Source organism: Lysobacter sp. TAB13, from assembly GCF_052113885.1.
Taxonomy (GTDB): domain Bacteria; phylum Pseudomonadota; class Gammaproteobacteria; order Xanthomonadales; family Xanthomonadaceae; genus Lysobacter; species Lysobacter gummosus.
In genome coordinates, this window is sequence record NZ_JBFRDR010000013.1 from 112572 (window position 1) to 170242 (window position 57671).

Annotated in this window: 39 protein-coding genes, 2 tRNA genes and 1 pseudogene (2 of these 42 cut by a window edge); 23 read left to right on the forward strand and 19 right to left on the reverse strand. The window is 67.0% G+C overall.

The features are described from left to right. On the reverse strand, positions 1 to 157 hold the beginning of the coding sequence (locus tag AB4Y92_RS16545) for a CPBP family intramembrane glutamic endopeptidase (RefSeq protein WP_441820645.1). It extends 509 nt beyond the left edge of the window; the window shows 157 of its 666 coding nt (coding positions 1-157); the start codon lies at positions 155 to 157; its stop codon lies beyond the left edge, outside the window. Positions 158 to 185: 28 nt separating this feature from the next. After that, positions 186 to 977, reverse strand: coding sequence for a cytochrome C assembly family protein (locus tag AB4Y92_RS16550; RefSeq protein ID WP_441820646.1), 792 nt, complete (start codon positions 975 to 977; stop codon positions 186 to 188). Between the two features lie 169 nt (positions 978 to 1146). On the opposite strand from AB4Y92_RS16550, the gene ffh reads away from it, so the two are divergent. The 8 genes from ffh (at position 1147) to AB4Y92_RS16590 (ending at position 6952) form a co-directional block, all read left to right on the forward strand. Next, positions 1147 to 2514, forward strand: a complete 1368-nt coding sequence (gene ffh / locus AB4Y92_RS16555; RefSeq protein ID WP_215056879.1) for a signal recognition particle protein — start codon at positions 1147 to 1149, stop codon at positions 2512 to 2514. A 759-nt stretch (positions 2515 to 3273) separates the two neighbouring features. Next, entirely contained in the window at positions 3274 to 3531 is a 258-nt protein-coding gene (gene rpsP, locus AB4Y92_RS16560) for a 30S ribosomal protein S16 (protein ID WP_057943483.1), read from the forward strand. Between the two features lie 59 nt (positions 3532 to 3590). Beyond that, positions 3591 to 4106, forward strand: a complete 516-nt coding sequence (gene rimM / locus AB4Y92_RS16565; RefSeq protein ID WP_215056878.1) for a ribosome maturation factor RimM — start codon at positions 3591 to 3593, stop codon at positions 4104 to 4106. A 62-nt stretch (positions 4107 to 4168) separates the two neighbouring features. After that, positions 4169 to 4411, forward strand: coding sequence for a hypothetical protein (locus tag AB4Y92_RS16570; protein WP_441820647.1), 243 nt, complete (start codon positions 4169 to 4171; stop codon positions 4409 to 4411). A gap of 66 nt (positions 4412 to 4477) precedes the next feature. Beyond that, positions 4478 to 5302: a tRNA (guanosine(37)-N1)-methyltransferase TrmD gene (gene trmD / locus AB4Y92_RS16575; RefSeq protein ID WP_441820648.1), complete on the forward strand. Its 825-nt coding sequence runs from the start codon at positions 4478 to 4480 to the stop codon at positions 5300 to 5302. 135 nt (positions 5303 to 5437) lie between these two features. Further along, positions 5438 to 5839 (forward strand): 50S ribosomal protein L19, encoded by a 402-nt coding sequence (gene rplS, locus AB4Y92_RS16580; protein WP_215056876.1) that lies wholly within the window; start codon positions 5438 to 5440, stop codon positions 5837 to 5839. A 393-nt stretch (positions 5840 to 6232) separates the two neighbouring features. Continuing rightward, positions 6233 to 6598 (forward strand): hypothetical protein, encoded by a 366-nt coding sequence (locus tag AB4Y92_RS16585; RefSeq protein WP_441820649.1) that lies wholly within the window; start codon positions 6233 to 6235, stop codon positions 6596 to 6598. 45 nt (positions 6599 to 6643) lie between these two features. Continuing rightward, positions 6644 to 6952: a hypothetical protein gene (locus AB4Y92_RS16590; RefSeq protein WP_441820650.1), complete on the forward strand. Its 309-nt coding sequence runs from the start codon at positions 6644 to 6646 to the stop codon at positions 6950 to 6952. Positions 6953 to 6983: 31 nt separating this feature from the next. On the opposite strand, the gene AB4Y92_RS16595 is transcribed toward AB4Y92_RS16590, so the two are convergent. After that, on the reverse strand, positions 6984 to 8528 hold the full coding sequence (locus AB4Y92_RS16595; protein ID WP_441820651.1) for an MATE family efflux transporter: 1545 nt from the start codon (positions 8526 to 8528) through the stop codon (positions 6984 to 6986). Positions 8529 to 8885: 357 nt separating this feature from the next. Between AB4Y92_RS16595 and AB4Y92_RS16600 the strand changes: the two genes are divergently transcribed. Further along, complete coding sequence (locus AB4Y92_RS16600; protein ID WP_057943476.1) at positions 8886 to 9308, forward strand: RNA-binding S4 domain-containing protein; 423 nt, start codon at positions 8886 to 8888, stop codon at positions 9306 to 9308. Positions 9309 to 9399: 91 nt separating this feature from the next. On the opposite strand, the gene AB4Y92_RS16605 is transcribed toward AB4Y92_RS16600, so the two are convergent. The 4 genes from AB4Y92_RS16605 to mutS all read right to left on the reverse strand — a co-directional run bounded on the left by AB4Y92_RS16605 (position 9400) and on the right by mutS (position 19194). After that, the gene (locus AB4Y92_RS16605; protein ID WP_441820652.1) at positions 9400 to 10041 is read right to left on the reverse strand and encodes a DUF937 domain-containing protein; all 642 of its coding nucleotides are present in this window, start codon (positions 10039 to 10041) and stop codon (positions 9400 to 9402) included. Positions 10042 to 10280: 239 nt separating this feature from the next. Then, complete coding sequence (katG, locus tag AB4Y92_RS16610; RefSeq protein WP_441820653.1) at positions 10281 to 12461, reverse strand: catalase/peroxidase HPI; 2181 nt, start codon at positions 12459 to 12461, stop codon at positions 10281 to 10283. A 568-nt stretch (positions 12462 to 13029) separates the two neighbouring features. Then, positions 13030 to 16377, reverse strand: a complete 3348-nt coding sequence (locus AB4Y92_RS16615; RefSeq protein WP_441820654.1) for an AAA family ATPase — start codon at positions 16375 to 16377, stop codon at positions 13030 to 13032. Positions 16378 to 16587: 210 nt separating this feature from the next. Beyond that, positions 16588 to 19194, reverse strand: a complete 2607-nt coding sequence (mutS, locus tag AB4Y92_RS16620) for a DNA mismatch repair protein MutS (protein WP_441820655.1) — start codon at positions 19192 to 19194, stop codon at positions 16588 to 16590. A 467-nt stretch (positions 19195 to 19661) separates the two neighbouring features. Here mutS and AB4Y92_RS16625 point away from each other — a divergent pair, with 467 nt between their 5' ends. Then, a complete protein-coding gene (locus AB4Y92_RS16625) occupies positions 19662 to 21074 on the forward strand; it encodes an amino acid permease (protein WP_441820656.1) in 1413 nt (470 codons plus the stop codon). 37 nt (positions 21075 to 21111) lie between these two features. On the opposite strand, the gene AB4Y92_RS16630 is transcribed toward AB4Y92_RS16625, so the two are convergent. The 9 genes from AB4Y92_RS16630 to AB4Y92_RS16670 all read right to left on the reverse strand — a co-directional run bounded on the left by AB4Y92_RS16630 (position 21112) and on the right by AB4Y92_RS16670 (position 40406). Beyond that, positions 21112 to 21327, reverse strand: a complete 216-nt coding sequence (locus tag AB4Y92_RS16630; RefSeq protein ID WP_441820657.1) for a hypothetical protein — start codon at positions 21325 to 21327, stop codon at positions 21112 to 21114. 453 nt (positions 21328 to 21780) lie between these two features. Further along, on the reverse strand, positions 21781 to 23301 hold the full coding sequence (locus AB4Y92_RS16635; RefSeq protein ID WP_441820658.1) for an MFS transporter: 1521 nt from the start codon (positions 23299 to 23301) through the stop codon (positions 21781 to 21783). Positions 23302 to 23382: 81 nt separating this feature from the next. Next, positions 23383 to 24438 carry an MDR family NADP-dependent oxidoreductase gene (locus tag AB4Y92_RS16640; RefSeq protein WP_441820659.1) on the reverse strand — a complete coding sequence of 352 codons (1056 nt, stop codon included), beginning with the start codon at positions 24436 to 24438 and terminating at the stop codon, positions 23383 to 23385. Continuing rightward, positions 24435 to 26168, reverse strand: coding sequence for a phytoene desaturase family protein (locus AB4Y92_RS16645; protein WP_441820660.1), 1734 nt, complete (start codon positions 26166 to 26168; stop codon positions 24435 to 24437). The genes AB4Y92_RS16640 and AB4Y92_RS16645 overlap by 4 nt, the downstream gene beginning before the upstream one ends. A gap of 24 nt (positions 26169 to 26192) precedes the next feature. After that, positions 26193 to 27914 carry a phytoene desaturase family protein gene (locus AB4Y92_RS16650; RefSeq protein ID WP_441820661.1) on the reverse strand — a complete coding sequence of 574 codons (1722 nt, stop codon included), beginning with the start codon at positions 27912 to 27914 and terminating at the stop codon, positions 26193 to 26195. Positions 27915 to 27983: 69 nt separating this feature from the next. Next, positions 27984 to 29729: a phytoene desaturase family protein gene (locus tag AB4Y92_RS16655; RefSeq protein ID WP_441820662.1), complete on the reverse strand. Its 1746-nt coding sequence runs from the start codon at positions 29727 to 29729 to the stop codon at positions 27984 to 27986. After that, a complete protein-coding gene (locus AB4Y92_RS16660) occupies positions 29719 to 39189 on the reverse strand; it encodes an HSAF biosynthetic non-ribosomal peptide synthetase/polyketide synthase (RefSeq protein WP_441820663.1) in 9471 nt (3156 codons plus the stop codon). The genes AB4Y92_RS16655 and AB4Y92_RS16660 overlap by 11 nt, the downstream gene beginning before the upstream one ends. A gap of 72 nt (positions 39190 to 39261) precedes the next feature. Then, positions 39262 to 40008, reverse strand: a complete 747-nt coding sequence (locus tag AB4Y92_RS16665; RefSeq protein ID WP_441820664.1) for a sterol desaturase family protein — start codon at positions 40006 to 40008, stop codon at positions 39262 to 39264. Positions 40009 to 40256: 248 nt separating this feature from the next. Continuing rightward, complete coding sequence (locus tag AB4Y92_RS16670; protein ID WP_441820665.1) at positions 40257 to 40406, reverse strand: hypothetical protein; 150 nt, start codon at positions 40404 to 40406, stop codon at positions 40257 to 40259. 353 nt (positions 40407 to 40759) lie between these two features. On the opposite strand from AB4Y92_RS16670, the gene AB4Y92_RS16675 reads away from it, so the two are divergent. The 5 genes from AB4Y92_RS16675 (at position 40760) to AB4Y92_RS16695 (ending at position 48093) form a co-directional block, all read left to right on the forward strand. Continuing rightward, positions 40760 to 41533 carry a ferredoxin--NADP reductase gene (locus AB4Y92_RS16675; protein WP_441820666.1) on the forward strand — a complete coding sequence of 258 codons (774 nt, stop codon included), beginning with the start codon at positions 40760 to 40762 and terminating at the stop codon, positions 41531 to 41533. A gap of 156 nt (positions 41534 to 41689) precedes the next feature. Then, complete coding sequence (rocF, locus tag AB4Y92_RS16680) at positions 41690 to 42613, forward strand: arginase (RefSeq protein ID WP_441820667.1); 924 nt, start codon at positions 41690 to 41692, stop codon at positions 42611 to 42613. Between the two features lie 594 nt (positions 42614 to 43207). Beyond that, positions 43208 to 45736, forward strand: coding sequence for a TonB-dependent receptor (locus AB4Y92_RS16685; RefSeq protein ID WP_441820668.1), 2529 nt, complete (start codon positions 43208 to 43210; stop codon positions 45734 to 45736). A 386-nt stretch (positions 45737 to 46122) separates the two neighbouring features. After that, positions 46123 to 47139: a TolB family protein gene (locus AB4Y92_RS16690; RefSeq protein ID WP_441820669.1), complete on the forward strand. Its 1017-nt coding sequence runs from the start codon at positions 46123 to 46125 to the stop codon at positions 47137 to 47139. A gap of 453 nt (positions 47140 to 47592) precedes the next feature. Then, complete coding sequence (locus AB4Y92_RS16695; RefSeq protein ID WP_441820670.1) at positions 47593 to 48093, forward strand: CinA family protein; 501 nt, start codon at positions 47593 to 47595, stop codon at positions 48091 to 48093. Positions 48094 to 48137: 44 nt separating this feature from the next. Here the strand turns inward: AB4Y92_RS16695 and AB4Y92_RS16700 are convergent, their stop codons facing one another. Next, the gene (locus AB4Y92_RS16700; RefSeq protein ID WP_441820671.1) at positions 48138 to 49079 is read right to left on the reverse strand and encodes a bifunctional helix-turn-helix transcriptional regulator/GNAT family N-acetyltransferase; all 942 of its coding nucleotides are present in this window, start codon (positions 49077 to 49079) and stop codon (positions 48138 to 48140) included. Positions 49080 to 49194: 115 nt separating this feature from the next. On the opposite strand from AB4Y92_RS16700, the gene lexA reads away from it, so the two are divergent. From lexA to AB4Y92_RS16740, 8 genes and pseudogenes are all read left to right on the forward strand, one after another. Beyond that, the gene (lexA, locus tag AB4Y92_RS16705; RefSeq protein ID WP_057943460.1) at positions 49195 to 49845 is read left to right on the forward strand and encodes a transcriptional repressor LexA; all 651 of its coding nucleotides are present in this window, start codon (positions 49195 to 49197) and stop codon (positions 49843 to 49845) included. A 267-nt stretch (positions 49846 to 50112) separates the two neighbouring features. After that, positions 50113 to 51138: a recombinase RecA gene (gene recA / locus AB4Y92_RS16710; protein ID WP_441820672.1), complete on the forward strand. Its 1026-nt coding sequence runs from the start codon at positions 50113 to 50115 to the stop codon at positions 51136 to 51138. 694 nt (positions 51139 to 51832) lie between these two features. After that, positions 51833 to 52294, forward strand: a pseudogene (locus AB4Y92_RS16715) (regulatory protein RecX); the annotation flags it as partial. 165 nt (positions 52295 to 52459) lie between these two features. After that, positions 52460 to 55093: an alanine--tRNA ligase gene (gene alaS, locus AB4Y92_RS16720; RefSeq protein WP_441820673.1), complete on the forward strand. Its 2634-nt coding sequence runs from the start codon at positions 52460 to 52462 to the stop codon at positions 55091 to 55093. Between the two features lie 144 nt (positions 55094 to 55237). Beyond that, positions 55238 to 55441, forward strand: coding sequence for a carbon storage regulator CsrA (gene csrA / locus AB4Y92_RS16725; RefSeq protein WP_036111509.1), 204 nt, complete (start codon positions 55238 to 55240; stop codon positions 55439 to 55441). A 78-nt stretch (positions 55442 to 55519) separates the two neighbouring features. Then, a tRNA-Ser gene (locus AB4Y92_RS16730) sits at positions 55520 to 55612 on the forward strand. Positions 55613 to 55742: 130 nt separating this feature from the next. Then, positions 55743 to 55819 (forward strand) — tRNA-Arg (locus AB4Y92_RS16735). 323 nt (positions 55820 to 56142) lie between these two features. Continuing rightward, entirely contained in the window at positions 56143 to 56490 is a 348-nt protein-coding gene (locus AB4Y92_RS16740) for a DUF6717 family protein (RefSeq protein ID WP_441820674.1), read from the forward strand. A 130-nt stretch (positions 56491 to 56620) separates the two neighbouring features. Here the strand turns inward: AB4Y92_RS16740 and AB4Y92_RS16745 are convergent, their stop codons facing one another. Beyond that, positions 56621 to 57349 carry a response regulator gene (locus AB4Y92_RS16745; protein WP_441820675.1) on the reverse strand — a complete coding sequence of 243 codons (729 nt, stop codon included), beginning with the start codon at positions 57347 to 57349 and terminating at the stop codon, positions 56621 to 56623. Next, positions 57346 to 57671: the 3' portion of an ATP-binding protein gene (locus tag AB4Y92_RS16750; protein ID WP_441820676.1), read on the reverse strand. 2386 nt of this gene lie beyond the right edge of the window; only the last 326 of its 2712 coding nucleotides appear in the window; its start codon lies off the right edge, out of view; the stop codon is at positions 57346 to 57348. The genes AB4Y92_RS16745 and AB4Y92_RS16750 overlap by 4 nt, the downstream gene beginning before the upstream one ends.

Consider the following 57671-nt stretch of genomic DNA (forward strand, 5'->3'; position numbering starts at 1 on the left):
CCATCAGCAGCCCGACTAGGCCGGCGTTGCTGATCGGCGCCGGCGGCTGCCCGGACAGCGCCGCGCTCAGGCTGTAGTAGATCGGCCAGCCGAATCCCAGCGCCAGCACCAATGCGAACTCGCCGCGGTCCGATAGCGATCTGATCCAGCCGTCCATGCGCCGCGGCGCTCCTTGAAGAAGTCGCTCAGACCCGTTTGAGGATCACTTCCAGCACGAACTTGCTGCCGAAGAAGGCCAGGATCAGCAAAGCCATCGCGCCCAGGGTCCAGCGCACCGCGACCACCCCGCGCCAGCCGTAGCGCCAGCGGCCCAGCAGCAGGCCGCCGAAGGCCAGCCACGACAGCACGCTGAGCACGGTCTTGTGCATCAGGTGCTGGGCCAGCAGGTTCTCCACGAACAGCACGCCGGTCAGCAAGGTCGCGGTCAGTAGGACGAAACCGACCGCGATGGTGCGGAACAACAGGCTTTCCAGCTCCACCAGCGGCGGCAGCGCGCGCAGCCAGCCGTGGAACTCGCGCCGGCGCAGCGCGCCTTCCTGCACCCACAGCATCAGCGCGAACAAGGCCGCGACCGCCAGCGTGGCGTAGGCCAGCAGCGCCATCCAGGCGTGCAGCTGCAGGCGCCAGTCCAGCGGCTCGGGATGCTGGACGTGGCCGTACAGTTGGTAGCCGACCAGCATCAGCGCCGACAGCGGAAACACCACCACGCCCAGTGCGGCCATGCGCCCGGAGGCGCCGACGATCGCGGTCAGCACCGACATGCCCAGCCCGACCAGCGACAGGGCGGCGAAGAAATGCAGGTCGGCGCCGCCGGCGTTGCGCCAGGCCAGGAAGTGCGCGGCGCCGTGCAGCAGCACCGCCAGATTGGCCGGCGCCAGCCACAGCCGCGCGCTGCGGCCGCGGTCCTGGCGCACGGCCGAAACCAGCAATCCGGTCGCGGTCAGATAGAGAACGACGGCGATGAGAACGATTGTCATCGACAGAGTGTCGCATGAGCAGTGAGTTCAGAGGAGTGAGAAGTGAGTAAAGGCTTGGGCCGAGGGCCTGTGTTCCTGCTCATTCCTCACTCCTGCGCACTCGTTCCTCGCCCCAACGCCCCGCCGGCTATACTTGCCGCCCCTGTCGTTCCGCGATCACGACCACGCCATGTTCGAATCACTGACCCAACGCCTCTCCGGCACCATCGAGCGCCTGCGCGGCCGCGGCCGTCTGACCGAGGAAAACATCCGCGAGTCGATGCGCGAAGTGCGCATCGCCCTGCTCGAAGCCGACGTCGCGCTGCCGGTGGTGCAGGCGCTGATCGAACGCATCAAGGTGCGCGCGGTCGGCCAGGAAGTGCTCAAGTCGCTGACTCCGGGCCAGGCCCTGATCAAGGTCGTGCGCGACGAGCTGACCACGGTCATGGGCTCGCAGGCCGCCGACCTGAACCTCAACGTGCCGGCGCCGGCGGTGATCCTGCTCGCCGGCCTGCAGGGCGCGGGCAAGACCACCACGGTCGGCAAGCTCGCCAAGCACCTGAAGGAACGGCGCAAGAAGAAGGTGATGGTGGTCTCGGCCGACGTCTATCGTCCGGCCGCGATCGAGCAGCTCAAGCAACTCGCGCAGCAGGTCGATGTGCTGTTCTTCGCCTCCGACGCCTCGCAAAAGCCGGTGGACATCGTCCGCGCCGCGATCGCCGATGCGAAGAAGTCCTACGTCGATGTGCTGCTGGTCGATACCGCCGGCCGTCTGGCCATCGACGAAGCGATGATGGCCGAGATCAAGGCGCTGCATGCCGCGGTCGCGCCGGTGGAAACCTTGTTCGTGGTCGATTCGATGACCGGCCAGGACGCGGCGACCACCGCCAAGGCCTTCAGCGAAGCGCTGCCGCTGACCGGCGTGGTGCTGACCAAGACCGACGGCGACGCCCGCGGCGGCGCCGCCTTGTCGGTGCGTTACGTCACCGGCCGCCCGATCAAGTTCATCGGCGTGGGCGAAAAGCCCGACGGCCTGGACGTGTTCCATCCCGACCGCGTCGCCAGCCGCATCCTCGACATGGGCGACGTGTTGTCGCTGGTCGAGCAGGTCGAGCAGCAGGTCGATAAGGACAAGGCGCAGAAGCTCGCCGAGAAGGTCGCCAAGGGCAAGAAGTTCGACCTCAACGACATGAAGGACCAGCTCGAACAGATGCAGAACATGGGCGGCCTGCACGGCCTCATGGACAAGCTGCCGGGCATGGGCCAGATCCCCGAGTCGGTGAAGAACCAGGTCACCGGCAAGGAAGTGCCGCGCATGGTCGCGATCATCAACTCGATGACCAAGAAAGAGCGCCGCAACCCGGGCCTGCTCAACGGCTCGCGCCGCGCGCGCATCGCCAAGGGTTCGGGCCTGACCCCGGCCGACGTCAACAAGCTGATGAAGCAGTATCAGCAGATGGAGAAGATGATGAGCAAGCTCTCCGGCGGCGGCATGAAGGGCTTGATGCGCGGCATGAAGGGCATGATGGGCGGACGCGGCGGCATGCCGTTCCGTTGATCGCGCCGAAGGCGCTGCGAATCCGAACGGCGGCCGATGGCCGCCGTTTTTCGTTATGGGGTTGGTATCGCGCGCCTCGTTTGCATCTACGTCGGCCTCTGCCGTCATCCCCGCGAAGGCGGGGATCCAGAGACTTCAGAGTCTTGCCTCGATAAAGCCCTGGGTTCCCGCCTGCGCGGGAACGACGGTATGTGGGTTGTGCGGCAGATCTCCGAACCGGCGACAGATCCCCCCAAGCCGTCATCCCCGCGAACGCGGGGATCCAGAGACTTTAAAGCCATGCCTCGATAAAGCCCTGGGTTCCCGCCTGCGCGGGAACGACGGTAGGTGGGGTGCGCGGCGGGTCTCCCGAACCGGCGACAGATCCCCCCAAGCCGTCATCCCCGCGAACGCGGGGATCCAGAGACTTTAGAGCCATGCCTCGATAAAGCCCTGGGTTCCCGCCTGCGCGGGAACGACGGTAGGGCGGGTTGCGCGGCGAATCCCCCAAATCGTCATCCCCGCGAACGCGGGGATCCAGTGACTTGAGCGCCATGCCTCAGTGCAGGAGTAAGTAGCGGAGACGGCAGACCAGCCGTACCAGGGCCGAGGAGAGCCCCTCGAGGGGCGAAATCCAGGCCGGGCAGGGCTTTCCGAGCCGCAGCAGCGGCCCCGGCAGAGCCCCCGAACCCACCCGGGTTTGCTCAAGCCACGGAATCGGTTAAACTTTTCGGCTTACCCCGTCATTCCGACGGCTGGGCAACACAGGAAAAAGACCCCATGGTCAAGATTCGACTGACCCGCGGCGGCGCCAAGAAGCGTCCGTTCTACCACATCATCGTCACCGACAGCCGCAGCGCCCGCGACGGCCGCAACATCGAGCGCGTCGGTTTCTACAACCCGGTCGCCGCCGGCGCCGAGAAGCGCGTCGAGCTCGACCTGGAACGCGTCAAGCACTGGGTCGGCCAGGGCGCTCAGCTGACCGACAAGGTCGCCGATCTGTACAAGCAGGCCGTCAAGGCCGCTCCGGCCGCCTGAGCCGGTGGGCCGCGCGCCGCTCCCCACGGGGCGAGCCGCGCGGCCTTTCCATCGCACCTATGAGCGATAATTCGCGCCGCATCCTGCTGGGCAGGGTGCTTGGCGCCTTCGGTATTCGTGGCGAAGCCAAGCTCGAGTCCTGGACCGAGCCGCGCGCGGCGATTTTCCGCTACCAGCCCTGGATCGTGCGCGACCCGCAGGGCCGCGAGCGCGAGCTGTCGGGCGTGCGCGGCCGCCAGAGCGGCAAGTTCCTGATCGCCACCTTCCCCGATGTCGCCGACCGCGACACCGTCGAAGCCATGCGCGGCACCGAAATCTACGTCCCGCGCGCGGTGCTGCCGCCGCCCAAGGACGGCGAGTACTACTGGGTCGATCTGGAAGGCCTGCGCGTGGCTACCACCGAAGGCGTTAGCCTCGGCACCGTCTCGCACCTGTTCGCCACCGGCGCCAACGACGTGCTGGTCGCCCGCGACGACGAGCGCGAGCGCATGATTCCGTTCGTGATTCCGCAGTACGTGCTGTCGGTCGATTTCGAGGCCAACCTCGTGACGGTCGATTGGGATCCGGATTTTTAAGCGCGTTCGTCCGATCCCGGCGCGACTGCGTCCGCTTTCACCGGATACTCCGTGAGGTCGACATGCGCGTCGCAATGGCCGGCAATACCCTGGCGCCCGCTTATTCAGCGCTGTTGAAGAAAGGCTATACGGTCGAGCGGCATCCCGAGTTGCCGGACTGCTGCCTGGCCAGTAAGAACGGATATTCGTTTCTTGCCGATAATCCGGTGGAACTGTTGGGCTTGATCGCGATGATCGAAATGCGCGGCGAAGCTTGGCAGGCGTCCGATCAGGAAGTGAACGATTTTCTCCAGCATTTGGCTTGAGCCCGGTTTCGCGCAAGCATTCGCCGCCCGGTTCAGTCCGCTCAATTCAACGGTTCCAGCCGACTCATGCGTATCGACCTAATCAGCCTGTTCCCCGAATTCGTCGCGCAATGCGCGGCGTTCGGCGTGGTCGGGCGCGCGGGCGAGCGCGGGCTGCTGTCGCTGTACGGCTGGAATCCGCGCGATTACGCCGAAGGCAATTACCGCCGCGTCGATGAGCGTCCGTTCGGCGGCGGCCCGGGCATGGTCATGCTGATCGAACCGCTGCGCGCGGCGATCCGCGCCGCGCGCGCGGCCGATCCGGCGCCGGCGCGGGTGATCTACATGAGCCCGCAAGGCGCGCGGCTGGATCAGGCCAAGGTCCGCGAGCTGGCGGGTCACGAACGCATGATCCTGCTGTGCGGCCGCTACGAAGGCGTCGATGAGCGGCTGATCCAGGCCGAGGTCGATGAGGAAATCTCGATCGGCGATTACGTGCTGTCCGGCGGCGAACTGGCCGCTGCGGTGATCGTGGACGCGGTGGCGCGGCTGCAGGAAGGCGCGCTCGGCGACGCCGAATCGGCGGTGCAGGACAGTTTCGAGGACGGCCTGCTGGACTGCCCGCATTACACCCGTCCGGTCGAACACGAACTGGGCTCGGTGCCGGCGGTGCTGATGTCGGGCAACCACGCCCACATCGCCAAGTGGCGCCGGCAGCAGTCGCTGGGCCGGACCTGGCAGCGCCGGCCGGACCTGCTGGACGAGGCCGCCCTGTCCAAGGCCGACCGCAAATTGCTGGACGCCTACCGGGCCGAACTGACCGCCGGCCAGGCCGGGCAGGGCGATCAGGCCGCCCCGGAAACCGTTTCCAGCGCCGATCCGGCCTCCGGATCGGGCAAAACCCCCGGGTAAAAGCCTCCAGGGCCTAGCCACGCCGGGAAAAAGCTCGTTATAATTAGTCGCTTAGCTGTACCCCTTTGCTGTACCGATGCCATGACGCGGGTCCACGTGCACTCGCGCAACAACTAATCCAACAGGCCGTAAACCATGAACAAGCCCTCTATCCACACCCTGCTGCAGAATTTCGAAGCCGAGCAGATCACCCGCAAGCTTCCCGACTTCGGCCCCGGCGACACCGTCGTGGTCAACGTGAAGGTCAAGGAAGGCAACCGTGAGCGCGTCCAGGCCTATGAAGGCGTGGTCATCGCGATCAAGAACGGCGGCCTGAACTCCTCGTTCACCGTGCGCAAGATCTCGCACGGCTTCGGCGTCGAGCGCGTCTTCCAGACCCACAGCGCGATCATCGATTCGGTCGACGTCAAGCGCCGCGGTAAGGTCCGCTCCGGCAAGCTGTACTACCTGCGCGGCCTGGAAGGCAAGAAGGCGCGCATCAAGGAAGACCTGGCCGCTTACGCGCGCGCAAAGAGCGCCGCCGCCGCCGCCGAGTAATCCCCGCGTCGCGCGCAAGACGCGCATCGCAACGAACGGCCGCCGCAAGGCGGCCGTTTGCGTTTGCGGACGCGTTAGCTTCGATGTCGTCACGCGGCACGCGATGGTTCCATGGAGACACCGCGCGCCGCCGCCATCGCTTCGCCGGGCGCGCGACGACAGCCGGCGATCGGCCCGGCCGAGCATGGGCGATGCCAACGCACGCTCCGTCGATGAAACACCGCGTCGCGGCCGGCCCTCGGCGGCGACCGCGTATCCCCCGATATGGCCGTAATGGCCCTGTCGATTGGCCGGACCGGCGCTGTGCGCCGCGCCCGGTTCGCGCTAGATTCGTGCAGGATTCGCGACGCGGCCCGGCCGCGTTCGAAGTCGCCCCCGCGGCAGGAGAGCAACGTGAACCCCGGTTTGTCCGAAGGCGATATCTGTACCTATTTGCGCAGCGATGGCAGCTGGGGATTCTTCTGGGTCCAGCGCATCGATGCCTTGCCCGACGGCCGCGACGCCATGTCGCTGCGCAAGTTCGACACCCACACCAGCGAGGAAGTGTTGCTGGAGCACGCCGCCGACGTGGCCGAACTCAAGACCGTGCGCCTGCTCGGCCATTTCCCGATCGTCGGCACGCGCGTGGCCGAAGCCGCGCCGCGCGTGATCGGCCGGATGCCGGTGCGTGAGGAAGACCTCGAAGGCTACCGGATCTGGCGCGAAGCCTTCGACAAGGGCGAGGCCGGGGTGTTCACGCTGGCGCTGGAAGAAATCTAGTTTCGCTTAAACACATCCGCGGTCGCCGCGCTCATCGCAGGAGCCATGATCATTCCCGCGGACGAAATCCTGGAAGAACTGCGTGATGCGTTGCGGGCGGCGTGTCAGCCGACCAGCGCCGAGCGCATCGTGCGCGGCCGCGAACGCGTGCACGCATTGCCGCGCGCGCAGGTGTTGGCGAATCTGGAAGCGGTCGCGGCGCAAGTGCTGGACCTGTCGGATTACTGGGAATACCGGCGCTTGCTGGAACTGGCCGCGAGCCTGGATGCGGCGCTGACGCAGCGCCTGGTCGCGCTCGGCCTGGATCACGCGGACACCGACGTGAAGGAAGCGGCGCAGGATTTCCGCGCTTAGTCGCAAGCGACGCGGCGCGCGCGGCCGCGACTCAACCCGGCGCTTTTTCGCTCAACTCATCGTCCAGATCGCGCGGCCCGGGTCCGCGCGATTGTTCCTCCGGCGACATATCCGCCACCGGCGCCGGCGGTTGCGCCGGCACTTCGGCCGGCATCGCGATGCTCTGCGTCGCCACCGGCGCGGCCACGCGTTCGGGCGCTGCCATCATGCGCGCGCGGCGCCAGCCGCCCCAGCGGTAGTACGCCATCGACATCAGCATCGAGCACAACGCGCTGACCGGGAAGCTCCACCACAGCGCATCCATGCCGATCACCGGCTGCAGCAAGGTCGCGAACGGCACGCGGATGCCCCACAGCGCGAAGCCCAGGATCAGCAGCGGCGGTACCACCGCGCCGGTCGCGCGGACCACGCCGGAAATCACGAAGGTCACGCCGAAGAACAGGAACGACCACACCGCGATGTGGTTCAGATGGCGGGCGATCTCGAACGAAGCGCTGCCCTCGGGCAGGAACAGCGCCAGCGTGTAACGGTCGAACAGAATCAGCGGCGCGATCAGCGCGCCGGTCATCAGGAAATTGAACAAGGTGCCGGTGCGTGCGGTCGCGCCGACCCGGTCCCAGCGTCCGGCGCCGACGCTTTGCGCGGCGATCGACGAACACGCCGCGCCGATCGCCATCGCCGGCATCTGCACGTAGGTCCACAACTGCAGCGCGGCGCCATAACCGGCCGCGGTGGTGGTGCCGTGGGCGTTGACTAGGCTGATCATCGCGATCATCGCCAGCGAGATCAGCACCATCTGCAGCCCCATCGGCACGCCCTTGACGATCAGCGCGCGCAGCACGCTCAGGTCGATCTTGAGCAGGTGCGCGTCCTTGCGGCCCAGCCACAGCACGTGGCGCTTGCGCCGCAGGTGCAGCAGCATCGCCGCCAGGCTCAGGCCCTGGGCGAAGAAGGTGGACATGGCCGAGCCGGCGATGCCGAACGCCGGCACCGGGCCCCAGCCGAAGATCAGCAGCGGATTGAGGACGATGTCGAGCGCCACCGACATCAGCAGGAAGCGGAACGGTGTGCGCGAATCGCCGGCGCCGCGCAGCGCCGCGGAGATGAAGGCGAAGGCGTAGATGAAGGGCATCGACAGGAAGATCACTTGCAGGTACTGCTCGGCCAGCGGCAACGCCGGCGCCGGCGTGCCCATCGCGCCCAGCACTTTGTCGGCCATGAACCAGCCCAGGCAGGCGATCACCGCCGACAGACTGATGAAGAACGTGGCGCTGGTGCCCATGATCTTGCGCGCCCGCGCGGTGTCGCGCGCGCCGATGGCCTGTCCGATCAGGATCGTCGCGGCCATGCCGATGCCGAACATCGAGCCGATCAGGAAGAACATGATGTTGTTGGCGTTGGCCGTCGCGGTCAGCGCCGCTTCGCCGAGGTAGCGGCCGACCCAGATCGAATTGATCGAGCCGTTGAGCGATTGCGCGGCGTTGCCGGCCATGATCGGCAACGCGAAGGAGATCATGGTGCGGCCGATCGGGCCTTCGGTGAGCAGATGGCTGCCGCGAGGGGAACTGGAGGCCATGGCGGGGTCCGGGCGGGGATGGCGCAGTATGCCGTCACCGCGGGTTAGCGGACCGTGGGCGGGGTGTGTGCGGTTTGGCGGGAGTGGTGGGGTCGCGCGAAGAGCAAATCCCCCGCGCTGTTGGTTTGCCGCGGCTTCGCGGTTGCGCCGGGCGCTCGCCCCCTTTTTTAAAGGGGGCAATGTCTAACGCATGACCGGAATATAAAAACGAAACCACCTGGCCATTCGCGACCACACACCCAGACGAATCAGTTCCCCCCTTTGAAAAAGGGGGGCTAGGGGGGATTCGCTCTTGCTCTTGCTCCATCAACCCCACAACAAAAAAATCCCCCACCACCAGTGCTATCTTTCGCGCCGATGAGCCCTCAAGACCCAACCCCGCCCGCGCCGCAAACCGCCTCGGTCCGTCTCGACCTGTGGCTATGGGCCGCGCGCTTCTTCAAGACCCGCAGCCTGGCGCGGCAGGCGGTGGAAACCGGCAAGGTCGATGTCGGCGGACAGCGCGCCAAGGCTTCGCGCGCGTTGCGCGTCGGCGACACGCTGCGCATCGCGCGCGGCGAGGAAATCTTCGAAGTCGCCGTGACCGGCCTGAGCGACACCCGCGGCCCGGCCAGCGTGGCGCAGACGCTGTACGCCGAAACCGAAGCCTCGCGCGCGGCGCGCGAACAAGCGCGCGCGATGCGCGCGGCCGAGCGCAACGGCTACCGCGCGCCGGAGACCAAACCCGACAAGCGCGCGCGGCGCCTGATCAAGGCGCTCGGCGATATCGACGCGTTGTAGCGCCGCGCGGCAACGCGCAAGCCATCGCCGCAAACGAAAACGGCTGCGCATCAGCGCAGCCGTTGGGGTTCGCGAGGGATGAGTCCGGAGGTCAGCGCTGTCCGCCGCCGCCGAGCAGGCCACCGCCGATCTTGAGCAGATCGCCCAGGCCGAGCTGGCCGTCGCCGTCCTGATCGAGCACCGAGCTGAGCAGGCCGCCGGCCGAGCCTTGTTGCTGGATGCGCTGATGTTCCTGGCCGAGCACGTCGCCCAACTGCTGCGGCGAGGCCGCGGCCTGACCGCCACCGGAGAACATGCGCTGCGCCAGATAGGACAGCACGATCGGCGCGAGCATCTTCAACAGCGCATTGGCTTGTCCGCCCTCCAGGCCGGTGGCCTGGCCCAGCCCCTGCGCCGCGGTGTCCTGACGGCCGCCGAAGATATGGCCGAGGATGCCGGCGCCGTCGGTCTGCGGGCTGCCGCCACCGCCGCCTAGCACCGCGCCGAGCACGCTGCCCAGATCCAGGCCGCTGCTGGCCGCGGGCGCGGCGTGGTCGCGCTGCAGCGCGCCGAACAAGGCTTCGGCGCCCTGCGGCTGGCTGGCGTTGCGGCCGAGCGCGCCGAGCAGCAACGGCAGCGCCGCGCTCACCGCGCTCTGCGTCTGCGTCTGCGACAGGCCGAGCTGGCTGCCCAGTTGCGCCAGCGGCTGGCCTTGGAGTTGGTTGAGAAGATCGTCGGTCAGCGAGGCGCTCATGGAGGTGATTCCGGGTGCGAGGAACGCTGATGCTAGCGCCGGATCGTTAGTGCCGGGTGATGCCGGCCGCGGCGTGGGCGGGGCGCCGCGCGCGGCGGTGGCGGGGCGGTGTCCCGGCGATGCAATGCCGGTGCATCGATGGTGCGGGCCGGTCGCGGCGACGGCGCGTTCGCGCGCCGCGAAAAAAGACGCCCGGCCGATTCCGGCCGGGCGTGAAAGTCACACAGGGTTCGTTGAGATCAGTTCAGATCGAAGCGATCGGCGTTCATCACCTTGTCCCAGGCCGCGACGAAGTCGTGCACGAACTTCTCTTGCGCGTCGGAACTGCCGTAGACCTCGGCCAGCGCGCGCAACTGCGCGTGCGAACCGAAGATCAGGTCGGCGCGGGTGGCCGTCCACTTGGCCTGGCCGGTCTTGCGGTCGCTGCCTTCGAACACGTCCTGCGCATCGGAGGTCGCCTTCCACTGCGTGCCGATGTCCAGCAGGTTGACGAAGAAATCATTGCTGAGCGTGTCCGCGCGCTGGGTGAACACGCCGTGCTTGCTCTGGCCGACATTGGCGCCGAGCACGCGCAGGCCGCCGACCAGCACGGTCAACTCCGGCGCGCTGAGGTTCAACAGTTGCGCCTTGTCGATCAGCAAGGCTTCGGTGCTGACGCCGTACTTGCCTTTGAGGTAATTGCGGAAGCCGTCGGCGAGCGGTTCGAGCGCCGCGAAGGAATGCGCGTCGGTCTGCTCGGCGCTGGCGTCCATGCGGCCCGGGGCGAACGGCACCTTGACCGCGACGCCGGCGTTCTTCGCCGCCTGCTCGACGCCGGCACCGCCGGCCAGCACGATCAGGTCGGCCAGCGAGACTTTCTTGCCGCCCGATTGCGCGGCGTTGAAGTCTTTCTGGATGCCTTCCAGCGTGGACAACACCTTGGCCAGTTGTTCGGGCTGATTGACTTCCCAATCCTTCTGCGGCGCCAGGCGAATGCGCGCGCCATTGGCGCCGCCGCGCTTGTCCGAGCCGCGGAAAGTAGACGCCGAAGCCCAGGCGGTGGACACCAGCTGCGACAGCGGCAGGCCCGAGGCGAGGATCTTGGCCTTGAGCGCGGCAATGTCCTGCTCATCGATCAGGGCGTGATCGACCGCCGGGATCGGGTCCTGCCAGATCAGCACTTCGGCCGGCACTTCCGGGCCGAGGTAACGCGCGCGCGGGCCCATGTCGCGATGGGTCAGCTTGAACCAGGCGCGGGCGAAGGCATCGGCGAGTTGATCCGGGTTTTCGAAGAAACGACGCGAAATCTTTTCGTAGGCCGGATCGAAGCGCAGCGACAGGTCGGTGGTGAGCATGGTCGGCGCGTGGCGCTTGTTCGGGTCGTGCGCGTCGGGAATGCTGCCCGCGCCCGCGCCGTCCTTCGCGATCCACTGGTGCGCGCCGGCCGGGCTCTTGCTCAGTTCCCATTCGAAGCCGAACAGGTTGGTGAAGAACTGGTTGCTCCACTGCGTCGGCGTGCTGGTCCAGGTGACTTCCAGGCCGCTGGTGATGGCGTCTCCGCCCTTGCCGGTGCCGAAGCTGCTGGCCCAGCCCAGGCCTTGCTGGGCGATGTCCGCGCCCTCGGGCTCGCGGCCGACATGCGACTCCGGGCCGGCGCCGTGGGTCTTGCCGAAGGTGTGGCCGCCGGCGATCAGGGCCACGGTTTCTTCATCGTCCATGGCCATGCGCGCGAAGGTCTCGCGGATGTCGCGGGCCGCGGCGATCGGATCGGGATTGCCGTTGGGGCCCTGCGGATTGACGTAGATCAGGCCCATCTGCACGGCGCCGAGCGGGTTCTCCAACTGGCGGTCGCCGCTGTAGCGCTTGTCGCCGAGCCAGGTGGTTTCCGTGCCCCAGTACACCGCCTCTTCCGGTTCCCAGACATCGGCGCGGCCGCCGGCGAAGCCGAAGGTCTTGAAGCCCATCGACTCCAGCGCGACGTTGCCGGTGAGGATCAGCAGATCCGCCCAGGAAATCTTGTTGCCGTACTTTTGCTTGATCGGCCACAGCAGGCGGCGCGCCTTGTCGAGGTTGCCGTTGTCGGGCCAGCTGTTGAGCGGGGCGAAGCGCTGTTGTCCGGCGCCGGCGCCGCCGCGGCCGTCGGCGATGCGGTAGGTGCCCGCGCTATGCCAGGCCATGCGGATGAACAAGGGGCCGTAGTGGCCGAAGTCGGCCGGCCACCAGTCCTGCGAATCGGTCATCAGCGCCAGCAGGTCCTGCTTCACCGCGGCCAGGTCGAGGGTCTTGAACGCTTGCGCGTAGTCGAAATCCTGACCCATCGGGTCGGCTTGCGGGGTCTGTTGGTGCAGGATCTTGAGATCGAGTTGTTCCGGCCACCAATCGCGGTTCGACGTACCGCCGCCGGCGGCGTGGTTGAACGGGCACTTGCTTTCGTTTGACATGGGTTATCTGCCTTTGACGGTTGGATCCAACGACTGGGTTCGGTTGCGGGGCGCGGACGGCCAGCACGGGCCGGCGTTGCGGCTCATGCGGGCGGGAGGCTCAGAAGGGGGCCGGGCGGCCGGACGGCCGACCGGTGCATGGCGCAGGCGAGCCTTGCCGGACATCGCGAACCGCGGGGTCGAAGACAGCGGTGGATGCGATCGTGTGGCGTTCGTCGGGCTGGCTCATCGCTGGCGCTCCGTGTCGCGAGGGGACTACGGGACGATAGATCGGGTCGATCCCTATGTGAAATCGATCCTTTCGACGTATCTGATAGGGGAGGGCTATGGTTACGGCTGCGGCGCCCATCCGCGCCGCAGGGGCGATGATGTAAGCCCGGCGATTGCCACGGTGTGACCGTGCGCGGGAATTGCGACTGATCGTTTAAGGCGGCAGCGTGGTGCTTCGCAACATGCGCGGCGGGTTCGCCGCTGCGCGGGTTGGATAGCGAATGCAGCGGCGGCGCGAGCCGCTGCTTTCACCGCATACACGAAGCCCCGCCATCGCGGCGCGCGGACGAACGCCGCCTCAGCTGCCCTGGACCACGTCGAATTCGCCCGCCAGCACGCGATCCAGCCGACCGCTGCGCCAGCCGCGCACGCCGTCGCGCACCAGCGGCGAGGGCGACTGGCGGTATCGCCGGCAGATGCGCTTGTCGCCGTCGGACGCCGCCTGCGCCACGCGCGCGCGGCCGGGCAAATCGGGCGCGACCTGCACCGACAAGCTCACGCGGCGGGTGACGCCATCGTCGAGTTCCTCGAACACATGCAGGCCCGATTCGCCGCGCAGCAGGTCGTAGGCGCCGAAGCCGCTGACCGCCAGCCAGGCCTTGCAGCGCTCGGCGTCCTGGCGCAGCACTTCCACGCGCATGTTGCGGCGCTGCGCCCAGCCCAGGTACATCGACAGCAACTGCTGCCACCACAGGCGCAGATCGGCGCCGAAGCGCAGATGGCCGGCGTCGTCGGTGTCGATCTCGATCAGCGCGTCCTGCGGCGTGTGTTCGCGCAGGCCGTCCACCGCCAGCCCGAGCAGGAACAGCAACTGCGCCATGCGTCCGGCGAATTCGTCGCTGCCGCGGTCTTGGCGCAGGCGCTGGCGCATGCGCTGGGCGGTGTCGAGCGCGCTTTCGATGCGGTCGCGGCGTTCGATCCGGTCGAGCACGCCGTGGCGGTCGGCCGCCGACCAGAAGTCGGACTCGGCCATGCGCGCGTAATCGGCTTCGCGCGCGGCCACCCATTGCAGCGATTCGACCGTGGCGTCGAGTTCGTCCAGGCGCGCGTGCAAGCGCGCGATGGCCTCGGCGGAGGACGACGGCGCGTAGACCAGATCGCGCAGATCGCCGGCCAGCGCCGGGGCGGCGGTTTCCTCGGCGGGCGCGGCCTCCAGCGCCTGCGGCGCGTTCGGATCGATGAACACCACATCGAGCTTGTCGCCGGCGCTGCGCACGAACAGGAACTGATCGCCCTGCGGCGCGCGGTGCTCGACGATGCTGCGCGCCAGCGGCGCCAGCAGGTAATGCTCGATCGCGCGTCGCAGCGGGCGCGCGCCCAGGTCCGGGGTGAAACCGCGGTCGAGCAGGAATTCGATCGCCGAGGGCTCCCATTCCACCGCCCAGTCGCGATTGCGCAGGCCGCGCCGGGTCAGCACCCGGCCCAGTTCCTTGTGCAGGATCTCGCGCATCAGGCTGCGGTCGAGCGGATTGAACAGCACCACCCGGTCCAGGCGATTGATGAACTCGCGGCGGAAGGTGTCGAACAGCGCCTTCTCCACCGCATCGCGCGAGTAACCGCCGCGCACCGAAGTGAAGCCCGGGCCGGCGCTGCGCGAGATGGTCGAGCCGACATTGCTGGTGAGGATGATGATGCTGTGGCGGAAGTCGGCGGTGTGGCCGCTGCGATCGCTCAGGCGCGCGTCGTCGAACACCTGCAGGAACAAGTCCCAGACCTTCGGGTGGGCCTTTTCGAATTCGTCCAGCAGCACCACCGAGAACGGCTGTTCGCGGATGCGCGAGGTCAGCGAACGCACGCCGCCTTGTCCGCCTTCGTCGGCGGTCAGGCGCCAGGCCGAGTCTTCCGACTGGAATTCGCTCATGTCCAGGCGCAGCAGGCGTTCGTCGCTGCCGAACAGCAATTCGCCCAGCGCCTTCGCAAGCTCGGTCTTGCCGGTGCCGGTGGGGCCGGCGAACAGGAACACGCCGATCGGCCGGCCGTTGTCGGTCAGCCCGGCCTTGAGCATGGCGATGCGGTCGAGCAGGGCATCGACGGCTTCGTCCTGGCCGATCACGCGTTGGCGGAAGAACGCGCGCAACCGATCCAGGTCCAGGCTCTGGCGATCGTCGATGACGTCCAGCGGCAGGCCGCTGCGCTGGGCGATGGTGGCGAGCAGGCGCTCGGCGTCGAGCGGCAACTGCGCCGGTTCCTGCGCGCACGCGGTCTGCAAGGCGTCGCCCAGCAAACGCAGCAGCCGTCCGGGTTCCTGCTGCTCGGGAAAATACTGCGCGGCCATGCGCGCGGCTTCGGCCAAGGTGCGCGCATCGGCGACCGCGCGACCCAGGCGCGCGCTTTCGATGCGCGCCCATTCGGCCGCGATCGGCTCCAGCGCCGGCGCTTCGGTCGCAGCCAGGTTGAGAATTTCGAAGTGATGCTTGATCACCGGCCGCGCGACCAGCAACTGGGCGAGCTGGCGCGGGGTGATTTCGCCGATCACGCGCAGGCGGCCGCGTTCGATCGCCGGCAGCACCAGATCGAGCAGGCCGCGCGGATCGCGCGAGTGCGAGCCCTTGGCCAACAGGTCGAAGAACTCCGGCGCGCGCCACACCGCGCGCTTGCGGTCGAGCACCGACAGCATTTCGCGCACGCGCTCTTCCAACTCGCCGATGTAGCTCTGGCCGGACAAAATCTCCGCGGCCGAAGCTTCGAACACCAGCCAGCCGTCGGCGAGCAGACGTTCGCTGAGCAGGTCGATCAGCACGCTCTTGCCGACCCCGTATTCGCCCGACACCAGCACCGAGGCGGCATCGTCGCCGCTGAGCAGTTCGTGCAGGCGTTCGAGCTGGCGCGCGAGCGCGTCGTGAGCGATGCGCACCTGCGGCTTGGGCGCGGCGTTGACCCGGCCGAAGGCGCCGAGCACGCGGCCTTCGCGGCGCGCGCTGGCGGCGCGGTCGACCTGTTCCAGCAGCGGCTGCAGCGCCGGCGAATTGAAGCGCTTGAGCGTCTCGCGCAGCTGATTGGCCTGGTTTTCCTCGATCTCGTCGAGCGCCGGCGCCGCCGGAGCGTCGCCGAACTGCTCCGCCCACTGCAGGTAGTCGCGCACTTGCTGGCGCACCGGCGCGAAGTCCCACCACCACGCCTGCGCATGCCGCATCAGCCGCGGCAGGGCTTGCGCATCGTCGCGGGTGCGCAGGTGTTCGATAAGGAAGTGCAGCGGATAACCGCCGAACTGGCCGGCGTGGTCGATGATCGGGTCGAGCGCGACATCGCCGCGGCGCGGCAGCGCCTTGGCGATCATCGACTGCAGCACGTAACCGGTGCCGCTGAGTTGGCGCACCAGTTCGTCGGCGTCGAAGGCGCCGTTCGCGATCAGCTCCACGCCCTGGTGGAATTCGGGCAGGGCGAGCAGGTCTTGCGGGCGCTGGATGCGGTCGTCGACGGCGTCGATCTCGCGTACCAACCGAAAAAGTTGATCCTGAGAAGATTCGACCGTTTCCGAAGCCGTATCAATCGGTGCTTTGCTTTCATCCGCGCCCGATTGCGAAGCGTCCTCGGCTTCCGGCGCGGCAACGTCCGCCACCGCCACCGCCGCTCGCGCATCGGGACGATAAAGACGAGCAAGGATCAGGCCGGTCAATACGCCGACGACGAGCAACAATGCTTCCACACAACCTCCCGGTCTCCATTCCGGGCGACAGTTTAGCGGGTCGCTCGCGACTGAGATTGGGACGGACGGCCGATCGGCGATCGGGCACAAAAGCGTCGGGGCGCAAGCCCCTCCCACAAAAGATCGCGAAGCCGCGAAGTCTTTTGTGGGAGGGGCTTGCGCCCCGAATGCCTTCCGCTCAGATCGTCAGGCGACCTTCGCGAGCCGATCTCAAGCCAGCGCCTTGATCCGATACAAGGCTTCCAACGCCTGCTTCGGCGTCAACTCATCCGGATCGACCTCGGCCAAGGCATCCAGCGCCGCGGATGAGGCCGGTGCGAACAAGCCGAACTGCTGCGGCGCATCCAGCGCGGCCTTGGCGAAGGACGGCTTAGGCGTGTCGCGGCCCTGTTGCTCCAGTTCGATCAAGCGTCCGCGCGCCTGCTTCACCACCGACTTGGGCAGGCCGGCTAGTGCCGCGACCTGCAGGCCGAAGCTGCGATCGGCCGGGCCGTCCTTGACCGCGTGCATGAACACCAGTTGCTCGCCGTGTTCGACCGCGTCCAGATGCACGTTGGCGATGCCGTTGCCCGGTTCGGCCAGCGCGGTGAGTTCGAAGTAATGCGTGGCGAACAAGGTGTAGGCGCGATTGCTATGGGCCAGATGGCGCGCGCAGGCCTCGGCCAGGGCCAGGCCGTCGTAGGTCGAGGTGCCGCGGCCGATTTCGTCCATCAGCACCAGCGACTGATCGGTGGCGTGATGCAGGATGTAGCTGGTCTCGCTCATCTCGACCATGAAGGTCGATTGGCCGCGGGCGAGGTCGTCGCCGGCGCCGATGCGGGTGAGGATGCGGTCGATCGGCCCGAGCACCGCGCGCGCGGCCGGGACGAAGCTGCCGATATGCGCCAGCAGCACGATCAAGGCGTTCTGGCGCATGTAGGTGGACTTACCGCCCATGTTCGGGCCGGTGATGACCAGCATGCGGCGGCCGTTGTCTTCATCCAGGATGAGGTCGTTGGGCTCGAACGGTTCCTTGCGCACCGCCTCCACCACCGGATGGCGGCCGCGTTCGATGCGCAGGCCCGGCGATTCGGCCAGTTCCGGCCGCGACCAGTCCAGCGAGGCGGCGCGTTCGGCGAAGGCGCACAGCACGTCCAGTTCCGACAGCGCGCCGGCGCAGCGCTTGAGCGCTTCCAGGCGCTCGTTGAGCGCGTCCAGCAATTGTTCGTACAGCAGGCGCTCGCGCGCCAGCGAACGCTCGCGCGCGGACAGCACCTTGTCTTCGAACTGCTTGAGTTCTTCCGTGATGTAGCGTTCGGCGTTGCTCAGGGTCTGGCGGCGGGTGTAGTGCGTGGGCGCCTTGTCGGACTGCGCCTTGCTGATTTCCAGGTAATAGCCGTGCACGCGGTTGTAGCCGACCTTCAGCGTCGGGATGCCGCTGCTGGCGCGTTCGCGCGCTTCCAGATCGACCAGGAACTGGTCGGCGTTGGTAGACAGAGTGCGCAGTTCGTCGAGTTCGGCGTCGAAGCCGGCGGCGAACACGCCGCCGTCGCGCGCCAGCACCGGCGGCTGCGGCACGATCGCCTGCGCCAGCAGATGCGCGTGTTCGTCGTGTTCGCCGAGCGAGGCGCACAGTTCGTTGAGGCGCGGCGCGTCGAGCGGGGTGAGGATTTTGCGCACGTCGGGCAGCAGGCCCAGGCCGTCGCGCAGGGTGGACAGGTCGCGCGGACGCGCGCTGCGCAGGGCGATGCGCGAGAGGATGCGTTCCAGATCGCCGAGCGCGCGGAAGCGCTCGCGCACGTCGTCGCCGGCGCGGCTTTCGATCAGCGTCGCCACGGCCTGATGGCGATGGCGCAGCACGCCGCGCTCGCGCAGCGGACGATGCAGCCAGCGCCGCAGCAGGCGTCCGCCCATCGGCGTGACCGTGCTGTCGAGCACGCCGAGCAAGGTGGTGCGGCTGTCGCCGTCGATGCGGCTGTCGAGTTCCAGATGGCGGCGGGTGGCCGCGTTCATGGCGATCGCGCCGTCGCCGGATTCGATCGCGATCGAGGTCAGGTGCGGCAGGCGCTGCTTCTGGGTTTCTTCCACATAGCCCATCAGCGCGGCGGCGGCGGCGGTCGCCAGCGGCTTGTCTTCCAGGCCGAAGCCGGACAGATCGTGCAGGCCGAAGAAGCGCAGCAACTGGCGGCGGCCGCTGTCGACATCGAACAGCCACGGCGGACGCCGACGCATGCCGTTGCGCTGCGCCAGGAACGGCGCCCAGCCGTCTTCGTCCGGCATCAGCACTTCGGCCGGTTCCAGGCGGGCGATTTCGGCTTCCAGCGCGTCCTCGCTGGCGACTTCGTTGACCAGAAAGCGGCCGGCGGCCAGATCGGCCCAGGCGATGCCGTAGCCGTGCTTGCCGCGCGAGACCGCCAGCAACAAGGTGTCGCGGCGCTCGTTGAGCAAGGCTTCGTCGGTGACGGTGCCCGGGGTGATCACGCGCACGACTTTGCGTTCGACGATGCCCTTGGCCAGGGCCGGGTCGCCGATCTGTTCGCAGATCGCCACCGATTCGCCGAGCGCGACCAGGCGCGCCAGATAGCCTTCGGCCGAATGGTGCGGCACGCCGGCCATCGGGATCGGCTGACCGGCCGAGGCGCCGCGCTGGGTCAGGGTGATGTCGAGCAATCGCGCCGCCTTGCGGGCGTCGTCGTAGAACAATTCGTAGAAATCGCCCATGCGGAAGAACAGCAGCACATCGGGATGCTCCGCCTTGGCGGCGAAGAACTGCTTCATCAGCGGGGTGTGTTCGGCCGAGCCGTTGGACGGCGACGGCTTTACAGAAGAATCAGACATTTAGCGGAATCGAAGGGGAGTGCGGGAGGCCGGGGCCGAGGCCGGGACGGGCGGGGCGGCGGCGTGGAGTGCAATGGTAGCCGAGTGGTTGTAAGTGCTGGGGCGGGCAGGGAGCGAAGGGGGCTCGAAATGCCCTGATGCCGCCCGGAGTGGCTAGTGAAACCGCACTCTCCCTCTCCCGCCTGCGGGAGAGGGCTGGGGTGAGGGGCGAGCGCCGCAGGCGCGACTGCTGTTGCTTGGATTTCTACGAAGGCCCGCGTCCCTCACCCCAACCCCTCTCCCGCGCCCCGAAGGAAGTCACCTTGGGTGGCAAGCGGGAGAGGGGCTACATCGCTACAGGCCTTTGTGCGGACTTCCGCACCCCAGCCAGGGAACCGTCGCTATTCCGCGTTCGCCGGCCGATGCCAGCATTCGGGGCCGGCAGGCGCGTCGCGGGGGCGACGGCCGCCATCACAGCGGGAGACGCAATGAGCCTTGTCGCGCGCATGAGCCGGCGCAAGTCGGTAGAGCTGTTGCAGGCCGAAGCGCTGACGCGCGGCGAATTGCGGCGGGTGTTGGGCCTGTGGCATCTGACCGCCATCGGCCTGGGCGGGATCATCGGCGTGGGCATCTTCGTATTGACCGGCACGGTCGCGGCCGGCACCGCCGGGCCGGCGGTGGTGCTGTCGTTCGTGTTGGCCGGCATCGCCAGCGCCGCGGCGGCGCTGTGCTACGCCGAGTTCGCCGGGCTGATCCCGGTATCGGGCAGCGCCTACACCTACGGCTATGCGGTGCTGGGCGAATTTGCCGGCTGGCTGATCGGCTGGGATCTGTTGCTGGAGTTCGCCCTGATCGCCGCGGTGGTGGCGGTGGGCTGGTCCGGTTACGTGCAGGCCTTGCTCGACGCGGCCGGGGTGAACCTGCCGCTGTGGGCGCAGGGCGGCTGGTTCGGCGGCAAGGCCGGGCAGGTGGTGAATGTGCCGGCGGTGTTCGTGTCGCTGGCGATCACCGCGCTGCTGGCGTTCAAGACCGAATGGGGCGCGCGCTTCAACACCGTGGTGGTGGCGATCAAGATCGGCGCGGCCGTGCTGATCATCGTGGCCGGCGTGGCCTACGTGGATCCCGCGCGCTGGCAGCCGTTCATGCCGTTCGGCGTCGGCGGCGTGGTGGCCGGCGCGTCGATCGTGTTCTTCGCCGTGTTCGGTTACGAAATGATGACCACCGCGGCCGAGGAAGCGATCGACCCGCAGCGCGATCTGCCGCGCGCGGTGGTGCTGTCGCTGGCGATCGCGATGACCTTGTACGTCGGCATCTGCCTGGTGCTGACCGGGATCGTGTCGTACACCACGCTGGGCAACGACGCGCCGGTGGCGAACGCGTTCGCGGCGATCGGCATGCCCAAGGTCATGGTCGCGATCTCGCTGGCCTCGATCTGCGGCATCACCAGCGTCATCTTCGCCAATCTGCTGGCCGGCGCGCGGATCTGGTTCGCGCTCGCGCGCGACGGCCTGCTGCCGGCGTGGTTCGGGCAGGCGCATCCGCGTTGGCGCACGCCGTTCCGCACGACCTGGCTGATCGGCGTGGTGGCGGCGGTCGCGGCCGGGCTGTTCTCGCTGGAAGAACTGGCCAAGCTGGTCAACATCGGGGTGTTGTGCGCGTTCGTGGTGATCTGCAGCGCGGTGCTGGTGCTGCGCTACCGCGCGCCGGAGCTGCCGCGGCCGTTCCGCACGCCGTGGTCGCCGCTGGTGCCGCTGATCGGTATCGGATTCTCGCTGTGGCTGATCTCGGGTCTGCCCTACATCACCTTCGAGCGCTTCGCGATCTGGCTGCTGATCGGCTGCGCGGTCTACTTCGGCTACGGCATTCGCCACAGCAAGCTGGCGCAGGCGCCGGCGGGTTGAGCGGGGCGCCCGGTCCGCAGGCTCACGCTGCGGCGGGTCAGCGGCTGCGCGTGTTGTTGGCCGATTCCAGCCGCGGCGCCGGCCGTGCGAGCGCCGGCGCCGGTTTGTCGGCGCGCTTGGCTTGTCGCGGCGGGCATTCGGCAGGCGTCGCCGGCGCGGCCGCTTCGAAGTCGGCCACGGCGGTGAGTTGCGGAGGCTCGGCCGCGCCCGGGCCGCGCATATGGCACGAGGGCATGAACGCGGCCGCGAGCACGCACGCTCCCGCGATCAACGCAGCCGCAGTCGGAGGCGTAAGCGCTACGCCGAGGGTCGTTTTCATGGAGTCCCGAGTCAAACTGCCGCACTGGGCGGCGATGCGCACTTAGGCGCTAATCGTTATGTGTTGCTATCGGCAAGCCGCACCGGTCCGCCTTGGTCCGTCTGGCGTTAACCCGGTCACGCTGCGCGGCATTGTCACGATACTGCAGCGTGTGGCGCCAGCTAGTAGTAACCCTAGCAACACTGCCGCACGAATGCGAGGGCCGCTGTTGCGAGTTTGTGTTTTTGCGGGACGAACGCCGCGGATGCGGGGACGAGTCGCGGGCCGGGGCGCCGAGGTGCGCGGGTGCATGCGCGTTGAACCCGACGCTGCGCGATCGATGTCCCGTGGACATCGGCCGACGCAGGTCTGCGATGGCGGCGGTGATCACGCCATCGACGATATCGCTCAAGCCTCGGCCGAGGCCGCCGCGGCTTCCGGCTCGACCTGTCCGGCGCCGGCCGGCACCCGCAGCCGATTGGCGCGGATGCTCATGAACACCAGCGCGGCCAACAGCAGGCCCGCGGCGGCGGCGTAGAACAAACCGCCGAACGCGGCGCGGAACAACTCGCGCGCAGCCGGCGATAACTCCTGGCTGGCCAGCCGGCTCAGGCTCTCCGCGCCCGAGGCGCCGGGCGTCACGCCGATCCCGGCCTGGGCCAGACGCAACAGGATCAAGGCCGTGCCGGCGGTCGCCACGACCGCGGTGCCGAGCGTGCGCGCGAAGGCCATGGCGCCGGTGACCACGCCCAGCTCGCGCGCCGGCGCCGCGTTCTGCGCGACGACATTGATGATCGCCGTGCTCGGGCCGATGCCCAGGCCGACGACGCCCAGCAGCAAGGACGCGGTCAGCGGCGTGAGTTGCGGCGCGAACGCGCCCATCGCCGCGAGCGCGGCGATGGCGATCGGAAACCCCAGCAGCACCGGCCCTTTGAAGTCGCCGGTGCGCGCCGCGTGGCGGCCGCCGAGCAGCGCGCTGATCGCGCCGCCCACCAAGGCCGGAATCAACAGCATGCCGGCCTGCGCCGCGCTCAGGCCCAGGCCGATCTGGTAGTACGCCGGCATCAGCACCGCCACCGCGATATAGAAACCATAGGTCAGCAAGCCGACCAGCAAGGCCGGGCCGATCACCGCGTGGCGCACGAACATCGGCGGGATCACCGGATCGGCGACCCGCGTCTGCCGCCAGGCGAAGGCGGCGCCGACCATCGCTGCGAACGCGAACAGGCCCCACACCTGCGGCGAGGTCCAGGCATAACGTCCGCCGCCCCAGGTCAGGGCGAACAGGAACGCGGTGGTCGCGATACCGAACAACAAGGTGCTCAGATAATCGATGCGCCCGCTGCGTCCGCCGGCGGTGAACGCGCGCAGGCCGGGCCAGGCCACCCACAGCGCCAGCAGGCCGATCGGCAGATTGATCCAAAAGATCGCCCGCCATCCCAGCCAATCGGTCAAAACGCCACCGAGCAACGGCCCGACCAATCCCGCCATCGCCCAGACGATGGCGAAGTAACCGGCGAAGCGGCTGCGATCGCGCGGCCCGGCGATTTCCGCCACCGCCGCCTGGGCGACGATGATCAGGCCCGCGCCGCCGACGCCCTGCAAGGCGCGCGCGGCGACCAGCATCGGCATGCTGACGGCCAGCGCGCACAGCGCCGAGCCGAGCAGGAAGCCGCTCATGCACACCAGCAGCATGATCCGGCGTCCGTGCAGATCGCCGAGCTTGCCGATCACCGGCGTCGCCGCGGCGCTGGCGACCAGATAGGCCGAGATCGCCCAGCCCATCAGATCGAAGCGTTGCAGATCGCGCACGATCGCGGGCAGGGCGGTGGCGACCACGGTCTGTTCGATGGCGCCGAGAAACAGCGCCAGCATCAGGCCGGTCATCACCCGTCTGGAACCGGGCCGTGGGCTGGCGGAAGAGGGCATGGCAATGCTCGCATAAAGGCGCACGGGCCTCGCGCGCCGCTTTCGAAGACGGGCGCGCGAGGCGGCGGCGACGGAAAGGAATTACAGCTTGACCAGCACCTTGCCGCGATTGTCGGCGCCGCCGGCGAACAGGCTCTGGTACGCCTGCGGAATCGCGTCGAAGCCTTCGCGGATGGTGTGGGCCGAACTGAGTTCGCGGCGCCGGATCATGCCGCCCAGGTCTTCGTGCAAGGCCTGCCAGTTGGGTTCGGTGAACCACTCCAGCGAGAAGATGCCGCGAATGGTCGCGCGCGGAAACATGATGTACGGCAACAGCCGCGGCCCGCTGTAGTCCTGTTCGACCTGGCTCGCCCACTGCCAGCACACCGCGACCTGGCTGCCGACGTTGAGCATCGAGAACACCACGTCGGTGACCATGCCGCCGATGCTGTCGAAGTATTTGTCCACGCCGTCGGGCGCGGCCCGGCGCAGCGCTTCGTGCATCTTGTCGGCGGTGTCGTTGGCCTTGTAATCGACGACCGCATCGAAGCCCAGCCCGCTGAGGTACTGCGCTTTTTCCGCCGAACCGGCGGTGCCGACCACGCGCGCGCCGGCGCGTTTGGCCATTTGCCCGACCAGGCTGCCGATCATGCCCGAGGCGCCGCTGATCACGATGGTGTCGCCGGGCTTGACCTGCATGAACTTGGTCAAGGTGCCCCACGCGGTCATGCCGGGGCCGCCCATCGCGCCGAGCGCGGTGGCCAGCGGCAGGGTGTCGTCGTAATGGGCCGGATCGAGTTTGCGATACGCCGGGAACACCATCGGAAAAGTACCGGTCTGCCATAGCGCCGGTTTGCCGTCGCTGACCAAATGCGTCCGCCAACCGCCGAAGCCTTGCAACAGATCGCCGGGCTTGAACGGCGCCTTCGCATCGGCATCGATCACTTCCATTATCGAATCGGCGCCCATGTGATCGCCGATCGGCGTATCCAGGCAGATGCCCTGCAGATACGGATCGACCGACACGTACAAGGTCTTGAGCAGCATCTGCCCTTCGCCGAGGCGGACATCCACATCCTCCTCGATCTTTTCGTAAATGCGGCCGGCATCGGGAACGCCCTCGACGTGCTCGCGCACTACCCATTTTTCGATCTTCATGTGCTGGCGGTCCTGGTGGTGATGAGTTGCGGGAATCCGGCGGCGGGCGCGTAGGCCGGACGCGAGGGGCCGACCGCATGGACGTAATGGGTCGGCGGCGGCGCGGTTTCGTCGATGCTGGCATCGAAGTTCTTGCCGTCGTCCTTGCACACGAAGTGCATGACGTGGCGGCCGGCGGCGGCGGCGCGGATCAGCCCGCCGGTGGTGGCCCACACGCCGGAGATATAGAAGTTCGACAAGCCGGGCATCACCGGGCCGTGCTTCTTGATTTCCTCTTCCATGGTCTCGCCGCTTTCCACGAACGGCTGCCAGCCCAGCACGGTGCCGTCGTAGTTGCCGGTGTAGCGCACCTGGGTCAGCGGGCTGGAGACATCGCGCACGGTGATCGCGTCCTTCAGCCCGGGATAGCGCTTCTCCAGCAACCGCACCATGGCGTTGCTGACCTTGCGCTTGGCGGCGTGGTACTCGTGGCCGCGCCGCACCGGCAGGGTGTGCAACTGCTCGCCCTTGCGCACGCGGCTGACCTGTTCGGGGCCTTCGTTGAGCGCGCGCCATGGCGCGATATCGCAGAAGTAGGTGGCGTAGACGATGCTGTGATCCTTCGGCGCCAGTTCGGGATAGTGCTGGCTGCGGAACTGCACGTTGATGCTGGGATGGCGGATGCCGAGCATCTCCGCGGCTTCTTCTTCCTCCAGCAGATAGGTCGCGCACGGCTCGCCTTCCGGGAACGGCTTGTTGAGGCCGAGGAAGGTGATGAAGTAACCCGGGAAGACCATGTGCGGTTTTTCGATGGTCTCGGTGTAGAGCTTGCGGTAGGTGTCGTTGAGGTACTTGCCCTTGAGGAATTTCATCAAGGTGGTGTGGCCGTCGGCGGCGGAGACCACGATGTCGGAGAAGATCTCGCGGCCGTCGCTCAGGCGGATGCCGACGGCGCGATCGTTGTCGACCAGGATTTCATCCACCTTGTGGTTGTAGTGCACTTCGCCGCCCAGGCGCCGGTAGCGCGCCTCGATCGACTTGGCCAGGCCCAGCGAGCCGCCCTCGGGCACGCCCGCGGACAGGTTGGCGTGCGAGGCGAGCTGGAAGTAGAACGGCAGCACCGGGAAGTTCTGGTGCTTTTCGTAAAGGATGAAGTTGAAGGCTTCGCGCAGGAACGGGTCTTTGAACCTGGCCGAGTAATCGGTCATCAGCACGCTGATCGATTTTCGGATCGAGTTGAAGTAGGGGATGAACGAGGCCAGCATCTTCCAGCGTTCCCAGCGCCCCATCAGCCCGACCGGCTTGAGGAAGGGATACACCGCCAGCGCCTTGCGGAAGCTGCGCAGGCCCTTGACGAAGTCGCGGATCAGCTTGGCATCGGCCGGCGAATGCTCCAGCAGATGCGCTTCCAGCCGATCGGGATCGGAATAGAAATACACCGTGCGGCCGTTGGCGCCGCGCACGATATTGAACACGTCGAAGTGACGCATCTGCTTGCCCTGCAGCGCGCCCAATTCCATCCAGATCTGATGCATCTCGTTGCCCGGGCCGTTGCCGAGCAGCCAGCTGATGCAGCAGTCGAAGGTGAAATCTCCGCGCTCCCAGGCGGTGCAGCAACCGCCGGGAATTTCGTGCATCTCGAAGATCTGCGTCTTGTAGCCGTTCATCTGCGCATAGCAGCCGGTGGACAAGCCGCCCAGTCCCGCGCCGATGATGATCATGTTTTCTCTGTTGCCCAGCGTATGCGACATGGTCCTGGCTTCCTTAAGGCTCGGTCAGACGGCGGAGACTTGGTCCAGCGCCGGCACGGAGTGGCGCGCGGGGGCCGGCCGTTCCGGCGGGGTTTTATCCAGTTGCGGGAAGTGGCCGAGCTTTCCCGTGTGCCAGGGAGCGGCAGCGACGCTTTGCGTGGCCTGGAACTCGCGGCCGAGTTCCTTGCAGATGAACTGCATGACGAAGCGCCCCGACGACGCGGCGCGGATCAGTCCGCCCAGGCCGACCCATTGGCCGGCCATGTAGAAACCGCTCAGCCCCGGCAACTGCATACGACCTTTGTTGACCAACTCGTTGGCCAGATCCTCGGCGTCGCTGAAGGCCTTCCAGGCCAGGATGCTGCCGTTGCTGTTGCCGGTGTAGCGTTTGGTGGTGGCCGGCGTGCCGACATCCACCAGTTCGATGCGCTCGCCGATACCCGGATAGCGCTTCTCCAGAAATTCGCGCACGAACTGCGCGACCTGCTTCTTCTCGGCCCAGTAGCGCTTGCGATCCTCGCTGCGCAAGCTGCGCCAATAGTTGAAATCGCTGAAGTAGGTGCAGTGGATCACCGAGCGGCCGGGCGGGGCGAAACCGTCGGAGTAGCGCGAGCGCAGTTGCACCACGATGCTGTTCTGAAGGGCTCCGGGCAATCGCGCGCCTTCTTCCTCGCTGAGCATGTAAGTGGTGCTGTGGGCATCGTCGGGATCGAAATCGCCGTGCAGGCCGACGAAGGCCGAGACCACCGCCGGGAACAGGATGCCCGGCTTGTTGAGCATCTCGTCGTACAGCGTGTCGATGGTCGGATTGGTGTACTTGCCTTCGAGCATGCCGTAGATGGTGGTGTGACCGTCGGCGGCGGAGACCACGACATCGGCGTAATGGCGCGCACCGCCTTTGAGTTCGACGCCGACCGCGCGGCCGTTCTCGACCAGGATGCGATCGACCCGGGCGCGATAAGTCATGATTCCGCCGAGCGCGTTGTAGCGCTCCTCGATCGAACGCGACAGGCCCAGCGAGCCGCCCTGCGGAAAGCCGGCGTTGTGGTTGTAGGCGCAGGCCATGTTGTAGAGGTAGGGCAGCAGCGGAAAACACTCCGGGTCTTGATAGAAGATGTTGCGGAACGCGCGCCGCAGCAGCGGGTCCTGGAACTTGTCCGCGAAGGCGTGCATCGGCGTGGCGGCGTTGCGCCAGAACAGACGGAACGCCGGCAGGATCTCCCACAGGGTCTTGAGCTTCTCGCCCACGCTCTTGAGCGGGTCGGGTTTCAGGAACGGATACATCTCGATCTTGATGAAACGCCGCAAGTCGGCGCAGAACGAGCGGATCAGCGCGCGATCGGCCGGCGAGATCTCCAGCAGATGGCGTTCGAGCCGGTCGGGATCGTTGTAGAAGATCACCGAGCGCCCGTTTTCGTCGGTCACTTTGTTGAACATGTCGAAATCGCGCACGCTCTTGCCGTCGAGCGCGCCCAGTTCGCGCCAGATCTGATTGGCGTCGTTGCCCGCGCCGGTGCCGATCAGCCATTCAATGCAGTAATCGAAGATGTAGCCCTGGCGCGACCACGCCGTGCAACAGCCGCCCGGCAATACGTGGGTTTCGAAGATGCGCGTGTCCATGCCGTTCATCTGGCCGTAGATGCCCGCGGCCATGCCGCTGACACCGCCGCCGATGACGATGACTCGCGGCCGCCCGTTCGCGCGCGGCGCGCGGTCGCTCCAGTCGGGGCCGCTGTCACGAGCCATGGGCGATGGCTCCGGTGGGGCGGCGAATGTCGGCGAAGCTTGGGATCATGAGTGCGGCCTCCTTGCGGCTCAGACGGCCGTTGCCGGCGTGAGCGCGGACAACGGCGGGGTTTCGACCAGACGCAGCGGCCGCGCCGGACGTTCCAGCGGCGGGTCCTTGTCCAGTTGCGGCAGATGGCCGAGCTTGTCGCGATGCCACGGCTCGTTGTTGCCGCTTTCCCAGGCGCGGAACGGCACGCCGAGTTCCTCGCACAGATAGCGCGCGGCGAAGCGGCCGCTGGAGGCGGCCTTGATCAGGCTGCCGCCGTTGATCCAGTGCCCGGCCATCGAAAAACCGCTCAGGCCCTGCAGACGCATGCGGTCTTTTTTGATCAGCTCGGCGAGCAGATCGTCGGCGTCGGGCGATTTCCAGGCCAGGATCGCGCCCTTGTGATTGCCGGTGTAGCGCTCGGTGGTGGCCGGTGTGCCGACATCGACCAGTTCGATGCGCTCGCCGATGCCGGGGTATTTGCTCTCCAGGAACTCGCGCACGAACTGCGCCACTTCGCGTTTCTTCGCCCAGTACTGCTTGCGGTCGCTGCTGCGCAGCGTCTTCCAGTAGTCGTAATCGCTGAAGTAGGTGCAATGGATCACCGACTTGCCCGGCGGCGCGAAGCCGTCGGAATAGCGCGAGCGCAGTTGCACCACGATGCTGCCCTGGTCGCCGCCGGGCAGGCGGGCGGCGTCGGGCTTGCTGAGCAGATACGTGGTGCTGTGCGATTCGCCAGCGGGGACATCGCCTTCGAAGCCGACGAAGGCCGAGACCACGCCGGGATAGCGTTCGCCCGGCCGGTGCAGTACGTCGTTGAATAATTTGTCCAGGCGCGGATTGCTGTACTTGCCGTCGAGCAGATTGCGCAGAGTGAACACGCCGTCACAGGCGGCGACGACATGGTCGGCGTAATGGCGCTCGCCGTTCTTGAGTTCGACCCCGACCGCGCGCCCGTCTTCGATCAACACCCGGTCCACCCGGGTTCGATAGGCGATATGCCCGCCCAGGCCGAGATAGCGTTCTTCGACCGAGCGCGACAGGCCGAGCGAGCCGCCCTGCGGAAAGCCGACGTTGTCGTTGTGCGCCTCGGCCAGGTTGTACAGATACGGCAGCACCGCGAAGTTCTGCGGGTCTTGGAAGAACATGTTGCGAAAGCCGCGGCGCAGCAGCGGATCGGCGAAGCGGTCGGCGTACGGGCCCATCTGCGCCGCGCCGGTGCGCCAGAACAGGCGGAACGCCGGCAGCACCTGGCGCAGCGTGGCCAGTTTCTCGCGCCAGGTTTCCAGCGGCGGCGGGGTCAGGAACGGATGCATGGCGAGTTTGGTGAAACGGCGCAGATCGTCGCAGAAGGCCTTGATCAGCGGCGCGTCGATCGGCGAGACCTCGCGCAGGTGTTGTTCCAGGCGGTCGGGATCGTTGTAGAACCTGACCTCGCGGCCGTGCTCATCGACGACCTTGTTGAACAGCTCGAAGTTCTTGACCGTCTTGCCGTCGAGCGCGCCCAGCTCGCGCCAGACCTGATTGGCGTTGTTGCCCGGCGCGGTGCCGTTGAGCCATTCGATGCAGTAATCGAAGATGTAGCCCTTGCGCGACCACGCCGTGCAGCAGCCACCGGGCAGCACGTGCTTTTCGAAGATGCGCGTGTCCAGCCCGCTCATCTGCCCGTAGCAGCCGGTGGCCATGCCGGCCATGCCGGCGCCGATGACGATCACCCGCGGCCTGGCGTCTGGGGCGCGCTCGCGCGCGCTCCAGTCGGGCCCGGGCCCGACGGCATCAGGCGGCATTGGTCTGCCCTCCCACCAGGATGTCGCGCGCCAAGGCCGCGTTGAGCGCGATGTAGTTGTGGTCGAGCATGTCCGCGTGCTTGCCGAAGCCCTTGTAGACCTGGCTGCGCGTGGTGGAGCTGCCATGCCAGGTGCCGCGGTGGCCGGTGCCGTAGAACACCAGCTTGTCTTCGTCGGAGATCACGCTCACCGGCGCAGCGATCACGCCGATGTTCGGGGTCTGGCTGCAGAAGCGGATGTAGTCCTTGGCCTGCTCCAGGGTCTCGTGCGCGACGATCTCCGAGCCGGTGTGCTTGCGCAGGTGTTCGGTGAGTTCGCGTTCGAAGGCTTCGAAGTGCTCGTTGCCCAGTTCGAAGGATTCCGGAATGCGATAGGAATCCATGATCACCACATTGGGCACCTCGCGGCCGCGGCGTTCGAGTTCCTTCGCCACTTCGAAGGCCAGGTTGCCGCCGAGCGAATAGCCGAACAGGGTGCAGTGGCCGTCGGGCGCGTGGATGCTTTCGATCAGGTCGGCGTAGCTGGCGATCTTTTCGTCGCCGAGGATGTAGTTGAACGACACGAACTCGTACTCGGGCATGTGCACGGCCAGCTGGCGATAGACCAGGCCGTGGCCGCCGGCGGGCGGGAAGCAGAAGATCGTCTGTTCGTGGCTGCGGCCCTGATTGAAGCGCAGGTAGGGCTGGGCGCCGGCCACCCGGCCCAGGCTGATCGCCTCGACCGTCTTGGCCATGCCGTGCAAGGTGGTGACCTTGAACAACTGGCTGACCGCGATGGCGATGTTGAACTCGGTCTGCAGGTTGTAAATCAGTTCGATCAGCTTGATCGAGCTGCCGCCGACTTCGAAGAAATCGTGCTGCAGGCCGACCTGATCCAGGCCCAGCAACTGCTTCCAGTGCTCGGCCATGCGCACCTCGTACAAGGTCACCGGCGCTTCGAACTCGGCCTGCGCGTCGTGGCCGTCCGGCGCCGGCAGCGCGGCCAGATCGACCTTGCCGTTGGCCGACAGCGGGAGCGCGTCGAGCTGCACGTAGTGGGTCGGGATCATGAAGGTCGGCAGGTACGCGGCCAGATGCTCGCGCAGCGCGCGCCAGTTCAAACTCTCGCCCTCGTTCGCAGCGATGCAGTAGGCGCACAGCGCGGTCTCGCCGTTGGCGTCTTCGCGCACGCTGAGCACGGTCTGGCCGATCGCCGGCCACGCCGCCAGCTGCGATTCGATTTCGCCGATCTCCACGCGATGCCCGCGCACCTTGACCTGATTGTCGGCGCGGCCGATCAACTGCACTTCGCCGTCGGCGCTCCAGCGCGCCAGGTCGCCGCTGCGATACACCCGCCGCGGCTGCCCGCCGCGGCCCAGCGGCAATTCACGGAAACGCTGCGCTGTCTGCTCGTCGTCGCCGACATAACCGGCGCTGACGCCGCCGCCGCCGATCCACAACTCGCCCGGCACGCCGGCCGGCACCGGCTGTTGCTGCGCATCCAGGATATACAGCGCGCTGTTGGGGAAGGCGCGGCCGATCGGCACCATGCGGCTGGCGTCCAGATCGGCGGCATCGCCTTCGAAGTAGGTGCTGTCGATGGTCGCTTCGCTAAGGCCGTAGGAATTGATCACCCGCGTCCTGGCGCCGGCCAGCGCGCGCAGGCGCCGGTATTCCTCGACCTTCCACACGTCCGAGCCGACGATCAGCAGACGCATGAAGTCCAGGCGCTTGCCTTCGCGCTCGCAGTAGTCCATCACCCCGCGCACCACCGCCGGCACGAACTCGCCGGCATCGACGCGCTGGTCGAGCATGATCTGGTACAGGCGCTGGGTGTTGAACAACAGCTCGCGGGTGATCAGCACCAGGGTGCTGCCCGAGCACAGCGCGCGGACCAGATCGCCGGCGAACACGTCGAAGGAGAAGCTCGCCATCTGCAGGTGCGCGCGGGTTTCGTCCAATCGGTACTCGCGCTCCCAGCCCGCGTAGGCCGAGGCCAGGTTGCTGTGGGTCACGCGCACCGCCTTGGGCTTGCCGGTCGAGCCGGAGGTGTAGATCACGTAGGCGGTGTGATTCGGCTCGACCGGGAAATCCACCGGCGAGGCATCGGTATCGGCGTCGGCGATCAGGTGCAGATCGTCGGGCGTGAGCACCTCGCCGTTCCAACCGGCCAACCGCTCGCGGCGTTCCTCATCGACCACCGCGAACTGCGCGCCGGCATGGCTGGCCATGTAGGCCAGGCGCTCGGAGGGATAGTCCGGGTCCAGCGGCAGATAAGCGCCGCCGGCCTTGAGCACGGCGAGCAGGGTGACGATGAGCTCCGGCGACTTGTCCAGACACAGAGCGACCACTGCGCCGTCGCGCACGCCCAGCTCGCGCAGCTTGCGCGCCAGGCGGTTGGAGCGGCGTTCCAGTTCGCCGTAGCTGAGCTGGCGGGTGTCGCCCGATTCGCTCGGCGCCGCCACCGCGATGCTATCGGGCTTGGCCTTGGCGATCTGCGCGATCAGCTGATGCACCGGGCGCGCGGCCTCGGCGGTTTCCTCCGCGCCGCTCCAGTGTTCCAGCACGGTGCGGCGTTCGTCGGCGCCGAGCAACTGCAACTGCGCGATCGAACTGTCGGCCGGCGCGCGGGTCAGCTCGTCGAGCAGGTTGACGTAGTGACCGGCCAACCGCTGCACGGTCTGGGCGTGGAACAAGTCGGTGTTGTACTTGAACACGCAGTGGAAGCGCTGGTCGGCTTCATCCTCGTAGGCCGACAAGGTGAGATCGAACTGGCCTTCTTCTTCCGGCAGTTCGATGTACTCCAGGCGGTAGCCGTACTTCTCCGTGGCGACTTTGTGCGAGAGCAGGATGAACATCGCCTGGAACACCGCCGAGCGGCTCGGATCGTGCTGCAGGCCCAGCTTCTCGACCAGCAGCACGAACGGATACTCCTGATTGTCCAGGCCGTTGAGCACGATCTGCTGCACCTGGGCGAGGATTTCCGAGATGCTCGGCTGCGCTGCCAGATTCACGTGTAGCGGCAGCGGATTGACGAAGTAGCCGTAGACCTGCGCGAACTCTTCCTGGGTGCGGCCCATCACCGGGCTGCCGACGATCACGTCGTCCTGGCCGGTGTAGCGGTGCAGCAGGATGTAGTACGCGCTCAGCAGCACCATGAACACGGTCACGCCGTTCTCGCGCGCCAGGCTGTGGATGCGCGCGCTGAGCTCGGTGTCGAGGGTGAAGAACTCCGAGGCGCCGTTGTGGGTCTGCACGATCGGACGCGGCTTGTCGGTCGGCAGGGCCAGGATCGGCACTTGCTCGGGCAGGTGATCGCGCCAGTAGCTGAGCATCTTGGCCGCGTCGCGCCCGGCCAGGAACTTGTTCTGCCAGTTGAGGAAGTCCAGGTACTTGGAGCGCACCGGCGCCAGTTCGACCTTCTCGCCGCGGCGCAGACCTTCGTACACCGCCAGCAGTTCTTCGATGAAGGTGAAGGTAGAGATCGCGTCGGAGATGATGTGGTGGACGGCCTTCATGATCACCCAGCGATCCTTGCCGCGCTTGAACAAGCGAAAGCGCACCAGCGCATCGTGTTCCAGGTCGTAGGGTTTGCGGTATTCGCGGATGATCTGCTGGTAGATCTCGTCCCAGCTCTTGTCCTGGGCGTCGAACAGGGCGATGTCGTACTTGCCTTCGGCGGAGATCTTCTGCACCGCCTGGCCCTGGTCGAGCATGAAGTTGGCGCGCAGACTGGGATGGCGCGCGATCAGCGCGCGCACCGCCGCGAACATCAGCTCCGGTTCCAGTTCGGCGCGCACTTCCACCGCGCCGCCGATGTTGTACGCGAAGCCGTCCGGATTGAGCTGCTTGAGGAACCACAACGCATTCTGGTTCTGGGTCAGCGGATAACGGGTGTCGTCGGTGTGGGCGATGAACTGCGAGGAACCGTCGTCCTGGCCGTCGGCCGCGACCAGTTCGATCAGCGCGGCATGCAGTTGCTCGCCGAGCGTGCCGATCGAGGAACTGCTGAGCAAGGTCACCACCGGCAGCGCGACCTTCAGCTCGGTGTGGATGCGCGCGCGCAGTTCCATCGCGAGCAGCGAATCCAGGCCGAGCGCGTTGAGGCTGGCGTCGGTGTCGATCTGTTCGTGCTTGATCCGCATGACCTGCGCGATCAGGCCGTGGAAACGTTCGTTGAGCAGGCTCCAGCGCGTGTCGGCGTCGGCGTCGCGGAAGGCTTCCACGAAGCTGCCGTGTTCGTTGTTGCCGCTGCCGGCGCCGTGCTTGGCGAGTTCGACCACCAGCGGCGGCGGCGAGGCGTACCAGGCCAGGAAGATCGGCCAATCGACCACGGTCGCGACCAGCAGCTGGGCGCGGTCCTGGCCGATCACGCGTTCGAGCACGTCCATGCCGGCATCGGGCGACAGCGAGCTCATGCCGCGGCTGTTGCGGTAATGGTCGATCAGGCCGAGCTCTTCGATCATGCCGGTCGCCCACGGGCCCCAGTCCAGCGCCAGCGCCGGCAGTCCCTGCGCGCGGCGATGGTGGGCGAGGGCGTCGAGGAAGGCGTTGCCGGCGGCGTAGTTGCTCTGGCCGGCGGTGGTGACCAGGGACGCGATCGAAGCGAACAGCACGAAATGTTCCAGCGGCTGATCGGCCAGGTACTTGTGCAGCAGCCAGCCGCCGACGACTTTCGGATCGTAGACGGTGTCGAAGGTCTCGCGTTCCATCTCCGCCAGCAGCGTGTCGCGCACTTGTCCGGCCAGATGGAAGGCGCCGCGGATCGGCGGCAGGTCGCGCTGGCGGTAATCGGCCAGCCAGCCGCGCAGCGCGCCTTCGTCGGTGATGTCCAGCTGGGCCAGGATCGGCTCGGCGCCGAGGCGTTCGAGTTCCTTGAGGAAGCGCACGTTGCGGCCGACGGTGGTGTCGGCTTCGGTATCGCGCCACTGCGCGCGCGGCGGCAGTTTGCTGCGGCCGACCAAGATCAGCTTACGCGCGCCGCGCTTGACCAGGGTGCGGCAGAGCAGGCGGCCCAGCGCGCCGAACGCGCCGGTGACGAGGTAAGCGCCATCGCTGCGCAAGCGCAGCGGCAGCGGCTTGGTCAGTTCCGCCGCCGGCAACAGGCGGCTGGTGTAGCGCTTGCCGTCGCGCAGGGCGATTTCGTCTTCGTCGATCGACAACACCTCGCGGCGCAGCAGCGCCGCTTCGCCGACGCGCACGGTCGGATCGTTGTCGGCGACCAGGGGCAGATCGATCAGCTTGCCGCGCTGGCCGACCAGTTCCTGGTACCACAGCACCCGGCCGATGCCCCAGGCCGGCGCGCCCAGCGGCTCGACCGCGTCGCCGCGCGCGACCGCCTGGGTGCCGCGGGTGACGATGTGCAGGCGGCCGTGCGGATGCGAGGACGCCAGCGCCTGGCTCAGCGCGATCAGCGAATAGGCGCCGCGGCTGTTGCCGCTGTGCAGTGCGCGCGCGTCGATTTCGTCGAGCGCGGGTTGATCCAGATTCCACAGATGCACGATCGCGCCGAAGCGGCCGTTGCCGGTCTTGTTCAGATCGGCGAACAGGCGCTGCAGATCCTTGTTCGCGCCGGGCGTGACCGAAGACTCGCGCAGATCCTTCTCCAGCTTGTAGCGCTTGCCCGGACGCACCAGATGCACGCGTTCGCCGCGTTGCACGGCCAATGCGGCGAGTTCGTCGCCCAGGCCTTGTTCGTCGGCGAAGATCAGCCAGCCGTCGGTCTCGCCGGCATCAATCGAATCCGCGGCGTCGGCGCTTTGCTCGATCCACTGCACGTCGGCCAGCCAGTTGTCGATCGTGCTCAGGCTGACCTTGGCCGAGGCGTTCTCGACATTGGCCGCGCGGAAGCCGCCGACGCGGCCGAGCGGGGCGCCGTGTTCGTCGTAGACGTGGATGTCGCCGATCAGTTCATCGCCGCCATCAAAGGTGATCAGCGCATGCACCCACAACGCGCGGTCGCCGATGGTGTCGGTGCGCACTTCCTGGATCGACAGCGGCAGGCGGATGCCGGTGTCGTCGGCGTCGCCGCTCTGGCGCTTGAGGATCTGCGGTGTCAGCAGCGCCTGGAAGCAGGCGTCGAGCATGGCCGGATGGAAATGATGATCGGCCGCGCCGCCTTGCAGTTGCTCGGTCGGCACGATCCGCGCCAGCGCTTCGCCGTGGCCGACCCAGACTTCCTCGATGCCCTGGAACGCCGGGCCGTAGTGATAACCCATCGCCGCCAACGCGTCGTAGCAGGCCGAACGCGCCAGATACAGCGGGCTGCGTTCGCGCACTGCGCGCGCGTCCAGCGCCGGGCCGGGGCGCTGGCCCTGACTGGCGCGGACGCTGCCGGCGGCGTGCACGGTGCGGTCCTGGCCGTCGGCGCTCAGGGTCGAGACGTTGAAGCCGGCGCCGTCGGAAGAGAACGACAACTGCACGCTGGCCGCTTCGCTGTCGGGCAGGAACAAGGCCTTGCGCAGTTCGATGTCGGCGATCGCCGCCGAGGCGCCGCCGGTCATCGCGCGCACCGCCTGCGCGGCCATTTCGATGTAGCCCGCGGCCGGGAACAACACGTTGCCCTGGATGCGGTGATCCTGCAGATACGGGAGGTGCTCGGCGTCGAGCTTGGCTTCCCAGGTCGGCTCGGCGTTGGCCATGCGTCGGCCCAGCAGCGGATGATCGAGCTGGCCCAGACGGATCTGTTCGACCGGACGCGGCTCGACCCAGTAGCGATCGCGCTTGAACGGATAACGCGGCAAGGTGACGTGGCGGCCGCGCGGATGCAGCGCGTTCCAGTCGATCGCCAGACCCAGGTTGTGCAAGCTCGCCAGCGAGGCGGCGAAGCGCGCGGCTTCGTCTTCCTGGCGGCGGATCGAGGGAACGCTCTTGGCGCTCAGGCCGCGCGCGGCGAAGCATTCGTTGATCGAGTGGCCCAGCACCGGATGCGGGCCGATTTCCAGGAACAGATCGAAACCGTCGTCGGCCATCCGGTCGATGGCGGCGCGGAAGCCGACGCTGTTGCGCACGTTCTCCCACCAGTAGCCGGCGTCGAGTTCATGGCCCTGGGCGATGCCCGGCTTGGCGGTCATGTACAGCGGCAACTGCGCCGGATGCGGCGCCAGCCCGTCCAGGCATTGCAGCAGTTCGTCCTTGATCAGATCCATCTTGGCGCTGTGGTACGGCACGCGCACGGTCAGGAACTTGGCGAACAACTGCTCGGCCTGCAGCTTGGCGGCCAGTTCGGCCAGCGCGTCCTGATCGCCGGCCAGGGTGATCGCGGTGGGGCTGTTCACCGCCGCCACCGACACGCGATCGCCGTACGGCTTCACCCGCTTGAGCGCTTCGGCTTCGGTCAGGCTGACCGCGAGCATGCTGCCGGTGTCGACCAGTTTCTGCTGCAGGCGGCTGCGGTGTACGACCACTTTCACCGCTTGTTCCAGGGTGTAGACGCCGGCGGCGTAGAACGCGGCGACCTCGCCGGTGCTGTGGCCGACGATGGCGTCGGGCACGATGCCCTTGGCGCGCCACATCGCCGCCAGCGCGATCTGCACGGCGAAGTTCGCCGGCTGCGCCAGCCAGGTGTCGCTCATCTGCGAATCGGCTTCGGCGGCGTTCATTTCATCGATCAACGACCAGTCCACGTGCTTGGACAGTTCGCGATCGCATCGCTCGATCACCTCGCGATAGATCGGATCGTTGTCGAACAACTGCCGGCCCATCGCCCACCACTGCGGGCCCATGCCGGTGAACACCCAGGCCAGCTTCGGCGCCGCGGTGCCGCGGCGTTCGTCGGCGATGATGTGCGGATGCGCTTCGCCGGCCTCGAACGCGGCCAGGCGCTCGTCGAGCGCTTCGCGGCTGTCGTAGACGAAGGACAGGCGCGCATCCAGATGCTGGCGGCGGTGGGCGAGGGTATAACCCAGGTCCTGCAGCGAGATCGCGTCGTCGCCGCCGCGCGCCAGTTCCTTGCGGATGCCGGCGACCAACTCGGGGAACGCGGCCGCATCGCGCGCGGTCAGCGGCAGGATGTTGTAGGCGCCGCTGGCGGTGGCCGGCTGCGCGTCCTGCGTTTGCGTCGCGACCTGCGTGGTCTCACGCAACGGCGCTTCTTCCAGCAACACATGCGCGTTGGTGCCGCCGAAACCGAACGAATTGACGCCGGCGCGCGCCGGGCCTTCGTGTTCGGGCCAGGCGGTGACCTGGGTCGGAATCTCGTACGGCATCGAAGCGATATCGATGTCGGGATTGATCGTGTTGAGGTTGATGTGCGGCGGAATGAGCTTGTTCTTGAGCGCCAGCGCGGTCTTGATCAGGCCGGCGACGCCGGCGGCGGCTTCGGTGTGACCGATGTTGGTCTTGACCGAGCCGACATAGCACTTGTCGCCGGGCTTGCGCCCGATCGCCAGCGCGCGGCCCAATGCCTTGGCTTCGATCGGATCGCCGACCGGCGTCGAGGTGCCGTGCGCTTCCATGTACTGCAGGCTGCCCGGTTCGATCCCGGCCTCTTCGCACACGCGCTTGATCAGCGCGACCTGCGCGTCGGGATTGGGCACGGTGATGCCGTTGCTGTGGCCGTCCTGGTTGACGCCGGTACCGACGATCACCGCATAGATCGGATCGCCGTCGCGCAACGCGTCGTCCAGGCGCTTGAGCGCGACGATGCCCACGCCCTCGGCGCGCACGTAGCCGTTGGCGGCGGCGTCGAAGGTGCGCGACTTGCCTTCCGGCGACAGGAACCCGCCCTTGGTTTCGGCGATGGTGTACTGCGGCGTCATGTGCAGCAGGGTGCCGCCGGCCAGCGCCAGGCTGGTTTCGCGCCGGCGCAGGCTGTGGCAGGCCAGATGCACGGCGACCAGCGAAGAACTGCAGGCGGTGTCGATCGACAGGCTGGGGCCGCGGAAGTCGAAGCAGTACGAGATGCGGTTCGACGCCATCGTCATCATCGTGCCGGTGGCGGTGTGCGCGGCCAGCGTCTCGAAGCTCAGGTCGGCGAACTGGACGATCTTGTAGTCCAGCGTGAAGGCGCCGACGAACACGCCGATGTCCTGGCCGGCGAGCTGGCCCGGCCGGAGGCCGCCGTCTTCCAGCGCCTCCCACGACACTTCCAGCAGCTTGCGCTGCTGCGGGTCCATGTAGTCGGCTTCGCGCGGGCTGATTCCGAAGAAGGCCGGATCGAATTCGTCGAAGCCGTCGATATACCCGCCGCGACCACCGACTAACCGGCCGGGCTTGCTCTTGTCGCTGCTGCCGAGCGTGCGCACGTCGTAGCGGTTGAGCGGCGTCGCGCTCAGGCAGTCCTTGCCTTCGATCAGGTTCTGCCAGAACGCGCGGTGATCCGACGCACCGCCGGGCAGGCGGCAACCGATGCCGACGATGGCGATGCGGTCTTCGAGCGCGGCCGGCGCGGCGTGGTGGCCTGCGCCATGGGCCGCGGCCTGCGAAGCGGCGTCATTGCTCGGAGCCTCGCTGGAGGTGGGCTTCTTGCTGGAGTCCGTCATGATCGAGTCCTTGGTTGTTACGTTGCCGACGCGAGAGGGTTGGGGAGGTGCGAAGAGCGGATCGGTTGGCGGCTACGCGCGCGGTGTTTTCCGGCGCGGCCGCAACGGGTGGATGAGGGTCGAGAAGATCGCGCCGCTGCGCGGGAACGAGCCCGGGTCGAACAGGCCGATGGCGCGCGGCCGGCGCTCGGGCCGCCAGGTGTAGCTGCCGAACAAGCGATCCCAGATCGACAGGTCCGAGCCGAAATGCCCGGCCTCGGCCTTGTCGCAGCTGTGGTGCATGCGGTGCAGCTCGGGGCTGGCGAGCAGGTGGTTGAGCCAGCCCAGGCGCACGTCGATGTTGGCGTGGACGAAATAGCCCTGGGCGATGATGAAGACGCCGACGGCGAACACCGCGTGCTCGGAAAAGCCGATCAGCGACAGGCTGACCTGGACGAAGAACTGCGCCAGCACGATGTCGAACACGTGGTTGACGCCGTTGTTGCCGACGTTGACCTTGTCCGGCACGTGATGCACGCCGTGCAGCCGCCACAGCAGCGGGATGTCGTGGCCGGCGCGGTGCACCGCGTAGCTCGCCAATGAACTGAGCAGCAGCGCCAGCGGAATTTCGGCCCACAGCGGCAGCGCCGGATGGAGCGGCGCGACCTTCGACACCACCGCCATCACCGGCACCTGGGCCAGCGCGCCGCCGATCACGGTCAGGACGAAGTACAGCGCGTACAGGCCCCATTCGCGCCGGGTCGGCAGCCACGCGCGCTCATAGGGAATCAGCCGTTCCAGCCCGGCCAGATAAACGATCGTGGCCAGTACATAGGCCATGCTGGCGGCGCCGAGATTCCACTTCAGGGTTATCGCGGTTACTGAATAGATAACCACCGACGACAATAATATCGGGTGCGCGAGATAACGTAGAAACTCGAACTTGTTTATCCGGGGCGGCGTGACCGCGGTGGCGGTTTGGTTTGGCGAAGCGGTGAGGTCGATGGCGGGGGCGGTGATAACGTCGTCTGCGTCACATCCGGAACGAGAACCCTCAGGCAGCCCCGGGCGGGAATCCGATAATGGGTTCATCGCCGCGCTCCATTATCAATATCCGCGCCGGAGGGAGTTTTTAAGGCGATATTGCGACCGCCATTGCCAAAGCCATGCGCGGCTGTAGTCACTATGGCATAAGGCATTGATTTATTTGGCGCATAGCAAGCCGTTGAATCGTCCATGCGACCCTCGCAGTGATGTGGGTTGGGCGGCTTATATAATACGTTTCCGTATTGTTTCAGCCGGGTCCGCGGGCCGGATGGCGCCCGGGTTATTCTGGGCGCCATATTCAAGGCAAGCTCAAGCCGCAGTCAAAGAAGCAGGCCCGATAATCCAGTGACGCGGATCATTCTTTGGAATATCCGTTCCCCGGCGGCAAAGATAATGTGCTGGTATGGGTCCGCCATTCGTCCGCGAGCCGCGGCGCGCGCCACCCGCGATGGCATCCATTAATGACAATCGCGCGTCCGCCCGGTGACCGACCGTCCCGGCGGACTGCGTGTACGGAATATGTCCATAACAAGGAGTCACGACGATGCAGTTGGCGACCGAACGCGTCATCGAGGTCAAACACTGGAACGACAGCTTGTTCAGCTTTCGCACCACCCGCGATCCGGGCTTCCGCTTCGACAGCGGACACTTCGTGATGGTCGGGCTGGAAGTAGACGGCAGGCCGCTGATGCGCGCCTACTCGATCGCCAGCGCGCACTACGAAGAGCATCTGGAGTTCTTCAGCATCAAGGTGCCCGACGGCCCGCTGACCTCGCGGCTGCGCCACATCAGCAGCGGCGACGAAGTGCTGGTGAGCCGGCGTCCCACCGGCACGCTGGTGCTCAACGATCTCAATCCCGGCAAGCGCCTGTATCTGCTCGGCACCGGCACCGGGCTGGCGCCGTTCCTGAGCATCATCCGCGACCCGCTCACCTACGAGCGCTTCGAAACCGTGGTGCTGGCGCACGGCGTGCGCCGCATCAGCGACCTGGCCTACGCGGATTTCCTCGAACGAGAACTGCCCGCGCACGAGTTCCTGGGCGATCTGGTGCGCGAGCGCCTGATCTACTACCCCAGCGTCACCCGCGAGCCGTTCCGCAACCAGGGCCGCATCACCGATGCGATCGCCGACGGCTTGATGGCGCAGACCCTGGGCCTGCCGGCGCTGAACCCGATCGAAGACCGGGTGATGTTGTGCGGCAGCCCGCAGATGCTCGAAGACACCGCGATGCTGCTGGAAGGCCGCGGCTTCAAGCCGTCGCCGCGCACGCGCGAGCCCGGCGACTACGTGATCGAGCGGGCGTTCGTGGAGAAGTGAGGCAGAAGCCGGGAATCGGGAATAGGGAGTCGGGAATGGGAACGGCGAAAAGCAGGCACTTGCGAGCGCATTGCTGTTGTCGATCCCGGTGCCCGGTTGGCCCACATCGGATTCCCGATTCCCCATTCCCGATTCCCGGCCTTTCAAGGAACACACATGAGTCCCTCTCCAACCTCGGTCACGCTGATCGGCGCACCGACCGACATCGGCGCGGGCTATCGCGGCGCCCGCCTGGGCCCGGAAGCGCTGCGCATCGCCGGCCTGAGCGAATCGTTGCGCGCGCTGGGCCTGGACGTGGCCGACCGCGGCAACCTGGACGGCCCGCCCAATCCGTGGACCGAACCGGTCGACGGCTATCGCCATCTCGACGAAGTGGTGGCCTGGAATCAAAGCGTGATGGACGCGGTCGGCGCCGAACTGCGCGGCGGCCGCATGCCGATCCTGCTCGGCGGCGATCACTGCCTGGGACTGGGTTCGATCACCGCCGTCGCTAGGCATTGCCGCGAACACGGCAAGAAACTGCGCGTGCTGTGGCTGGACGCGCACGCCGACTTCAACACCCACGACATCACCCCGACCGGCAACATGCACGGCATGCCGGTGGCCTGCCTGATCGGACTGGGGCCGCGTGAACTCACCCACCTGGGCGGGCAAGCGCCGGCGATGCAGGTCGATGAGATGCGCCAGATCGGTACGCGCTCGGTCGATGCCGGCGAGAAGCAACTGATCAAACGCCACGGCTTGCCGGTGTACGACATGCGCAAGATCGGCGATATCGGCATTCGCAGGGTGATGGAGCAGGCGCTGGACGGCGTGGACGACAACACCCACATCCATGTCAGCTTCGATGTCGATTTCCTCGATCCCAGCATCGCGCCGGGCGTCGGCACCGTGGTCGCGGGCGGGCCCAACTACCGCGAGGCGCAGTTGGCGATGGAGATGATCGCCGAGAGCGGACGGGTGGGGTCGCTGGACATCGTGGAACTCAATCCGATCCTGGATCGCGATAACGGCACGGCGTTGGTGGCGATCGATCTGGTGGAAAGTTTGTTTGGGAAATCGACGTTGGTTCGGGATTGAGTGGGAGCTGAAAGAGTCGCTGACGAACCGCGTCTTCTCCCTCTCCCGCTTGCGGGAGGGATTTACGCCACTCCTCACACACCCTCACCTCAACCCCTCTCCCGCACCCGAAGGAAGTCACCTTGGGTGGCAAGCAGGAGAGGGGCTCTACGTCGCTCTATCGTTCAGGCGGTTTGACTGACGGAGCGATCCAATGGCTTGCCGTCGCGCGCTCGCGATCACCACGAAGAAATCCTGTCGCTTAGACGAACAGGCGAACTCGCGCTGCTCCGATCAAAGCTCACCCATCCAGCTAAAACCCGAACGTTCGTTCGTTTATCGCGCCGAATTCGCCGACGCAATTACTTGCCGACACAAAGGTGTTGCGACGCCGCATGACGTGTGCCGTCGTCATGCTAATTTCCGGACGCACATTCGATACCCGCCTCGCACACCAAGGCCGCATCGCGCGTGGATTGCGTATGCGACTTGGGCGCCTGGCGTGGCGCGTGCCGGATGGGAACCGGCACAGGCAGGCCGCATCACCGTCATCGCATCGCAGACATCGAAGTCAGCACGTTTTCGACGAAACGTTTTCACAAGGGGGAATACCAGATGATCGCTCGCTCGCCGGGTCGCAAGTCCTTGTCCTTGGCCATCGCATTCGGCCTGGCCGCATTCGCTGCGCACGCGCAGGCGCAACAGGCCGCCGCGCCGCCGCAGGAGGAGGAAGCCAAGACGCTCGCCGGTCTGACCGTCACCGCGCAAAAGCGCGAGGAGGCGATGCAGGACGTGCCGATCTCGATCACCGCCTTGCCCGAACAGCTGCTGCGCGACACCGGCGTGCGCGACGTCAAGGACGTGCAACTGCTGGTGCCGGGCCTGACCGTCAGCAGCACCCAGAGCGAAGTGCAGACGGTGGCGCGCATCCGCGGCATCGGCACGGTCGGCGACAACGCCGGTCTGGAATCCTCGGTCGGCGTGGTCATCGACGGCGTGTACCGCCCGCGCAACGGCGTGGGCTTCGGCGACCTGGGCGAGATCGAGCGCATCGAAGTGCTCAAGGGCCCGCAGGGCACGGTGTTCGGCAAGAACACCTCGGCCGGCGTGATCAACGTGATCACCCGCCGCCCGAGCTACGACACGACGGTGGAGGGCGAATTCACCATCGGCAACTACGGCGCGCTGGGCGCGGCCGGTTCGCTCAACACCACGATCGGCGAGAACGCAGCCTTCCGCATCTATGGCGCCAAGCGCAAGCGCGATGGCTTCACCGATGTCGAAGTGGGCCGCGGCCCGCGCGGCGAGCGCGAGGACGGCGACCAGAACTTCCACACCTTGCGCGGCCAGCTGCTGTTGGAGCCGACCGAGAACCTCGACATCAACCTGATCGCGGATTTCACCAGCCGCGAAGAAAACTGCTGCGTCGGCCTGACCACGGTGCGCGGACCGACCTCGGCGATCATCAACGGCCTGGTCGGCGGCATCGGCGTGGCGCCGGTGGCCGATCCGTTCGCGCGCCGCGCCTGGAGCAACCGGCCGACCACGCAGGACATCAAGGACAAGGGCATTTCCGCCGAGGTCAACTGGATCACGCCGTGGTTCGGCGGCGCCACCCTGACTTCGATCACCGCCTCGCGCGATTGGCAGGCGATCAACGGCCTGGACTTCGATTTCACCACCGCCGACATGATCTACCGCGACGCCGATCCGGACGAATCGTTCACCGGCTTCAAGCAGTTCAGCCAGGAATTCCGCCTGACCGGCGCGACCAACAAGCTCGACTGGATGGTCGGCTTGTTCTATGCCGACGAAGACCTCAAGCGCAACGATTCCTACAGCCTGGGCGCGCACTACGAGCCGTATCTGTCCACCGCCGTGCTGAGCCAGATCGCCGCGCGGTTCCCGGCCGGCGTGGTCAACACCGCCAACGCCGCGACCTTCCTGTCGCAGGCGGCGGGGCGTCCGTTCGGCAGCAGCTTCGGCGGCCTCGGCGCGCTCGACCGTTATCAGCAGAACAGCAAGAGCGTGGCGTTGTTTACGAACAACACCTGGCACGCGACCGATCAGCTCGATATCACCCTGGGCCTGCGCTACACCAAGGAAAACAAGGAACTCGATTCGGTCTACAGCAATCCCAACGGCGGCCTGGGCTGCGGCGCGGCGTTGTCGAACCCGGCGCGGGTCGGCCAGGCGCTGGCCGCGCGCGGCGTGCCGGTCGCCGCGCTCGGCGCGCTGGTGCCGCAGGTGGTCGGCTTCATGTGCTTGCCGTGGGCCAACACCTTGCACAACGGCCGGGTGACCAATCAGGAGCGCGACGAGAAGGAATGGTCGGGCACGGTGAAGGCCGCGTATCGCTGGAACGAGCACGTGATGGGCTACGCCTCGGCCGCGCGCGGCTACAAGGCCGGCGGTTTCAACCTCGATCGCGTGCAGTCCTCCAACGGCCTGTCGGCGGGCACCGCCGGCATTACGCCGGTCAACGACACTTCGTTCCCGGGCGAGTTCGTCGATAGCTACGAGTTGGGCGCCAAGACCACCTGGGCCGGCGGCAACTTGTTGCTCAACGCGACCTTGTTCCACCAGACCTATACCGACTTCCAGCTCAACAGCTTCCTGGGCACCAGCTTCGTGGTGCGTTCGATTCCGGAAGTGGTGTCGCAAGGCATCGACACCGAAATCTTGTGGCAGACGGGCCTGAAGGGCCTGATGCTGCAGGGCGGTGTGATGTACGCCGACACCAAGTACGGCGACGATCCCTTGCCCGACGCCGACCTGGCCAAGCTGCCCGGCGCGCGTGCGAGTTTCGCGCCGCTGTGGTCGGCCTCGGCGTCGGTGACGTACCAGTGGGATTTCTCTTCCGACCTGATCGGCCGCTTCAACATCGGCGCGAAGTATGCCTCCGACTACAACACCGGTTCCGATCTCGACCCGGAGAAGTCGCAGGACGCCTACACCGTGGTCAACGCGCGGCTGGGCTTCGGCGCCAAGAACCGGCGCTGGATGATCGAGGCCTGGGCGATGAATCTGTTCGACGAGGAATACAAGCAGGTCGGCTTCGACGCGCCGCTGCAGACCGGTTCGTGGAATGCCTTCCTCGGTGCGCCGCGTACTTATGGCATGACCTTCCGGGTGATGTACTGAGGGACCGGCGATGCTCCCGCCGCTGCGCATGCGGCGTGGCGGGAGCGGGGCAGGCGAATCTTTCGTTGGGTTTCGTCAGTCCGTTCGTAGCCGCCGCTCCTGCAGTTGCACTGCAGGAGCGGCACAAGCCGCGGCCGCACCGTTTCAAGAACGGCGTTTGCGACGACGCGAAAGCTCAGGCGTCGATCTCGCGCATCACACCCGCCGCCATCGCACCGGCTGACACTTGTCAGCGATCGTCGCTGCAAGCGCCAAACCGCCGCTGGCGATGACTAGCGGCACATGCCCGCGCCGGTCCGCGCGCCTAGCGTGAGCCGCGAACCATGGGCCATGGACCGGTATCGCCCGCGGACGCGACGTTCGCTTTCCACGCATCGGACTCCCGCATGACTTCCTTGATCAAACCGCTGGCGCAAGCGTCGGCGGCGTTGGCGCTGTGCGCCGGTTTGTCGTCGCCGTCCTTCGCCGCCGCGACCACGCCGGCGCAAACCGCGCCGACGATTTTCTCGCCCGGGGTGATCTCCGGCGCCGGCCACGACTCCGCGCCCGCGTTCACGCCCGACGGCGACACCGTCTACTTCGGCCGGCAGGCACCGGACACGGCGGTGATCATGGAATCGCACCGCATCGCCGATGGCTGGAGCGAACCGCGCATCGCGGATTTCTCCGGCGAATGGAGCGACATGGAACCGGCGATGGCGCCCGACGGCTCGTACATGGTCTACGTGTCCAACCGGCCGGCGCGCGCGGGCGACAAACCCGGCGACGGCTTCTACAACGGCAAGGCCTGGCCCGGCAAAGCCAGCGCGCTGTGGCAAGTGCGCCGTACTGGCAAAGACTGGAGCGCGCCGGAGCGTTTGCCGGAACAGATCAATCGCAGCACCTCGATCTACGCCCCGGCCGTCGCCGCCGACGGCTCGCTGTACTTCATGCATCCCAACGCCAAGACCGGCAATTTCCAGCTGTTCCGCAGCCAAATGCGCGATGGCCGGTATGAGGAACCGCAGCCGCTGCCGTTCAGCGGCGGCGAGCAGAACGACGTCGATCCGGCGGTGGCGCCGGACGAATCGTTCCTGATCTTCGGCTCGCGGCGCGAGCCGGCCAGCAAGTCGATGGATCTGTTCGTGGTGTTCCGCGGCGGCGCGGGCTGGGGCACGCCGCAGTGGCTGGGCGATGTGGTCAACGGCCCGAACTCGGATGCCGAAGCGCGCTTGAGTCCGGATCTGAAGACGCTTTACTTCAGCAGCGAACGCACGGTGCCGGCGGGGTATCCGCGGACTCGCGAGCAGACCCGCGCCGATCTGAAGCGCATCGCTGCTTGGGATAATTCGCTTTACAACATCTGGCAGGTGCCGTTGCGGCCGTTGTTGGAGAAGTATCGTGGGGAGGGTGGGGCGCGGTAGGGGCGGCGTAGGTCCACGCTCGTCATCCCCGCGGAGGCGGGGATCCAGGGCTTTATCGCGACGTACCTTTCGGGTGGAGAGTCGGCCGTCTGAAGTCAGAGGGGCGATGGGAGATCGAGCCCTCCGGCCGTCATCCCCGCGAAGGCGGGGATCCAGGGCTTTATCGCGACGTACCTTTCGAGTTGAGACGCGGCCGTCTGAAGTCAGAGGGGCGATGGGAGATCGAACCCTCCGGCCGTCATCCCCGCGAAGGCGGGGATCCAGGGCTTCATCGCGACGTATCTTTCGGGGCAGGCGCGGCCGTCTGAAGTCAGGCGGGCTTCGCTCCCGATCGATTGGCGACCCGGCCAGGGCTGGCCGCCCTGGCGTTCGTGGATGCGCGAGCCTGCGGCTCGCAAGCGCATCCACTCACCCAGCAAAGCCGTGCAGCCTTGGCCCGTTATAGTGGGCGCCATGACCGCAGACGCCTCCGACATCGCCTTGCAGCGCCTCGCCCAGCAGATCGGCGAGGACGCCCGCCTCAATCACCACATGCTGGTCACCGCCGAAAGCTGCACCGGCGGCTGGATCGCCAAGACCCTGACCGATATCGCCGGTTCCTCGGCCTGGTTCGAGTGCGGGCTGGTCGCGTACAGCTACGAGGCCAAACAGGCCTTGCTCAGCGTGCGTCCGCAGACGCTGGAGCAGTTCGGCGCGGTCAGCCGCGAGACGGTGATCGAAATGGTCTCCGGCGCCCTGGCCAATACCGGAGCGACCATCGGCGTCGCGGTGACCGGCATCGCCGGGCCCGGCGGCGGCACCGAGGACAAGCCGCTCGGCACGGTCTGGATCGCCTGGAAACGCCGCGGCGGCTATCCGCGCGCGGAGGTCTTCCACTTCGACGGCGATCGCGAGGCGGTGCGCCGCCAGACCGTGGCCGCGGCCCTGATGGGCATGCAGGCGCTGGTCGCCTGAGCCCTTCCGCGTGATCCGGCGCGCCCGGAAAGCGCGCGCCGCGATCAATCCAAATCGCGCGTCCACACCTGCCCGACCAGATCGTGGCCGAAGCTGTGGTGGCGCTCTTCCTCGATCAGCTTGAAGCCGTAGTCCTCGTAAATCCGCCGCGCCGAGGTCAACAGATCGTTGGTCCACAGCAGCATGCGTCGGTAGCCGGCCGCGCGAGTGAATTCGATGCAGGTTTGCACCAGGCTGCGGCCGACGCCGAGCCCGCGCGCGCGCGGATCGACCAGCAGGCAGCGCAGTTGCGCGGTATCGGCATCGTCCTCGTTGCGCACCACGAACACGCAGCCGATGCGCTCGCCGTCCAGTTCGGCGATCCAGCAGCGCTCGCGCTCGGGATCGTGCGCGGCGGCGAAGCGCGCGAACAGGCCCGCCACCAGCGCTTCGAAATCGCCGTTCCAACCGTATTCGTCCGCGTACAGCCGGCCGTGCCGCTCGATCGCCCAGCCGATGTCGCCGATCCGGTGGGTGCGGATTTGCACCCGCTGCGCTGCCGGCAGCGTCTGCGGCGACAGCGCGAGCTCGGCTTCGCCGATCGCGCGCAGCAGGCGGTCGCGCTCCAGCGGAGACAACGCCGCCAGCATCGCCGCGGTGGCCTCGTGCGAGCTGCGGTCGAGCAGGGCGAAGGCCTCGCGGCCCTTGGCCGACAGGGTCAGCACGAAGCTGCGCGCGTCGAGTTCGGAGCGGGTTTTCTCGACCAGGCCGGCGTCGGCGAAGGTCTGCAGGATCCTGCTCAGATAGCCCGGGTCCAGGCCCAGCGTGTCGCCGATGTCGCGCGCCGCGACTGGTTCGCGTTGGGCCAGTTCGAACAACACCCGCGCCTGGGTCAGCGGAAAGCGGCTGCCCAGCAAGTCCTCGTGCAGCACGCCGATGCGCCGGGTGTAGAACCGGTTGAAGGCGCGGATGGCGTCCACTTCGGCGGTTTCGATATCGGTGGCCATGACGGCGTCTCGATGGGGCAGAGCCGCAGATTCGGATAACTAATTGACTATGTCAAATAAATTTCCGCCTCAGCGGTCTTGCCGTCCCGGGTCGTTAGTAGTAATACTACTAACCATGAATCTGACCGACACCCAGCAAGCCATCCTCGCGCTGATCGCGGAACGGATCGACGCCGAGGGTATCCCGCCGTCCCAGACCGAGATCGCCAAGGCCCTGGGCTTCAAGGGCGTGCGCGCCGCGCAGTACCACCTCGACGCGCTCGAGGCGGCCGGCGCAATCGAACGCACCCCCGGCCGGGCCCGCGGCATCCGCGTGCTGCAGCCGCCGCAGCAGGCCCAGCGCGAGCTCGGCCTGGTCTCGGCCAACGACGAAGAGGCGATCCGCCTGCCGGTACTGGGCCGGGTCGCCGCCGGTTCGCCGATCGGCTCGGGTGCCGGGGTCGAGCCGGACAACTACGTGCTGCTCGACCGCAACATGTTCTTCCCGTCGCCGGACTATCTGCTCAAGGTCAAGGGCGACTCGATGCGCGACGAAGGCATCTTCGACGGCGACCTGATCGGCGTGCACCGCACCCACGACGCGCGCTCGGGCCAGATCGTGGTCGCGCGCATCGACGATGAAATCACCGTCAAGCTGCTCAAGATCGGCAAGGACCGCATCCGTCTTCTGCCGCGCAATCCCGATTACGCGCCGATCGAGGTCCAGCCCGATCAGGATTTCGCCATCGAAGGCCTGTACTGCGGCCTGGTCCGGCCCAATCGCTGAACCATGGGACGCGCAAAGGCCAACGTCGATCGTTACGGCTCGGTGCGCGCCTGCGCGCCCGTACACGCCGCGCAAGCGGCATTGCAAGGCCTGGATGAGTCGATTTCCGCCTCGATTTCGAGGAAAAATCCGACCCCCGCCCAGGCCGTGCCCCGGCTTACCGCCACGGTGGCGGGCGATAATTTAGTTCCAGGCGCGACGGTCTCAGTCTCTGCGATGCGCGTCCTCTAACTTCCCCTCACCACGACAGACTTAAGGAATACAGCGATGGACGAGAACAAAAAGCGCGCTCTTGCGGCCGCCCTGGGCCAGATCGAAAAGCAATTCGGCAAGGGCTCGGTGATGCGCATGGGCGACCGCGCGGTCGAAGTCGCCGAGGTCATCGGCACCGGCTCGCTGATGCTCGACATCGCGCTGGGCATCGGCGGCCTGCCCAAGGGCCGCGTGGTCGAGATCTACGGCCCGGAATCCTCCGGCAAGACCACGCTGACCCTGCAGGCCATCGCCGAATGCCAGAAGAAGGGCGGCACCGCGGCCTTCATCGACGCCGAGCACGCGCTCGATCCCATCTACGCCGCCAAGCTCGGCGTCAACGTCGATGACCTGCTGCTGTCGCAGCCCGACACCGGCGAGCAGGCGCTGGAAATCGCCGACATGCTGGTGCGTTCGGCCGCGGTCGATATCGTGGTCATCGACTCGGTCGCCGCGCTGACCCCCAAGGCCGAAATCGAAGGCGAAATGGGCGACCAGCTGCCCGGCCTGCAGGCCCGTCTGATGAGCCAGGCGCTGCGCAAGCTGACCGGCAACATCAAGCGCTCCGGCACCCTGGTGGTCTTCATCAACCAGCTGCGCATGAAGATCGGCGTGATGATGCCGGGCCAGAGCCCGGAAGTGACCACCGGCGGCAACGCGCTCAAGTTCTACGCCTCCGTGCGCCTGGACATCCGTCGCATCGGCGCGATCAAGAAGGGCGACGAGATCATCGGCAACCAGACCAAGATCAAGGTCGTCAAGAACAAGCTTGCCCCGCCGTTCAAGCAGGTCGTCACGGAAATCCTCTACGGCGAAGGCATTTCGCGCGAAGGCGAGCTGATCGACATGGGCGTGGAAGCCAAGCTGGTCGAGAAGTCCGGCGCCTGGTACAGCTGCGGCGATGAGCGCATCGGCCAGGGCAAGGAAAACGCGCGCCAGTACCTCAAGGAAAACCCCGAGGTCGCCGCGCGCCTGGAAGCGCAACTGCGCGAGAAGTTCGTCCCCAGCGACGCACCGCGCGAAGAGGCCGTCGAGGACTGATCCTCGCCGGCACGGTTAGATGAGTTCCGATCGGGATGACGGACGGCGCCATGGTGGTGGCGCCGACGGCACGGCCGGGCAGGGCGATGAGCCCTCGCCCGGCCGTAGCGGTGCGCGTCTCGATGAATTGCGCGCGCGGATGCGCGCGATCGAAAGCAACGCCAAGGCGGCGGCTTCGCTTCGCGGTGAAGCCGGCCGCGGTGGCGAGTCGGGCAACCGCGCGAGCGGAGCGGCCCGATCCGTCGAGGCCGAGGCCGGCGCAGGTGCCGGTATCGATGCCGAAACCGAAGGCGACGAAACATCGTCAGCGTTCAAGGCAGGAGCCGAGCGCAAGCCGCGCCGCTCCGGCCTGGGCGGCGGCGGCTTCGGCCAGCGCCGAAACCGCCCGAAGCGACCCGCGTACGGCTCGGAAATGAACGAGTCAGAAGACGAGCCAGAACGAAGCCACACGGCTTCGGGGCGGGACGCCGCGGCGCGGCCCAGGTGGCCGGCCACTTGGTCGCACCGTCCCGGCTCCCTCGATGCCGAAGATGAATCGCCGCGGCTCGCCGCAGCGGGCGAGGGGCCGGCCAACCCCGGCGGACCGGCTGCATCCGAGCTGCAATCCGGCCCGGATTCCGGCGCCGAGGCCGCTTTCGACAACGACTACACCCCGTTATTCGACGAAAGTCTAAGCGACGCCTCCCGTGGTTCGCGCCGGCGGGGCGCGCGCGAGCAGACCGCGACCCAGCGCGCCCTGGGCCTGCTGACCCGGCGCGAGCATTCGCGCAAGGAACTGACCCGGAAACTGACCTCGCGCGGGCTCGATCGCGAGGAGGCCGTGGCGGCCGTCGATCAGCTCGCTGATGCCGGCTGGCAGAACGACGCCCGCTTCGCCGAGAGCATGATTCGCAGCCGCGCCGGCAACGGCTACGGCCCGGTGCATATCCGCGCCGAGCTGGCCATGCACGGCCTGGACAGTCAGATCGTCGCCGAGGCGCTGCAGAACTACGAAGGCGATTGGCTCGACAATGCCCGCGAATTGGCCCGGCGCCGCTACGGCGAGGGCTATTTTCTGGACCCGGCATTGCGCCGAAAGGCCGCGGATCTGCTGATACGGCGCGGCTTCGACAGCGAAACCGTGCGTAATGCCAGTCGTTCCTGTGCGCAGGACTGAACGGCCGGGCATATTTGCTGCGCAGCCTTGCGCATAAAGCCCCCGGGCCTGCTAGGCTACGCGGCTTTCGGGTCCCCGGGTTGCCTGTTCCAGTCGATGCCCCCATCGTGGTGGCATGGGTTCGGTCGAGCGGTCCGCTCCCGACCAGGCGACTATCTCCCAGGCATGAAGACCACCACTGAAATCCGCAGCGATTTCCTCGAGTTTTTTCGGGGCAAGGGCCACACCATCGTGCCGTCGGCACCGTTGGTGCCGGCTAACGACCCGACCTTGTTGTTCACCAACTCGGGCATGGTGCAATTCAAGAACGTATTCCTCGGCAGCGAGAAGCCGGGCTACGTGCGCGCGGCCGACGTGCAGCGCTGCCTGCGTGCCGGCGGCAAGCACAACGACCTCGATCAGGTCGGCTATACCGCGCGTCACCACACCTTCTTCGAAATGCTCGGCAACTGGTCCTTCGGCGATTACTTCAAAGACGACGCCATCACCTGGGCCTGGGAACTGCTGACCCAGGTGTGGGGCCTGCCGGCCGAACGCCTGCTGGTCACCGTCTACCACACCGACGACGAAGCCTTCGATCTTTGGAACAAGAAGATCGGCGTGCCGGCCGAACGCATCGTGCGCATCGGCGACAACAAGGGCGCGCCGTTCGCTTCGGACAATTTCTGGCAGATGGCCGACACCGGCCCCTGCGGCCCGTGCACGGAAATCTTCTACGACCACGGCGCGCACATCGCCGGCGGCCCGCCGGGTTCGCCCGACGAGGACGGCGATCGCTTCATCGAAATCTGGAACCTGGTGTTCATGCAGTTCGACCGCCAGCCCGACGGCACGCTGCTGCCGTTGCCGGCGCCGTGCGTGGACACCGGCATGGGCCTGGAACGTCTGGCGGCGGTGCTGCAGGGCGTGCACGGCAACTACGAGATCGACCTGTTCCGCCATCTGATCGCGGCCGCGGCCAAGGCCACCGGCACCGCCGATCTGGAAAACAAATCGCTGCGCGTGATCGCCGATCACATCCGCGCGTGTTCGTTCCTGATCGTGGACGGCGTGCTGCCGTCCAACGACGGCCGCGGCTACGTGCTGCGCCGGATCATCCGCCGCGCGCTGCGCCATGGCTGGATGCTCGGTCAGAAGGGCCCGTTCTTCCACAAGCTGGTCAAGGCGCTGGTCGAAGTGATGGGCGATGCCTATCCGGAACTGGCCGCCAAGCGCGAGTTCGTCGAAGCCGCGCTGGCCGCCGAAGAAGAGCGCTTCGCCGCGACGCTGGATTCGGGCATGCGCATCTTCGACGAGATCGCCACGCGCTCGCACGGCACCATCGCCGGCACCGACGCGTTCAAGCTCTACGACACCTACGGCTTCCCGGCCGACCTGACCGCCGACATCGCGCGCGAGCGCGGCCTGTCGGTGGACATGGCCGGCTTCGAAGTCGAGATGGAAAAGCAGCGCATCATCGCGCGCAAGGCCGGCAAGTTCGGCAACGCGACCACGATGCCGGCCGAACTGGCCGCGCAGCTGGCGCCGACCGAATTCCTCGGCTACGACCACCTCACCGAAGGCGGCCTGCAAGTCGTGGCGCTGCTGCGCGACGGCGCGCCGGTCGAGCAGCTCGACGCCGGCGACGAAGGCGTGGTCATCCTCGACCGCACCCCGTTCTACGCCGAAAGCGGCGGCCAGGTCGGCGACACCGGCGAGCTCGACGAAGCCGGCACCCGTTTCGTGGTCGGCGATACGCAGAAGTTCGCCGGCCAGTTCCACGGCCACATCGGCACGCTCACCGCCGGCAGCCTCAAGCGCGGCGACCGCGTCCTGGGCGCCGTGGACGAAGCCCGCCGCTCGGCGACTGTGCTCAACCATTCGGCGACCCACCTGCTGCACGCGGCCCTGCGTCGCCTGCTCGGCGACCATGTGACCCAGAAGGGCTCGCTGGTCGCTCCGGACCGCCTGCGTTTCGACTTCTCGCACTTCAACCCGCTGACCGACGCCGAGCTCGCCCAGATCGAGCGCCAGGTCAACAGCGACGTGCGCCGCAACTACGAAGCCGAAGTCCACCAGATGGGCATGCAGGAAGCCATCGACTTCGGCGCCATGGCGCTGTTCGGCGAGAAGTACGGCGACCGCGTGCGCGTGCTGCGCATGGGCGAGGCCTCGACCGAACTGTGCGGCGGCACCCACGTGTCACGCACCGGCGACATCGGCCTGTTCAAGATCGTGGCCGAAAGCGGCGTCCAGGCTGGCGTGCGCCGGATCGAGGCGTTGACCGGGCAGGGCGCGCTGGATTATGTAGCCGAAGAGGAGCAGCGCCTGGAGCAGGCCGCGCGCCTTCTCGGCGGCAACGCGGGCGACGTGGCCGACAAGCTGCGCGCGCTGCTGGACCGGCAGAAGAAGCTCGAACGCGAGTTGGAATCGATTAAAGCCAAGGCCGCTTCCGGCGCCGCCTCCGACCTGGTCGCCTCGGCGGCGCAGATCGGCGCGGTCAAGGTGGTAGCGACCCGGCTGGAAGGGTTTGACGCCAAGGCGTTGCGCGAGGCGGTAGACAGCCTCAAACAGCAGCTTGGCGACGCGGTGATCGTGCTGGCGGGCGCCAGCGACGGTAAGGCGGCCTTGGTCGCTGGAGTGAACGGAAGCGCGGCTGGCAAGGTCAAGGCGGGGGAACTCCTCGCGCACGTGGCCAGTCAGATCAACGGTAAAGGCGGCGGCCGTCCGGACATGGCGCAGGGCGGAGGCGATGACGGCCCGGCCCTGATCCAGGCTCTTGCGGGCGTTGCGCACTGGGTTGAGAGTAAGCTTGTCTGAATGGCGAACAGTGACCTCTATCGCTTGCGACCTAGTTTGACCGGTCGCTAAGATGGTTCACGTTTGTGTACAAATTGAAGCATTCTTCCTGATGGAAAAGAATGCCAACGCCGGTACTACGGTCCCGGCTCGAGGAGGTTTTCAATGCTGATCCTGACGCGTCGCGTCGGCGAAACCCTGATGATCGGCGACTCGGTGACCGTCACCGTGCTCGGCGTCAAGGGGAACCAGGTGCGTATCGGTATTACCGCACCGAAAGATGTCGCGGTCCATCGCGAGGAGATTTATCAGCGCATCCAGCGAGGCGAGGACGCGTCGGACGATTCTGGCAAAAACGCCGGCGGCTGATAAAAAAAGTTTGTCGCAAGCGTTGCCGTAAAACGGGTGAGCCGTTATGCTTCCCGCCCGCATTGCTTCAATAGATGCGGAGAGTTGCCCGAGAGGCTGAAGGGGCTCCCCTGCTAAGGGAGTATAGGGTCAAAAGCTCTATCGAGGGTTCGAATCCCTCACTCTCCGCCAGTTACAAATGGAAGCCGCCAATGGCGGCTTTTCTTTGCTAATTGTCGGTTTGGCGGTATCGATGATCAGCAAAAAAGAGTTTGAAAAATGTTGACGATGCGCTGATTAATCGTCATAATTTTCCAACTAGGCGCCCGTAGCTCAGCTGGATAGAGCACCAGGCTACGAACTTGGGGGTCGGAGGTTCGAATCCTTCCGGGCGCGCCACTACAAAGAAAGCCGGCAATCGAAAGATTGCCGGCTTTTTCTTTGCGCGTTTTCTTTACCTGTTCGCGCCTTGCGCAGCGCGTGTTCATGCCTTGCGCGGTCGCCGGGCCGATGGCGTGTAACGAGGTTCGAATGCAAAGCGCATCGGTCAGCGATGCACGGCGCAGGCGTCGAGTTCCGAATGCCGTCGCGGTCGCCGCGCGAAGACGCCGGCTGCGATCTCCGGGCTCATCCGGCGCACGCGCCACCGGCACGAACCTATGCCTTGCGCACGCGTGCGCTTGCCACCATAGTCCCGGCCTTTCTGGCCAAAGGACCCCGCCATGAACGCCATCGTCGCGATTCATCCGTACAAGACCCACGGCATGTGGGTGTTCGACGACCTCGCGGTCGGACTGCGCGAGGAGCCGTTCGTCTCCGGTGCCGACACGATCATCGATCACATGGTCGCCGGCATCGACGGCGCGCAGAACGGCTTCACCCTGCTGTTCTCGACCAATCCGTTTCCGGGCTATCAGCTGCAGCTGGACTGGCAGCGCGCCGACCTCAGCGGCAACTGGTATCGCAGCGAATCGATCGGCATGGAAGGCTGGCTGTGCCCGGCCTTGCTCAAGTACTTCGATGCGCCGCCGCCGACGCTGTACGCGCAATTCCGCGCCAAGGCCGCGTAAGGCGGGCAGTCGTCTCGCGCACGAGCGCCCGGCGCGCCCGTGCGCGGCGCGACTTGAGCGGCCGCTACACGCGATCGTGGATTGAAGCGGCCCAAGCGCATGCGCCGCACGCGCCGGTCGAACCCGGCTTTCAGCGCGTCTCGATGAAACGCAGCCCCACGCCCGGCTCGGTGGCGATATAGCGCGGCGCCGCGGCGTCGTCGCCGAGCTTGTGGCGCAGCTTGCCGACCAGGATGCGCAGGTAATGCGTGTCCTCCTGATGCGTCGGCCCCCACAGCTCGCGCAGCAGCTGCGGCTGCGTGACCACGCGTCCGGCGTGCTGGAACAGCATCGCCAGCAACGCGTACTCCTTGCGCGCGAGCACCACCGGCTCGCCGTGCAGATGCACCTCGCGCCGCGCCAGGTCGATGCGCAGATGGCCGTCGTCGAACACCGGCAGGGTCTCGCCCTGCGGGCCGTGCGCGCGCAGCAGGGCGCGCACACGCGCCATCAGCTCCTGCACGCCGAAGGGTTTGGTGACGTAGTCGTTGGCGCCGCCGTCGAGCGCGGCGACCTTTTCCGATTCGCTGGAACGCACGGTCAACAGGATCACCGGCACGCCCGACCACTGGCGCAGTTCGCGCAGCACGTCGTGGCCGTCGCGATCGGGCAGGCCCAGATCCAGGATCACCAGGTCCGCGCCGCGCGTGGCCAGCGTTTCCAGGCCGCTATTGCCGTTCTCGGCCAACTCGACCGCATAGCCCTGGGCGCGCAGGGCGATGTCGAGAAACTTGCGGATCTGCGGCTCGTCGTCGATCACCAGCACGCGCACGGGCGGCGCGGCCTGCGGGTGCGAATGCGGAGCGTGGTCCTCGGTCATGGCGCGGCGGCGGGCTCGGGTTCGATAGGCGGCAGGGTAATGCGGATCGTGGTGCCGCGGCGACCCTGGGCATCGGGCTGGCCGGGCAGGGCGACGACGTTGCCGCCGTGCGCGCCGATCATGCCCTGGCAGATCGCCAGCCCCAGGCCGGTGCCCTGGCGGCCGCGATCGCCGCGCTCGACGCTGTAGAACATGTCGAAGATGCGCGCGCGTTCGTCCTCGGGAATGCCCGGGCCGCGATCGCTGACGTCGATGCGCAGCACCTGCTCGGGCTGGGCGCCGGGCTCGTTATCGACCCGGCGCGCGTCGATGCTCACCGGCG

Excerpts from the sequence above, each read along its gene's own strand:
- AB4Y92_RS16695 (WP_441820670.1), top strand. The coding sequence starts at position 47,593 with ATGACCGCAGACGCCTCCGACATCGCCTTGCAGCGCCTCGCCCAGCAG.
- AB4Y92_RS16605 (WP_441820652.1), bottom strand. The coding sequence starts at position 10,041 with ATGAGCGCCTCGCTGACCGACGATCTTCTCAACCAACTCCAAGGCCAG.
- rimM (WP_215056878.1), top strand. The coding sequence starts at position 3,591 with ATGAGCGATAATTCGCGCCGCATCCTGCTGGGCAGGGTGCTTGGCGCC.
- katG (WP_441820653.1), bottom strand. The coding sequence starts at position 12,461 with ATGTCAAACGAAAGCAAGTGCCCGTTCAACCACGCCGCCGGCGGCGGT.
- AB4Y92_RS16660 (WP_441820663.1), bottom strand. The coding sequence starts at position 39,189 with ATGACGGACTCCAGCAAGAAGCCCACCTCCAGCGAGGCTCCGAGCAAT.
- AB4Y92_RS16650 (WP_441820661.1), bottom strand. The coding sequence starts at position 27,914 with ATGGCTCGTGACAGCGGCCCCGACTGGAGCGACCGCGCGCCGCGCGCG.
- trmD (WP_441820648.1), top strand. The coding sequence starts at position 4,478 with ATGCGTATCGACCTAATCAGCCTGTTCCCCGAATTCGTCGCGCAATGC.
- AB4Y92_RS16625 (WP_441820656.1), top strand. The coding sequence starts at position 19,662 with ATGAGCCTTGTCGCGCGCATGAGCCGGCGCAAGTCGGTAGAGCTGTTG.
- AB4Y92_RS16590 (WP_441820650.1), top strand. The coding sequence starts at position 6,644 with ATGATCATTCCCGCGGACGAAATCCTGGAAGAACTGCGTGATGCGTTG.
- recA (WP_441820672.1), top strand. The coding sequence starts at position 50,113 with ATGGACGAGAACAAAAAGCGCGCTCTTGCGGCCGCCCTGGGCCAGATC.
- AB4Y92_RS16635 (WP_441820658.1), bottom strand. The coding sequence starts at position 23,301 with ATGCCCTCTTCCGCCAGCCCACGGCCCGGTTCCAGACGGGTGATGACC.
- AB4Y92_RS16655 (WP_441820662.1), bottom strand. The coding sequence starts at position 29,729 with ATGCCGCCTGATGCCGTCGGGCCCGGGCCCGACTGGAGCGCGCGCGAG.
- AB4Y92_RS16740 (WP_441820674.1), top strand. The coding sequence starts at position 56,143 with ATGAACGCCATCGTCGCGATTCATCCGTACAAGACCCACGGCATGTGG.
- AB4Y92_RS16645 (WP_441820660.1), bottom strand. The coding sequence starts at position 26,168 with ATGTCGCATACGCTGGGCAACAGAGAAAACATGATCATCATCGGCGCG.
- AB4Y92_RS16550 (WP_441820646.1), bottom strand. The coding sequence starts at position 977 with ATGACAATCGTTCTCATCGCCGTCGTTCTCTATCTGACCGCGACCGGA.
- AB4Y92_RS16640 (WP_441820659.1), bottom strand. The coding sequence starts at position 24,438 with ATGAAGATCGAAAAATGGGTAGTGCGCGAGCACGTCGAGGGCGTTCCC.
- rocF (WP_441820667.1), top strand. The coding sequence starts at position 41,690 with ATGAGTCCCTCTCCAACCTCGGTCACGCTGATCGGCGCACCGACCGAC.
- lexA (WP_057943460.1), top strand. The coding sequence starts at position 49,195 with ATGAATCTGACCGACACCCAGCAAGCCATCCTCGCGCTGATCGCGGAA.
- AB4Y92_RS16570 (WP_441820647.1), top strand. The coding sequence starts at position 4,169 with ATGCGCGTCGCAATGGCCGGCAATACCCTGGCGCCCGCTTATTCAGCG.
- AB4Y92_RS16600 (WP_057943476.1), top strand. The coding sequence starts at position 8,886 with ATGAGCCCTCAAGACCCAACCCCGCCCGCGCCGCAAACCGCCTCGGTC.
- ffh (WP_215056879.1), top strand. The coding sequence starts at position 1,147 with ATGTTCGAATCACTGACCCAACGCCTCTCCGGCACCATCGAGCGCCTG.
- AB4Y92_RS16700 (WP_441820671.1), bottom strand. The coding sequence starts at position 49,079 with ATGGCCACCGATATCGAAACCGCCGAAGTGGACGCCATCCGCGCCTTC.
- AB4Y92_RS16595 (WP_441820651.1), bottom strand. The coding sequence starts at position 8,528 with ATGGCCTCCAGTTCCCCTCGCGGCAGCCATCTGCTCACCGAAGGCCCG.
- mutS (WP_441820655.1), bottom strand. The coding sequence starts at position 19,194 with ATGTCTGATTCTTCTGTAAAGCCGTCGCCGTCCAACGGCTCGGCCGAA.
- AB4Y92_RS16665 (WP_441820664.1), bottom strand. The coding sequence starts at position 40,008 with ATGGCCTATGTACTGGCCACGATCGTTTATCTGGCCGGGCTGGAACGG.
- AB4Y92_RS16670 (WP_441820665.1), bottom strand. The coding sequence starts at position 40,406 with ATGGACGATTCAACGGCTTGCTATGCGCCAAATAAATCAATGCCTTAT.
- AB4Y92_RS16675 (WP_441820666.1), top strand. The coding sequence starts at position 40,760 with ATGCAGTTGGCGACCGAACGCGTCATCGAGGTCAAACACTGGAACGAC.
- rplS (WP_215056876.1), top strand. The coding sequence starts at position 5,438 with ATGAACAAGCCCTCTATCCACACCCTGCTGCAGAATTTCGAAGCCGAG.
- alaS (WP_441820673.1), top strand. The coding sequence starts at position 52,460 with ATGAAGACCACCACTGAAATCCGCAGCGATTTCCTCGAGTTTTTTCGG.
- AB4Y92_RS16745 (WP_441820675.1), bottom strand. The coding sequence starts at position 57,349 with ATGACCGAGGACCACGCTCCGCATTCGCACCCGCAGGCCGCGCCGCCC.
- AB4Y92_RS16690 (WP_441820669.1), top strand. The coding sequence starts at position 46,123 with ATGACTTCCTTGATCAAACCGCTGGCGCAAGCGTCGGCGGCGTTGGCG.
- rpsP (WP_057943483.1), top strand. The coding sequence starts at position 3,274 with ATGGTCAAGATTCGACTGACCCGCGGCGGCGCCAAGAAGCGTCCGTTC.
- AB4Y92_RS16685 (WP_441820668.1), top strand. The coding sequence starts at position 43,208 with ATGATCGCTCGCTCGCCGGGTCGCAAGTCCTTGTCCTTGGCCATCGCA.
- csrA (WP_036111509.1), top strand. The coding sequence starts at position 55,238 with ATGCTGATCCTGACGCGTCGCGTCGGCGAAACCCTGATGATCGGCGAC.